Source organism: Bradyrhizobium sp. Ses1 (assembly GCF_059512365.1).
In genome coordinates this window covers 171,353-214,878 of the sequence record NZ_JCAMOQ010000010.1, presented here as the reverse complement: position 1 = coordinate 214,878, position 43,526 = coordinate 171,353, and the positions used below count along the sequence as shown (strand labels likewise).

Below are 43,526 nucleotides of genomic sequence, written 5' to 3'. Positions count from 1 at the left end.
CGCAACGTTCGTGACGATCGCGAGCCGCCCCTCATTCGGGTGAGACGCGCGGAGTTAAATCACTGATTTGCCCGACGGTGGAAGCGGAATGTTTTTTGCGCGAGGGCTGGACAGGGCAAATCACGTTGATTGGCCTAAGGAAAATCGCGCGAATGATACGACGCCGTCATGCCCGGGCAAAAGCGCGAAGCGCGTCTTCGCGCAGATGTCCCGGGCATCCACGTCCTTCGCGCTCGAGACAACGTGGATGGCCGGGTCAAGCCCGGCCATGACGGAGGAGAGGATTGCGCAATGCGTTCCCCAATCATTCCGGGGCGATGCGATAGCATCGAGCTATGATGTGCAATTGCACATCAGAGAATCCATTTTTCCGCTTCCGTAAGTGGGCAAATGGATTCCGGGTTCGCGACCCGGAATGACAGCGGTAGGTGTTTGGAGGCCGAGCGCCGTTTTATTCAAGTCTCACGAGCGCCCGGGTGAACCACTCGCTGCCATCTTGCGATCGGCCCAAAGCTTGAGATCGCCCACCGTCAACATCTTCAGAAACGGATTGGCGGCGACCAGCTTCTCGCGGGTGGTGCGGCCTGTCACGTCGGCGGCGGCCATAAGCGAAGCCGCGTCGGCGTTTTCTGCTGCGGTCAGCAACGCCACCGCACCTGCCGGTCCGGCAAAATGCACGAGGTAGAGAGAACCCGGCGTGATCGGCAGGCCCCGCTTGCTCAGCATTGCGGCATTTCGCTCGATCGTGCGTGCGGTGATTTCCCGGGCAAGCCCGGTATCCCGACGCAGCTCCAGCACTTCCTTGTCACTGCGTCCCTGGACCAGATCGCGTCGGTGTCTTCGAACGGCTTCAAGCCATGTGTCGTCGAGAAACTGAGCGGCTCCGGTCGCGCTCGAGCGTTTGTTCTTCGCATTCGCATCGCCGTTGGATTCAGCCGTGATGATGCGCTCGACCAGCGCCCTGATCGCGGCCTGGTCGATCGGTTCGTCCTTCAACGGAACGTCGCGAAACAACAACAGGCTTGCCGTGACGGCGAATGCGATCGCGACCGCCAGCAGGATGGCAATGGCTTCCACTGACCACCACTGCCGCGCCGGCACGATGGTCCGACGTTCATCCGGATCAGGCGGCCTGATTTCATCAGCACGGCCTGCCGGCTTCGACGTAGGCATGGATCTGGGCATGGGGTGCCGCGGCCCGGTATCAGCCACCCCTTCGAAGGCAAAGGATTGTTGCGCTAGGTTTGACATCCCAGTGGCAGGCTCAATGCTTTGAACAGGCCGTCGAAGGCGCCGGGCTGACAGGACTTGGCCTCGACAGTTGGTTTCGAACGCGTGGTCTTTGCCGTCTCTTTGGCAATCTCGTGCTTGGACAGTTGCTTGGGTCGAGGTTTCGGCAGCACGACAACGGGTTTTGCGGCTGGGACCGCGCGCGCAGGCGGCTCAACGATCGGCGCAGGTTCCGCCGCAGCCGCGGCGGATTGGACCGGCGGCGCGATTGGTTCGGACGAAAATATCTGCTGAAGCGATGCTTGCTGTTGCGCGTGCGGGATTTCGAGCCGATCTGCTGCGGTCAGCGTATCGCCAGGGGCGGCGAAGCTCAGGGTTGCCTGAGCAAGCTCCGTCGCGACAGACTTTGTCGCCCGCGGCGGAGTCTGGATCTCCATCACCGCAAGCGTACCGAGGCCAACAAGGATGAGAGCTGCCCTCATCTGATCTCGCGCTTTCCGAACGAAAGTCCTCGATCACGCCGGGTAGGAATGGGTCCCGAGAATGCAAATGCAATTGCTAGGGTCCAATGAGGCGGCTTGGCGGCGGACGTGAACCCTGCCGGGACCTTGATCGGAAAAGATCTGGAGTACGGTTAACGCGGGTCTGGGAGGTAGCCTGTTAGAACAATGGCCTGCCACAAAGAATAAAGATCCCTTAACTTGCGGTGAGGGTCGTCACGCAAGGATCGCAGCCATACCTCTCACTCCGGCAGGCCCGCTTTGCGCAAACCCTCGGCAATGCGCTGAAACTCGGCAAGGAAGGTGACATTGTCGGACCACCCGTTCCCATCCTGCAACCAAAGGGCAACAGTGTAATTCGGCCTGAGCCGACGGAGCTCGGTGACGGCAGCTCGAGCTTCGCGCTCGTGTCCAGTCAGCGCACTGGCGGCAGCGAGGTCTGCATAGGCAATCCAGAGGGCGCTCACCGCGATGGAGCGGCGGCACCAATCGATCGCCTCTTCATATTGCCCGAGATGGCTGTGCGCATGACAGATGTAGAAGTACCACGTGCTCAGCAGCGGATCACGGGGGCTGAGCTGAATTGCCATTTGAAGCGGAGCAAAGGCCTCCGCGGAACGCCCGACGCGGATCTTGGCGGCACCGAGCGCACCATGGGCCGGGGCGAGGCTGGGATTGATTGCGATTGCCTCTTCGTACTCACCGACGGCGGACTCGACGTTCCGACCTCTGGCCCGCAGGATTTCTCCCTTTACAAAATGTGCCATTGCGTCACTGGGAAACTTTGACAGGACCTGCCCCACAGCGTTCTCGGCACGTTGCAGTTGGTCCGCCGGCGCATTGCTCCAGCGATAGTTGACCTCCATGGCCAGAGCATCTGCCAGGCCCACCAGCGCCTTGGGGAAGCCGAAATCGATCTGAAGCGCGCGCTCAAAAAGGGTGCGAGACTGCGCCAACTGCTCGCGCGAATAGGGTTGATTCAGCACAGCCCACCCGCGCATCGTGAGATCGACTGCGTCCGGCCTGTTCGGTCGCGCAAGCTCCGCGTCGCGGCTTTCCTGGTTAATCAGTTCAAGATCAAACCGCCGGGCCAGCCGTCCGGTGATGATGTCCTGAAGTTGCATCGACTTTGACCAGTCGCCGTCGACGCGCTCCGACCAGACCTCGGCGCCGGTCCGGGCATCGATCAGCCGGGCATGGATTCGAACCATCGTCTCGGTCCTGCGCAGGCTGCCGTCGAGAACATAACGAACGCCAAGTTCGCGGCCAGCGCGCTTTGGGTCGACGTTCTTGTAGGCGCGGGCTGTGTTGGGTGCGATCACAAAGCTGTCCTGGATCCGTGAGAGATCGGCGCTCAGATCGTCAGTGAGGGCTTCCGCAAAGTAATCCTGCTCGGGCTCGTTGCTTAAATTTGTGAATGGCAGCACGACAATGGACAAACGATGCTCCTGCGGCTGCGGCTCGCCTCCCCGAAGATACCAATAAGCCGCACCGCCGCTGGTCATGAGAAGGACCAGTGCTGTCATCAGAGCCGTTCGAACGTGCCGTGCACCAAGCATCCGCCGCAGGCGTAACGGAAAGACAGCAATCGGAGACGAAACCATCGGCGGCGTGTCGGAGAGCGGCGACGAACACGGTGAGCTCGTCGCTGGATCGCTCGGCCGTATTCGATAGACGCGCACGGGCCGAGCGATATTCTTGAGCTGCTGCTCGCCGGTGTCCTCCAATGGAATGTCGAACTTGCCCCGCGCATCCTCCTGCACGCGGGCGGACACACAGATGCCTCCAGGCTCGGCGAGCGTTTGCAAGCGTGCAGCCACGTTGACCCCATCACCGAAGATGTCGCCTCTCTCGATGACGATATCTCCCTGATGAATACCGATCCGGAACTCGATGCGCTTGTCTTGGGGTAGCCCGGCATTTCGCTCAGCCATGCACCGTTGGACCTCAACAGCGCAGCGGAGTGCGTCGATTACGCTTGCGAACTCGGCCAGCAGGCCGTCCCCGGTGGTCTTCACGACCCGGCCACGATGCTTAGCAATCTTGGGGGCCACAAGCTCACGGTGGAGGAGCTTGAAGTGGGCAAGGGTGCCCTCCTCGTCGGCGCCGACCAGACGGCTATAACCCGCGACGTCTGTAGCCAGGACCGCCGCGAGTCTTCGTCGGACTCGCTCCCGCTCCACGCCTAGTCCTCCTCAGGAGGTACCTGGTGGAGATTACCACAAGTTCCCGGCTGCGGGATATCGGCTTATGCGCCGCGCATTTTCGGTTCTGAATTCTGTCATTCCGGGGCGATGCCACCGGGTCCGCGCGAAGCGCGGCCCGATGACAGGCTCTGCATCGAGCCCGGAATCCATTCCTCCGCCTGCGCTTGAGGCCCGATGGATTCTCTGATGTGCAATTGCACATCATAGCTCGCGCTGACGCGCGCCCCGGAATGACGGCGGTGGGCGTGGCGGAAGGGATGGCGGATTACGCCTTGCGCATTCGCTCTTCGAGCGAAGACGCAAAGCTAATCCGCCCTACGATTCTCTTAGCCCGCAACCGCCGCCGGGATGTCGCGCTGGCGCTTCATGACGATCTTGTTGAGGGCGCCGAGATAGGCCTTCGCCGAGGCGACCAGCGTGTCCGGGTCGGCGGCGCGGGCGGTCATGGAGCGGCCGTCGTGGGCAAGGCGCACCGAGACTTCGGCTTGCGCGTCGGTGCCTTCGGTCACCGCGTGCACCTGGTAGAGCTCCAGCCTGGCGTCGTGCGGCACCAGGCGCTTGATGCAGTTGAAGACGGCATCGACCGGGCCGTTGCCCTCGGCTTCCTCGATCCGGGTCTGGCCGTCGACATCCAGCTTCATGGTCGCGCGCTGCGGGCCATGGGTGCCGGCGATCACGGTCAGCGAGGTCAGCTTGATACGGTCGTGGGCGGCCGCGATCTCCTCGTCGAGCAGCGCCTCGATGTCCTCGTCGTAGATATCCTTCTTGCGGTCGGCCAGCGCCTTCATCCGCGCGAACGCATCCTCGAGCTGGTTAGGGCCCAACTTATAGCCCATCTCTTCCAGCTTATGGACGAAGGCATGGCGGCCGGAGTGCTTGCCGAGCACCAGCGACGACTGCTTCAACCCGACCATCTCAGGCCGCATGATCTCGTAGGTGGAGGCATCCTTCAGCACGCCGTCCTGGTGGATGCCGCTCTCATGCGCGAACGCGTTACGGCCGACAATGGCCTTGTTGTACTGGACCGGGAACGAGGTCGCCGCCGACACCAGCTTGGAGGCGCGCGTCAGTTGCGTGGTGTCGATCCTGTTCCAGTACGGAAACTTGTCGTTGCGTACATTGATCGCCATCACGATCTCTTCGAGCGCCGCGTTGCCGGCGCGCTCGCCGATGCCGTTGACGGTGCATTCGACCTGGCGCGCACCGCCGACGATGCCGGCCAGCGAGTTGGCCACCGCCATGCCGAGATCGTTATGGCAGTGGACCGAGAAGATCGCCTTGTCGGAGTTCGGCACCCGCTCGATCAACGTGCGCATGAAGTGGGTGTACTCGTCGGGCGTGGTGTAGCCGACGGTGTCGGGGATGTTCACCGTGGTGGCGCCGGCCTTGATGACGGCTTCCACGATACGGCAGAGGAAATCCATCTCGCTGCGGGTGCCGTCCTCGGCCGACCATTCGACATCGTCGATCTGGTTGCGGGCGCGGCTGACATTGGCGATCGAGGTCTCGATCACCTGCTCCGGCGTCATGTTCAGCTTGACCCGCATGTGCAGCGGCGAGGTCGCGATGACAGTGTGGACGCGGCCGCGCTTGGCAAATTTCACCGCTTCCGCGCAGCGGTCGATGTCCTTCGGATGGGCGCGGGACAGGCCGGCGATGACGGCATTCTTGGAGCGGCGGGCGATCTCGCTGACCGCCTGGAAGTCGCCCTCCGAGGTGATGGGGAAACCGGCCTCGATGACGTCGACGCCCATATCGTCGAGCAGTTCGGCGACCTCGAGCTTTTCCTCGAAGGTCATGGTGGCGCCGGGGCACTGCTCGCCGTCACGCAGCGTGGTGTCGAAAATGATTACGCGGTCCTTCTCGGACTTGTTGGCGGTGGTCATCTGCAAAGTTCCTTTGGGTCGATCGCGCTATCTTATCACTGAGCGCTAAAGGGTTTCTGTCGTTCTCACGCAACCCCTGAGTGCCCAGGCGCAACCGCCCAGACGGCCCTCAGGGGCCGATAAGAAGCAGAAGCCCGCCAAGAAGGAGGGTCGGCAGCGACGCAGCCGGAATCGCGGGGGCGGCTTGGGCCGTTCCCGTCAGAATTCCATCGATTTCGCTGCGAATCAGCATTGCCAGTACCCTTTGGAGGCCAAAATCCTCGGCCAAAACCGTTGACGGTTGGTTGCCGAGGCTACCTCCGGCCGTGTTTCTAGACGAAGAGAGCGGCCGGCCGCAACGGTAAAAAGATGGTCAATGGGGCTGACCTAAATATCCGGGCTCCGCCGCAACGCGGCTTCGTGGCCGTCAAGCCATCGCACTCCGTCATGCCCGGCCTTGTGCCGGGCATCCACGTTCTTTGCCGCCACGGCAAGGACGTGGATGGCCGGGACAAGCCCGGCCATGACGGCTGAGACCTACTTCGCCCTGTTTCCTGCCTTCGCCTTCTTCCCCGCCCCGCCCTTACCTTCCGCCAGCAGGGCCTCGCGGACGCGTTTGAATTCGCTGCGCTCGGACTCGTCGACCTTCGGAAAATGCAGATCGAGCTTCTCGAGTGCGCTGACGATGGTGGAGCCGATCACCACGCGGGCGAACCATTTGTGGTCGGCCGGCACGACATGCCAGGGCGCGGCGCGGGTTGCGGTGTGGCGGATCATGTCCTGGTAGGCGGCCATGTAGCGCGGCCACAGCGCGCGCTCATTGATGTCGGCCATCGAGAACTTCCAGTTCTTCGACGGCTCCTCCAGCCGCTCCAGGAAGCGCGCGCGCTGCTCCTGCCGGGAGACGTTGAGGAAGAACTTCAGGACCACGATGCCGTTGCGCGAGAGGTAGCGCTCGATCGCCGAGATGTCCTCGAAGCGTTCGCGCCAGATGTTCTTGGTCACCAGCCGCGACGGAATCTTCTGCTTGGCGAGGATTTCGGAATGCACACGCACCACCAGGCATTCCTCATAATAGGAGCGGTTGAAGATGCCCATGCGGCCGCGCTCGGGCAACGCGATCATCGAACGCCACATGAAATCGTGGTCGAGCTCCTTGGACGACGGCTCCTTGAACGAGGTGACCTCGCAGCCCTGCGGATTGACGCCCTCGAACACACTCTTGATCGCGGAATCCTTGCCCGCGGCATCCATACCCTGGAAGATCAGAAGCAGCGACCAGCGGTCCTGGGCGTAAAGCTTCTCCTGGAAATCGTTCAGCCGCCTGCGATTGGCCTCGATGATCTCTTCACCCGCTGTCTTGTCGATGCCGCCCTTCTCATTGGTCTTGAGCGATTTGAGGTGAAACTGCTCCGACCCGTCGATGCGGAACGGTGACACAAAAGGTTTCAGCTCGTCAGCCAGCAGCTTCGATTTCTTGCCCATGGGCCCTTTCTTACCTGCTCAGATGCATCTCGATGAAAGCGGTGACGAAGCGCGGCATCGCGGCAGTGAGGTCGCTAAAATCCCGCACCAGATGGATCGCCGCCAATTCGGGGTCTTCCTGCGAGGCGAGATTGTTTTCGATCCGCGCGCGCAAGGCATCGCCGGACATGTCGACATAGAGGACCCGCATCATGGCGATGGCGACGCCGGTGAAGACGCAATCCCAATGCGCATCGGGACGATAGTCGGCAGCAGTGAGCCCGGTCTCCTCCTCCACCTCGCGTGCGACGCTGCTGGCAATATCGAGCGCCTCGCCCCTGATGTCATCGAGATCAGGCGTGCCCGACGGGAAGTAGACCCGTCCGGGGTTGGAGGTGTGATGGCCCATTTCGCCAAGCACGAACGCGCCGTCGCTTGCCAGCAGCGCGCCCATGCCAAAGCCGTTGAACACGCCCCTATCGGGAAAGCCCCAGTCGCGCCAGGCGAGGAAGCTCGCAAAATCGGTCTCGAAATAGCTCGCGCTCAGGCGCTCGCCTTCGAACGTGGCACTGCGGCCCAGCAGAACACGGCCGTTCCAGAGGTTTGGCCGCTCGCGCTGCGCCTCGGCGAAATGCGCATCGATCTCGGCGCGGCGTTCTTGTGCGAACGGCCACGCCCATGGCTGCACCTTGAGATCGAGCGCGGTAACGCGATGAATGGAAGGTGGCGTCATTGACGAGGGCTTACTTCGCACCCTGCCCTGTGGTCTTCGCCTGCTCGACCAGTCGGTTGGTGTAGGTCTTGCTGACGTCGATATTGGCCTTGGCGACTTCCGGCGAACCCTCGCTGAACACCGCCAGCACCGCGTCGGCGCCCTTCGGATCCATCTTGCCGGTCTCCGAATACATCGGAATCGTGTTCTTCAGCGCGGCGAGATAGAGCGCTTTGTTCTTGCCGACGATCTCGTCGGGCATCTTGGCCATGATGTCTTCCGCCGAATGCGAATGGATCCAGGCGAGCGTGGCAAGGATCGCGTTGGTGAGCGCCTGCGCTTCCTTCTCATGCGACTTGACCCAGGCCGCGGTCGAATAGAGCGCGCCGCCCGGATATTCGCCGCCGAACACCGCGAGCGTATCGTGCTGGGTGCGGGTGTCGCTCAGGATCTTCAGGTCGGCATGGCTGCCCTGCAGCACGGTGACGGAGGGATCGAGCATCACGGCGGCATCGATCTGGCCCTGCTCCATCGCCGCGACCGCCGTCGCGCCCAGGCCGACGCCGATCACGGAGGCGCTGGTGGGATCAAGCCCGTTCTTCTTGAGCAGATATTTCAGGAAGAAGTCAGTCGAGGAGCCGGGCGCGCTGACGCCGATCTTCTTGCCGGCGAGATCCTTGATCGAATTGATCTCTGACGTGTGCTTGGGCGACACCACCAGCACCAGGCCGGGATAGCGGTCATAGACCACGAAAGCCTGCAATTCCTGCCGCTTGGCGGCGAGGTTGACACAGTGATCGAAATAGCCGGAGACGACATCGGCGCTGCCGCCGAGCACGGCTTTCAGCGCATCCGAACCGCCCTTGAGATCGACCAGTTCGACCGCAAGCCCCGCCTTCTCATATTCGCCGAGCTGCTTGGCCAGCACCGTCGGCAGATAGCACAGGCAGGCGCCGCCGCCGACCGCGATCGTGACCTTGCTTTGCGCTGCGGCAAGACTCGACGTCAGCACCAGCGCCAGCAGCACGCCGGCCAGGTGGCCGAACAGTTTCCTCATGATCGTCTCCGTTCCGTTGGGAGCAAGATAAAGCAGCACGCGGGCGTTGAGAAGGCTCCGCCGTCATTGCGAAACGCGGTCGCGTAGGGTGGGCAAAGCGCAGCGTGCCCACCATCCACGGTCGGTGCAAGAAAGGTGGGCACGCTGCGCTTTGCCCACCCTACGCTTCGCGCGCCGCCATCGGCCGCCAGACCAGCAGGCGTCGCTCGACCAGCGTCACGGCCATGTCGATCAGGATCACGAAGGCCGACAGCACGAACATGCCTGCGAACACGCCGGCGACGTCGAACACGCCTTCGGCCTGCTGGATCAGATAGCCGAGGCCGGCGGCGGCGCCGAGATATTCGCCGACGACCGCGCCGACCACCGCAAAGCCCACGGACGTATGCAGCGAGGAGAACATCCACGACAGCGCCGAGGGCCAATAGACATGCCGCATCAATTGCCGCTCGCTCATGCCGAGCATGCGGCCATTGTCGAGCACGGTCGTGCTCACTTCCTTGACGCCCTGATAGACGTTGAAGAACACGATGAAGAAAACGAGGGTGACGCCGAGCGCGACCTTGGACCAGATGCCGAGGCCGAACCATAGCGCGAAGATCGGCGCCAGCACGACGCGCGGCAGCGCGTTCGTCATCTTCACGTAAGGATCGAACACGGCCGCGACGCGCGGCTGGCGCGCGAACCAGAAGCCGACCAGAACGCCGAGGGACGAGCCGATCACGAAAGCGAGGATCGATTCCCACAGCGTGATCGCAAGATGCTTCCAGATCACGCCGGTCGAGAACCATTTGACGATCTGGTCGAAGACGTCGATGGGATTGGAGAAGAAGAACGGCGGCAGCAGGATGCGGCCGAACAGCGGGACTGTGGTAAAGACCTGCCACAGCGCCAGCGCGACGACGGCGACCAGGACCTGGCAGAGCAAGAGCGCAGCGCGGGACATCACTCGGCTCCCGCGGCTTGCGATGATTGCGCGTAACCCTTCATCACCTCTTCCTTCAGCACGCCCCAGATTTCGCGATGCAGTTCGTGAAACTGCTTGTCCAACCGCACCTCGAAGATGTCGCGCGGGCGCGGCAGTTCCACGCGCCAGTCGCCGATGATGCGCGAGGAAGGGCCGGCCGACATGATGACGACCCGGTCGGCGAGCGCGATCGCCTCCTCCAGGTCATGGGTGACGAACAGCACCGCCTTGCGGTCGGCAGTCCAGAGTTCGAGCAGCAGATTGCCCATCACCTGCCGGGTCTGGGCATCGAGCGGGCCGAACGGCTCGTCCATCAGCAGGATCTTTGGATCGCGGATCAGCACCTGCGCAAGGCCGACGCGCTTGCGCTGGCCGCCCGAGAGCATGTGCGGATAGCGGTTTGCGAATGCGCCAAGCCCGACCGAGGTCAGCCAGGCCTGCGCCTGTTCCAGCGCCTTCGCCCGCGGCGTGCCCTTGATCTCGAGCCCGATCGCGACATTGTCGATCGCGGTCTTCCAGGGGAATAGCGCATCGGCCTGGAACAGGTAGCCGGCGTCGCGGTTCAATCCTGTGAGCGGCTGGTCGAAGATCCTGACCGCGCCCGCGGCCGGCTTGAGCAGGCCGGCGGCCACGTTCAGCAAGGTCGACTTGCCGCAGCCGGTGGGACCGACTATCGCGACGAATTCGCCATGGGCGACCGCAAGGCGCGCCTTCTCGACCGCGGTATATACGCGGGCATCGGCGAGACGAAACGCCACCGTCGCATCCTGAAGCGCCACCGCTGTGGGCCTGGCTGTGGGCTTGGCCTTGTCCACCACGTTCCCTCCCTGTTCGGGAGGATGCCTTAGCCTCTCGTGCGGACAAGTTCAACGCAGCATCGCGACGTGCTAGTTGAACTGTGATCCCTTAAGGCAGGGGCCAGCGCGAGGGTTGAACGGCATTGTCCAATGGACCACTCATTGCCTACACCAAGGTCGGCAAGACCTTCGCCAATGGCGGCGTGGTCGCGGTCGACGACGTCTCGCTTGATGTGGCCGAGGGCGAGTTCCTCGCCATCGTCGGCGGCTCCGGCTCGGGCAAGACCACCTTGCTGCGGCTCGCCAACCGGCTGATCGAGGCCGACCGCGGCAGCGTCACGGTCGAAGGCGAGGACGTGCGCAATGTCGATCCGATCCGCCTGCGGCGGCGCATCGGCTATGTCTTCCAGAGCGGCGGGCTGTTTCCGCATCTTTCCGTCGGCGCCAATATCGGCATCACGCCGAAGCTGCTCGGCTGGCCGGCGGCGGAGACGGCAGCGCGCGTCGACGAACTGCTCGAACTGGTGCAACTCGACGGCGGGCAATATCGGGAGCGGCTGCCGAGCGAGCTCTCCGGCGGGCAGCGGCAGCGCGTCGGCGTCGCGCGGGCGCTGGCCGCACGACCCCGCATCGTGCTGATGGACGAGCCGTTCGGGGCGCTCGACCCCCTCACCCGCGACGCGCTTGGCGATGATTTCCGCGAATTGCATCGCAGGCTCAAATTGACCACGATCATGATCACCCATGACATGACGGAAGCGCTGCTGCTCGCCGACCGCGTCGCTGTCATGCACGAAGGCAGGCTGCTGGCGCAGGGCACCCCAACGGAGCTTTCCGAAAGCAACGATCCTTACGTCGAAAAACTCCTGCACACGCCGCGGCGGCAGGCGGAACGGCTCGGCAAATTGCTGCCGCGGGACGGCGCCACATGAACCTGTTTTCCGATCCGCGCTGGAGCGAAGCGCTCGCGCATCTGCCCGATTATCTCGGCAACCATGTGCGCGTAAGCCTCGCCGCGCTCGCGCTCGGGCTGATCGTCAGCCTGCCGCTGGCGATCCTCGCACGCAACCGGCCAGTGCTGCGCGGCGCGCTGCTCGGCTTTGCCTCTATCGTGCAGACCGTGCCGGGGCTGGCGCTGCTGGCGCTGTTCTATCCGCTGCTATTGGTGCTCGCGGCGCTGACGCTGTCCTGGTTCGGCTTCGATTTCTCTGCCTTCGGATTTCTGCCCGCGGTGCTGGCGCTCGCGCTCTATTCGATGCTGCCGGTGCTCCGCAACACCATCACTGGCCTGTCGGGCGTCGACCCGGCGCTGACGGAGGCAGCGCAGGGCGTCGGCATGACGGAACGGCAATCGCTGTTCATGGTGGAGCTGCCGCTGGCGCTGCCAGTGATGATGGCGGGCATCCGCACCGCGGCGGTGTGGGTGATCGGCACCGCGACGCTGTCGACGCCGATCGGGCAGACCAGCCTCGGCAATTATATCTTTGCGGGACTGCAGACCCAGAACTGGGTGTTCGTCGTGTTCGGCTGCCTCGCCGCCGCCGCGCTCGCGCTCGCCGTCGACCAGCTGCTGGCGCTGATCGAGAACGGCCTGCGCCACCGCAGCCGGCTGCGTGCCGCGCTCGGCGGCGTCGGCATCGCGGCGCTGGTCGCGGCGACGCTGGTGCCTGCGATGGCGCGCTCGGCATCGAGCTATGTCGTCGGCGCGAAGACCTTTACCGAGCAATATGTGCTGGCAGCCCTGATCGCGCAGCGGCTAAACGCGGACGGGCTTTCCGCGACCACGCGCGCAGGCCTCGGCTCCAGCGTGATCTTCGATGCGCTGAAAGCCGGCGATATCGACGTCTATGTCGACTATTCCGGCACGCTATGGGCCAACCAGTTCCACCACACCGACATCCGGCCGCGCGAAGAGCTGCTCGCCGACTTGAAGTCGATCCTGGCGAAACAGGACATCACCTTGCTCGGCGATCTCGGCTTTGCGAACGCCTACGCCCTCATCATGCCGAAGCAGCGCGCGGAAGCGCTCGGCATCCATACCATCGCCGATCTCGCCGCGCTTGCGCCGTCACTGTCGATCGCCGGCGATTACGAATTCTTCTCGCGGCCGGAATGGGCCGGCATCAAGCGGGCCTATGGATTGTCGTTCCGCACGCAACGACAGATGCAGCCGGACTTCATGTATGCCGCCGTCGCCTCCGGCGAGGTCGATGTGATCGCGGGCTATACCAGCGACGGGCTGATCGCGAAATATGATCTCACGGTGCTCGGCGATCCCAAACACGCGATCCCGCCCTATGACGCAGTGATGCTGCTGGCGCCCAAGCGCAAGGACGACACCAAGCTGCGCGCGGCATTGCAGCCGCTGCTCCGACGGATCGACATCGCGACGATGCGGGAAGCGAATCTGCGCGCCGCCGGCAATGATGGCTCGTCCTCGCCGGACGCCGTCGCGCGCTGGCTGTGGGAGCGAATCGGGAAGAAGTGAGGATCTGTAGGATGGGTAGAGCGAAGCGAAACCCATCATTCGGGCGGCTTGTCGAGAAGCTGATGGGTTTCGTTTCGCTCTACCCATCCTACGCCGCTCCACGCTGGACTCTCATAGCCCCTTGATCACACCCGCGTCGATCAGGAGGCGGTTGAAGCGGCGGGCCTCGGCGCCGTCCTTGCAGGCATAGAACAGGCCGTTGCAGCGGAGCATGATGTGCTTCTGCTCCTCGAACGAGGGATCGAGCGGAATGCCGGCGGCTTCCTGGATCACCAGCGGCAGATAGGCCGCATCGATCGTGTCCATCACGGCCGCTGATTTCACCGGTTCGAAATTGATGGCGTCGATCGCGTAATAGGTCGCGAAATAGCGCGGGTCATACGTCTCGAGCTTCTTGCCGATGCCGGCCGCATCGAGGCTCGGGTCGAGAAGATGCGGCGCGAATTCCGGCTGGTGATCGCCGTAGCGAACGATCAGGAACGGCTGCGCCGGAAACTTCTTCTTCAGTCCCGCGACAAAGGCGGCGTAGTCAGTCGCGCTCATCGCCTGCCGGCGCAGATATTCATCGATGACGGGCGCGTTGCCGAGCGGGCGCCAGGACGGCGTCAGGTCGGGGCGCAACGGCGTCTTCCACGGGAAATGGTTGGCGGCGAGATAGACGAAGGTGAACTGCGGCGCGCCGGGCGGCTGCTCGGCCATCAGCCGCAGCGCCTTGTCGTAGAAAAAGCGGTCGGGCTCGACATCCTTGGCGCGGAGATCGCGCGCATCGTAGAAGCGCTGGATGCCGGTCGTGGCCTGGAAGCTGCGCGCGCTCATGAACGCGCCGAACGCCGGATAGAGCGAAAGCGTGTTGTAGCCGCAGCGGCGGAGCGCAAGCGGCAGCCCGCGCTCGACGCGGCCGGAGGCGATGCGGGTGACGAAATAGGCGAAACGGCCGAAGGAGCGCGAGGAGAGCCCGGCGAGCACGTTGTATTCGGTGAACCAGCTCGGCCCGCCATTGCTCTCGGCCAGGAATTTTCGCTCGACGCCGTCATAGGACCTGAACTGCGCGCCGTAGCCCGGCGGCACCTTGACGCCTTCGGCCGCGCGGATATCGAAGCTCGATTCATCGTGGATCAGGATGATGTTCGGCCGGCGGCCGGCCGGATGGCAGGAGTCCACCAGCGGAATCTTGAGGTGCTCGCTCGCGACCGCGTCCGACTCCATGAAGCCATAGTTGATGAAATCGGAAGCCGCCGTGACGGCGGAGCGGGCGAATTTCGAGAGATAGCCGTCGTCGTAGTAGCCGCGCCAATCCTCGTCCGGCCAGGTGACGGCATATCCTGCCAGTGCGGCAAGGCACGCCAATTTGCAGGCCAGCGCCGGCAGGCGGCGGACGCGGAACGGATCGAGCCACCACAGCGCATACATCAAGGGCAGCGTGACGGCGCCTGCGCCGATCAGCGACCAGCGCAGGTTCGGGAAGATTGTCAGCAGGAAGGACGCGGTGTCGTGGTCGACCACCATCAGGTCGACGAAGTTCGCAGTCATCTGCACGACTTCGTGCTTGAACCGCGAGAGCAGCACCAGCGCCACCACCAGCGTCAGCGACAGCGCCCCCGATAGCGCTGGCCGCCGCAGCAACGCGATGAAGAAGAAGTTCAGGATGCCCCAGGACAACAGGAAGCAGAGTCGCGAGCCGAAATCGGTCTCGGTCTGCACCATGATCCCGAGCGCCGCCATCTGTGGCGCAGCGACGGCGAGCAGCCGCCAGACGCCGATCGCGGCCAGGCCGCCCGCGATCGCAGCAATCGAAGAGCCTTGATTTGGCGCGGGCGCCATGGGTGACGACGCAACATTCCCCGGCGCGGTAGTTCGCCTTGGCTGGAGGTGACCAGGAGGCGGACGACGCAGCCGGAACCCGCGTCGCGTCACAAAACCGTAATGTAACTGTCATGAACGCGCAAATGAATTTGCGGCGGCGGGCGTGACGCCGCGCCGCTCAGCGCTTCGCGATCCCGTCGATGAAGAGATCGATGATCGCCTCCGCGGTACGTTCGGCATCGTCATCCGCGACGCCCCAGCGCGGGAAATGACCATCGATGTTCATGCGGGCAAAGCCATAGACCAGCGCGCGGCCAGCGATCTGGACCTGTTTCAGGTCGGACGCGCGGAGCTGGCCTTGGACAAAGGCTTCCGCCAGCGTCCGTTCAGTCAGCGCAATCAGCTCGGCATTGTCGCGCGAAACCCCGCCCGACCGGTCATGATCAAAAAAGCGGCGGCTGGAGATGATCTCGAAATGGGCTGGGTTCTTCATCGCCCAGCGCACATAGGCCAATCCGAGCGCGCGAAACCGCGCCAAGGGGTCGCCGGCCGAAGCAGTATCCAGCGCCGCCTGGATCTCGGCTCGGAAGCGCCGCTGCGCCTCTTCCGCCACCGCGTTCATCAGCGCGTCGCGGCTCGGGAAATGACGGAACGGAGCGCCCGGCGAGACCCCGGCGCGGCGCGCCGCCTCGCGAACGCTGACGGCGTCCGGCCCGCCCTCGTCCACCAATTGCAGCGCGGCGTCGACCAGGGCGTGCCGGAGGTCGCCGTGGTGATAGGGCTTCGCGACGGCCGCGGACGGATTGCGGCGGCGCGTCTTTGCGGCTGAGGATTTCGTGGCGCGACGCATGTCTTTCCCTAACATCACCGGCTCGTGAATGTAAGCGGTAATTACACGGATTGACCACATCTCGGGAGACAATGTAACCAGTGATTACATTAAACAACAGCAGGGAGGCGAAACATGCCGATGGGGCCACGCTGGTTCGAAGGGTGGCGGCTGTTCGCCATCCTCACATCGATCCTGGTCGCGCTCAGCCTCTGGATCGCTGGCATGCGCCAGTTCGAGGTCGACGGCGTCAGGATGATGATCCGCTTCACGGCGCGGACTTCGCTGTTGTTGTTCTGCCTTGCCTTCTCGGCGTCCGCGCTGGCGCAGCTCTGGCCGAACGCCTGGACGCGCTGGCAGCGCCGCAATCGCCGTGCACTCGGCGTCAGCTTCGCGGCGTCGCACGCCATCCATGCTGCGGCGATCGGCTGCTTCGCGCTGATGGACCCAGCCGGCGATGCGGCTGCGACCTCGGCCGCGTCCTACATCTTCGGCGGCATCGCTTACGCCTTCATCATCGCGATGACGGCAACCTCATTCGACCGCACCGCGGCTGCACTCGGCGCACGCGCCTGGCGGACGCTGCACCTGGTCGGCGGCTATTATCTTCTGGTGCAGTTCACGGTCTCATTCGGCAAGCGGATTCCGGAGATGCCGCTTTATGCGCTGTTCCTGATCCCGCTCATAGCGGTGTTCGGCTTGCGAATGATCGCGATGGCATCAAGGCGGACGCCGCGCGCCATCGAGGCCCGATAGCCTAAACCACGCTCATAAAGCGTGACGCAACGAAGCTAATGTCCGCTTGCCACTAAACGCGACGCAGTTGCTGCGCAACAGCGAAATGACGCGATGGGCCGGAAGGCGACATGGCCCTGAAGGCTGGCCTTCTTACCTGCGCCACCAGAAGGGCGGTGACACCGTTTGTCGAAGGCAGTCATATATGGTGATGCGCACTCTGGGCTATCTGATATTCTCAGCGCAGGCCCGTCCCCGGCTGCGACGACCAGCATTGGACGGCGTCTGGCACGGGAGGTGATCTTGGTGCGCAACTGGGCAAAGAGTCGAACGCGAGGTCGCAAGCTTCATTCGACCGGCGCGAAGGCGCGCGCTGGTCGAGCTAGCAAAAGCCGCGCCGATCTCGAACGACAGCTTAAAACATGCAAACAGGAGATCGCTAACGCGCGGGAGCGCCTAGTCGAGGCTACGAAGCAGCAAACTGCCACCTCCGAGATGCTGCGCATCATCTCGGATTCGCCGCTTCAGTCGGTGCTGGACGCGGTGGCCGAACATGCCGCACGCCTGTGCGACTCGAATAATGCCGAGATCTATCGCCTGGATAACAACGTTCTCCGCTTGGTGGCTTCGTACGGAGAACTTCCGGTGCATATTCAAGCCCGTGGGGGATTTCCTGCAAATCGCGACAGGGTGATAGGACGAGCTGTATGTGATCGGCGGTCGGTTCATGTCCACGATCTCGTCGCCGAGGATAGCGAGTACCCGTTGGGCAGCAGTGACGCAAAACGCCAGGGCCATCGCACCACGCTCGGAACACCGTTGCTGCGCGAGCGCACCCCCATTGGAGTAATTCTGTTCCGGCGATGGGAGGTCCGACCATTCTCCGACAACCAGATCGCGCTTCTCGAGACGTTCGCCGACCAGGCGGCGATCGCGATCGAAAACGTACGCCTGCTCGAAGCCGAGAAGCAACGCGCGCTGGCGCTTGCGCACGCCAACCGCGATCTCGCACAACGCGAAGCGAAGGTACGGCGTCTGGTCGACGCCAACATCATTGGCATCTTCATTTTTGATCTTGAGGGTCGCATTGTGGAGGCCAACGACGCATTCCTACAGATGGTGGGATACGACCAGGAGGATTTCGTCGCGGGTAGCGTTCGCTGGGCGGACCTCACCCCACCGGAATGGCGCGACCGCGATGAGCGGGCGGTGACCGAGCTAAAGAAGACCGGAACGGTCCAACCGTACGAGAGGGAGTATTTCCGCAAGGACGGCAGCCGAGTGCCGATACTGATTGGCTCGGCCGCGTTCGACGAACAACGAGGCCATGGCGTCGCTTTCGTACTCGATCTGACCGAGCGCAAGCAGGCCGAAGCAGAAGCGCGACAAAGTGAACAGAAATACCGCGAGATGCAGACAGAGTTGGCGCACGCCAATCGCGTCGCCACCATGGGCCAACTCGCAGCTTCTATCGCCCATGAAGTGAAGCAACCGGTCGCCGCGATGGTGACCAACGCGCAGGCCGGACTGAGCTGGCTGAGCGCTCAACCGCCAAATCTGGAAAAAGCCTGGCAGACGTTCGGTTATATCGTTAGCGATGGTATGCGGGCGCGCGATGTCGTCGACCGGATCCGGGACATGATCAAGAAAGCGCAACCGAGGAAGCAACTCCTGAACATCAATGATGCAGTGCGCGAGGTCATTGAGCTCGTTCGCGGCGAGACGATGAAGAATGGCATTTCGGTGCACACATTTCTAGCAGAAGGCACACCACCGTTGGAAGGCGACCGGGTGCAACTCCAACAAGTGATGCTGAATCTCGTGATGAATGCAGTCGAAGCTATGAATGCTACCAGCGAGGACGCGAGAGAGTTGCTCATCAGCACCCGACAAACGGAACGTGACGTCGTTCTCGTCGAGGTGCGAGATACGGGACCAGGGCTGGCACCAGCGACTCTCAATCAGCTTTTCGACGCCTTCTACACGACGAAGCCCGGCGGTCTTGGACTGGGACTGTCGATTTGTCGCTCGATCATCGAAGCGCATGGGGGCCGATTATCAGCGAAGGCCAATGTGCCTCGCGGCGCGATTTTTGAGTTCAGCCTTCCCGCCGCGCCAGACGTTGCCAAGCAACCAGCTGTCGTGAGTGCAACCTAATCCCGGTGCGGCGATTGCTATCCGCCAAAGCATCGCTCTCCAAACTAGCTCGGAGAGCCGACTCGTCGGTTAGGCAGCTTTGGGGGCATTTTCGACCGATTGAGCGGGGGTAGTCTGCTGGCTGATGTCCCCTCCGGGATTCACTCGCCCCCAACGAGATGGAATCTGCGGCCGAGTTGGTGATGCACGGTGATGACGGCGCGGTCGACGTCGCTGATCAGGCTGTCGCCGAGGACGACGTTCGGAATTTCCCAATTGCGGCCTGCACTCGCATGCGGCCGATTGGAGACGGCGACAACCTGCGCTGTCTCGCAGCCGGGCTGGCTGCGCAGCGCATCATTGGCGATTGCGGTCAGTTCCGCAGGGGTCTTGCCGATGGTGGACATGCAAGCTCTCGTGACGGGCTAATGCGGCAAGGGCATGTCGCCAGCATGCTCACGTTGATGGCATGAGGCCGAGGCGCTTGGCGATGATCCGGTCGAGCGTACGCTTCGGCAGGATTGACGCCACGATATGCTGCATCCGATCCGGCGCGATCTGGTAACGCACCTTTGGGTTCGGCGCCGTCAGCGCATTGAAGATGGTCTCAGCGATCTTCGCCGGCGGCAGGCCGGCATTGTTGACGAGGCCCGCAAGCGTCTCGCCATTCAGCGCGTCGCGAACCTGGCGCGCGGAAGCAAATACCGCAGCCTCATCGGTGACGTCGAAGATCAACGGCGTGAAATTGGCCCCGAACTCGGCTATGAGCCGGTCGGCATCGGCCTGCTTGCGCACGCTGCCGAACACGCGGAAGCCGCGGTCGAGCAGAAACCTGGCCGTCGCCCAGCCGATGCCGGTAGACACGCCGGTGATCACGACCGATCTCATGACCTGGTCTCCCCTGATGTTCCCGGGGACATCTACAGCGTTTTCGAGCGAAGTGGATACCGGCTTCGCGTGAAGAAAACGTGCATGCTTGATCCAGCCGAGCGGCTGGCACGATCCGGCGATCTTGAGTTGAATTGGTTACGTCTTGCTAACCTTCTCCGCGAGCACAGCCGACGATCGGGTTCCAGCTTAACGCAGGCGTAAGACCGCGCTTGCCATCTTCCGGACCAACCAGAGAACCTGCAACAAGAACAATTCCAATGATGGCGCAACAGCCGGCCCACTCGATCATCGCCGAACTCGAGGAAGCCGTGAGAGACGGCTCGTCGGCGAAGCGGATCAAGACCCTTCGGCGGGTGACCGATCTCTTCCTGCACGACGGCGAACGCTTGAGCGACGAACAGGTCAAGGTGTTCGACGACGTCCTGTGCCTCCTGATCACGCGCGTCGAGAGCCGGGCCAAAGCCGAGCTCAGCAAGCGCCTCGCGCCGATCGACTACGCGCCGTTCGAGGTCATCCAGCACCTGGCAAAGGACGACAAGATCGAGGTCGCCGGCGAAGTGCTGGCGCATTCGATCCGCGTCTCGACGGAGACCCTGGTCGAGGTTGCCAGCACCAAGGGGCAGGACCACCTGCTTGCGATCTCCGGCCGCGCGAGCCTCCCCGAGGAGGTCACCGACGTGATCGTCGATCGCGGCGAGGTGCGCGTGATCCGCCGGCTCGCCAACAATGCCGGCGCGCGCTTCTCGGAGGCCGGCTATTCCGGCATCGTCGCGCGCGCGGAAAGCGACGACGAGCTGGTCGAAATCCTGGGACTGCGCATCGATCTTCCGACCAAGTTCCTGCGCGAGCTCTTGCACCGCGCCAAGGATGCCGTGCGCGCCCGCCTGCTCTCGATCGCACCGCCGGCGCTGCAGGAGGAGATCCGCGAGGTGCTCGACGAGATCGCGCGCGAGGAGCCTGCGGTGCGACGCGGCTTCGGCATTGCCGAACAGCTCGTCAAGCTGATGAAGGAGCTGAACGAGCTGGACGACGCGGCGGTGTTCAAGTTCGCCGAAGCGGGCAAGTTCGACGAGGTGATCGTCGCGATCGCCCTGCTCAACGACGTCGAGCCCGAGATGATCGCGCGGCTGATGGAGGGGCACCGCTCCGACCTGATCCTGATCCCCTGCCGCGCAGCCAGGCTGAACTGGCCGACGGTGGAGACGATCCTGAGCAACCGGCCGGCCGCGCAACCGATCTCGGCGCAAACCATGGAGCAGGCCCAGCGCGATTTCCGCCGTCTGTCGATCGAGACCGCCCAGCGCACCGTGCGCTTCTGGCAGCTCCACAACCGGATCGAGAAGCCGGCGGAAGGGCGTGCGGCGCCGTAAACCGCAACAGTGCCGTCATTGCGACCGCAGCGAAGCAATCCATCTCACCGCTTGTGGAGGCATGGATTGCTTCGCTGCGCTCGCAATGACGTGGAGAGGGCACAGAGCACTCGCAGAAGCCGTAGGGTGGGCAAAGCACAGCGTGCCCACCATCACGAGCGGAGTGCTGAAGGTGGGCATACTTGCGTTCTGCCCACCTTACTTCTTGATCGCGGCTTAGTTCTTCGTCTTGTCGACCAGCGCGCCCTTCTTGATCCAGGGCATCATGTCGCGCAGCTTGGCGCCGACTTCCTCGATCGGGTGCTGCGCGAGCTTGGCGCGGGTGGCCTTGAACGAGGTCTGGTTGACCTTGTTCTCCAGCATCCAGTCGCGGGCGAACTTGCCGCCCTGGATGTCGGCGAGAACGCGCTTCATCTCGGCCTTGGTCTCGGCCGTCACGATGCGCGGACCGGTGACGTATTCGCCGTATTCGGCAGTGTTTGAGATCGAGTAGTTCATGTTGGCGATGCCGCCTTCATAGATCAGGTCGACGATCAGCTTCACTTCGTGCAGGCACTCGAAATAGGCCATCTCCGGCGCATAGCCGGCTTCGACCAGCGTCTCGTAGCCGCCCTTGATCAGCTCGACCAGGCCGCCGCAGAGCACCACCTGCTCGCCGAACAAATCGGTCTCGCATTCCTCTTTGAATGTGGTCTCGATGATGCCGGCGCGGCCGCCGCCGATCGCGGAGGCGTAGCTCAGGCCGAGATCATGCGCGTTGCCGGAGACGTCCTTGGCGATCGCGATCAGGCAGGGCACGCCGCCGCCACGCTGATATTCGGAGCGCACGGTGTGGCCGGGGCCCTTGGGGGCAATCATCAGGACGTCGAGATCGGCACGCGGGTCGAGCAGGTTGAAGTGCACGTTGAGGCCGTGCGCGAACACCAGCGCGGCGCCCTTCTTCATGTTGTCGTGCAGGTGCTCGCGATAGATGTCGCCCTGCAATTCGTCGGGGGTGAGCATCATCACGAGGTCGGCCCATTTGGCGGCATCCGCAACGCTCAGCACCTTGAAGCCGGCAGCCTCAGCCTTCTTGGCCGAGGCCGAGCCCGGACGCAGCGCGATCGACACTTCCTTGACGCCGGAATCCTTCAGGTTGAGCGCATGGGCGTGGCCCTGGCTGCCATAGCCGACGATGGCGACCTTCTTGCCCTTGATCAGGTTCAGGTCGGCATCGCGATCGTAATAAACTCGCATCGTAGTTTCCTCTTGAGGGGGCCGAACATCGGCCGATGGATTTGGGCTTGCAGGTGGATCAAGACCGCCGGCGCCCGCGAATTTCCGGCGTGGTCTAGAGCATTTTCCGGCTCAGGGGAAACCCTGTTCTCGCATGGCGCGGTGCGGCATCATGCGTCCATGAAGACCGGGTAGAGCGAGGCGAGCAACAGGATCGCCATCACGATATTGAAAGCGCGGACCGCCTGGCGCGAGGTCAGGATCGGCCGCAGCGCGGTGCCGAACAGCGCCCAGGCGATGCAGGACAAGGTGCCGAGGATCAGGCTCAAGCCGACCTGGATCGCGATATTCCAGGGGAATGCGGCAATCGCCGCATAGGCGGTGATGGTACCGATCACCATCACCCAGCCTTTGGCGTTGACCCATTGGAACATGGCCGCGCCCCAGAAGGTCATCGGGCGGCCGCTTCTGTCGCCGGATTCCGGCGAGGATGGCTCGGCCATCGCGATCGCGGCCGCGAGATAGATCAGGTAGGCAACGCCGATATATTTGAGGATGGTTTGCAGCACGGGATAGGCGATGAAGACGGTGCCGAGGCCAAGCCCGACGGCGCCGACCATGAACGCAAATCCGACCGTGATGCCCGCCATATGCGGCACCGTGCGGCGGAAGCCGTAAGTCAATCCCGAGGACAGCAGCATGATGTTGTTCGGCCCCGGCGTGAAGAACATCACCACGGCGAACATCACGAAGGCGATCAGAACCGACTGCGACATGACACCACTCATGCGATCTTCGTCTGGGGTTGCGGACTTCTCGAGAACAGCATGATGGCGATGCCGCCGATGACGGCGGCCATGCCCGCTAGCCGCAGCGGCCCGAACCGTTCGCCGAACACGATGCTGGAGGCGGCGGAGCCGACGAACGGCACCAGGAGCGCGAACGGCACCACCTGCGCCGCCGGATGGTCGCGCAAGAGCCGACCCCACAGCCAATAGGCGATGCTGGTCGAGACGCCGCCGATGAACAGCATGCAGACGATGCCGGTCATCGACATCTGCGACAGCGCTTGCCAGGTCGGCTTCACCCCGAGGGTGACCAGCGACAGCGCGAACAGGGGAACGGCGGCGCAGAGGCACAGCCATGCGAACAGATCGAACATGCGCGCACCCTGCGCGGGCCGCAGCAGGAGATTGCCGACTGCGAAACAGATCGGGGAGATCATCAGGATCGCGAACGCGCCGGCACTGAAATCATGGCCGACGGTGCCGGAGATCATCAAGAGGCCGATCGCGGCAATGCCGATGCCGACCATCTGCATCCGGCTCGGCCATTCGCCGAAAATGATGGCGGCGAAGGCGATCGTGAACAGCGCCTGGCTCTGCACGATCACGCTGGTGAGCCCGACCGGCATGCCATGCGCAATGGCGATCGACTGCGCCAGGAACTGGCCGAGGAACAGGTTCAGGCTGATGGCGATCAGAAGCGGCCAGGACACTTTCGGCTTGTGCAAGAACAGGCACGGCACCGCCGCGATCCCAAAACGCAGCGCCGTCATCAATTCCGGCGGCAATTCGTCAAGCGCGATCCGGCTGGCGACGAAGGCAAGCCCCCAGATCACCGCGACCAAGACGGCGATGCAGACGTCGGCCGGTTTCATTGGCTCGTCTTTTCCAGCTCTTTGGTTCTAGCTCTTCTGTTCCGGCTTCGGCTTGCGCAGGAGATAGGTGCCGTGCAGCGGCGCGTGGTAGTCGGCGGAGACCAGGGTGAAGCCGACCTCGGTCAGCATGCGTTCCATCACCCAACCGAAGGTCGAATATTCGTCACGCATGTGCGTCACCACGCCCTCGCGCTCGAAATCGTGGTTCTTGATGGAAAAATCGGCCCAGCCCTCGACGTCGCGCTCCACGCCGTCGGGCATGCTGACGAACACGATGTCGCGCAGATAGAACTCGCAGCCCGGCTTCAGCGCGTTGAAGATCCGCGACAGCGCCACCGCTTTCCAGAAATCCGGCAAATGATGCAGCGTGAATTCGCTGACGATCAGGTCATAGGAATTCGGCTGATAGGCGAAGCTGAGAAGTCCCGCCGGCTGGGTGCGGATGCGCGCCCTGCGGTCGCGTGCATAGATATTGGCGAGCGTCAGCATCGCCGGCGAGATGTCGATCGCATCGACGTCGGCGCCCATCAGCGCCGCTTCGCAGGCGAGCACACCGTTGCCGCAACCGATATCGGCGACGCGCCAGCCCGGCTTGACGCCGAGCATGTTGAGCGTCTGGCGGGCGCGGACGTCGCTGTCGTCATCGCGGCCATAGATCGAGGCGACCGCGGTATCGATGCCGACCCGGCGTCTTTGCGTGTAGTACCAGTCGCGCGCCAACATGGTTCACATCCCTTCCGGCCCGCGTCCGATCGCGGCGACGCCCGTGCGTGACACCTCGACCAGGCCGAGCGGGCGCATCAGGTCGATGAACTGATTGATCTTGGCGGTATTGCCTGTGATCTCGAACACAAAACTCTCGGTGGTGGCATCAATGACCCGTGCCCGGAACGCATCCGCGAGCCGCAGCGCCTCGACGCGGTGGTCGCCGGTTCCGCGCACCTTCACCATTGCGAGCTCCCGCTCGATCGAGCGTCCCGACAGCGTCATGTCGACGACGCGGTAGACCGGGATCATGCGGTCGAGCTGATGCTTGATCTGCTCGATCACCATCGGCGTGCCCGTGGTCACGATGGTGATGCGCGAGAGATGTTTCTGGCTCTCGGTCTCGGAGACGGTGAGGCTTTCGATGTTGTAGCCGCGGCCGGAGAACAGCCCGATCACGCGCGCGAGTACGCCCGGCTCGTTCTGCACGAGCACCGAAAGCGTGTGCGACTCGTTCGGATCGTGGCGCTCTTCGAGGAAGTAGGCGGATGCGGGCTGGTTCATGGTCGTCCCCTCAAGGATTGCTCTGTCACGCCAACGCCCGCTCGGCGATGGCGGCGTCCGTCCCGACCCACTGGCGGAACAGGTCGAAATCGATATTGCCGCCGCTCAGGACCAGGCCGACGCGCTTGCCTTGAATCCTGTCCCGCTCCTGCAGCGCGGCCGCGAGCGGCGCGGCGCCGGCGCCTTCGGCGAGGTTGTGCGTATCGGTCCAGTAGCAGCGGATGGCAGCGCCGACCTCGTCGTCGCTAACCTGCACGATGCGGGAGGCGCCCTTGCGGATCATCGCGAGCGCATCGGCCTCGGGAATGCGCGTCGCCATGCCGTCGGCGCGGGTGTTGGCGGTCTCGGTGGTGACGAGGGCGCCGGCGGCGAACGACAGCGCATAGGACGGCGCCTCCGTCGACTGCACGCCGACGATCTCGGTCTTCAGGCCGAGGAGATCGCGGACACGGATGCAGCCGCAGATGCCGGAGCCCTGCCCGATCGGCACATAGAGCAGGTCGAGGTCCGGTGCGGCCTTGAACAGCTCCAACGCATAGGTCGCAACGCCCAGCACCAGGTCGGAATGGAACGCCGGCACCATGTGCAGGCCCGCGCTCTCGGCGCGCCGCACCGCCTCCTCCCGCGCCGCCTGAAAATCCTCGCCGTGTTCGACCAGCTCGGCGCCGAAGGCGCGCATGGCGCGGTTCTTCTCGACCGAATTGCCATGCGGCACGTAGATCGTCGCAGGGACATTATTACGACGCGCGGCGAAGGCGAGACTCTGGCCGTGATTGCCGCGCGTCGCCGAGATGATCCCTCGCGTATCGGGCTGCTCGCGCTTCAGCCGATCGAGATAGACGAGCCCGCCGCGCACCTTGAAGGCGCCGGTCGGCGTGTGGTTCTCATGCTTGACCAGGACATTCGTACCCAGCCGCTCAGCTAGCAGCGGCCAGGCATACACCGGCGTCGGCGGCACCACCGTGCCGACAATCGCCTGCGCGCGCTCGAGCTGTCCGAGGTCGAACATCAGTCCATCTCACACCAGCGCCTTGCCGCCGGCGAAGGCGGTCGCGGTTGCCTCGTCGGTCGCCTCCTCCGGCAACAACATCTCGTTGTGCGCCTTGCCGGAGGGGATCATCGGGAAGCAGTTCTCGAGCGCGGCGACGCGGCAGTCGAACAGCACCGGACGCTTGATCGCGATCATCTCCTTGATCGCGCCGTCGAGATCGGCCGGCTTGATCACCTGCAGGCCGACGCCGCCATAGGCCTCCGCGAGCTTGACGAAGTCAGGCAGCGCCTCGGTATAGGAATGCGACAGGCGGTTGCCGTGCAGAAGCTGCTGCCACTGCCGCACCATGCCCATGTACTGGTTGTTCAGGATGAAGATCTTGATCGGCAGCTCGTACTGGACCGCCGTCGACATCTCCTGGATCGTCATCTGCACCGAGGCGTCGCCTGCGATATCGATGACGAGACTGTCGGGATGCGCCACCTGCACGCCGACCGCGGCCGGCAGGCCATAGCCCATGGTGCCGAGACCGCCGGAGGTCATCCAGCGGTGCGGCTCCTCGAAGCCGTAGAATTGCGCCGCCCACATCTGGTGCTGGCCGACTTCGGTCGTGATGTAGGTGTCCTTCCCGCGCGTCAGCTCGAACAGGCGCTGGATCGCATATTGCGGCAGGATGATGTCGTTGTTCTTGCGGTAGGACAGCGAGTTGCGCGCGCGCCATTGCGCGATCTGCTGCCACCACGCCTTGATGTCCGGCCGCTTCGCTTCCGCCTTGAACACCTGCAAGAGGTCGCCGAGCACGTTGCCGCAATCGCCTATGATCGGCACGTCGACACGGATGTTCTTGTTGATCGAGGACGGGTCGATGTCGATGTGGATCTTCTTCGAGCCCGGCGAGAACGCATCGATGCGGCCGGTGATGCGGTCGTCGAAGCGCGCGCCGACGCACAGCATGACGTCGCAATCATGCATGGTCATGTTGGCTTCGTAGGTGCCGTGCATGCCGAGCATGCCGAGCCAGTTCTTGCCCGATGCCGGATAGGCGCCGAGGCCCATCAAGGTTGACGTGATCGGGAAGCCGGTGAACTCGACGAGATCGCGCAGCAGCTTGGAGGCCTCGGGGCCGGAATTGATGACGCCGCCACCGGAATAGATCACCGGCCGCTTGGCGGAGGCGAGCAGTGCCACCGCTTTGCGGATCTGGGTCGCATCGCCCTTGACGCGCGGCGCGTAGGAGATGTGAACGTCGGACTTGCGCGGCGGATGATAGGTGCCGACCGCGAACTGCACGTCTTTCGGCACGTCAACCACGACCGGCCCCGGGCGGCCGGAGGTCGCCACGTAGAACGCCTCATGCAGGACCTTTGCGAGGTCGTTGACGTTGCGCACCAGCCAATTGTGCTTGGTGCAGGGGCGCGTGATGCCGACCGTGTCGCATTCCTGGAACGCGTCGTTGCCGATCAGATGGGTCGGCACCTGGCCGGTGATGCAGACCAGTGGAATCGAATCCATCAGCGCGTCGGTGAGCGCCGTCACCATGTTGGTGGCGCCGGGGCCGGAGGTCACCAGCACGACGCCGGGCTTGCCGGTCGAGCGCGCATAGCCCTCGGCCGCGTGGCCGGCGCCCTGCTCGTGCCGCACCAGGATGTGCTCGACCTCGCTCTGCTGGAAGATCTCGTCGTAGATCGGCAGCACCGCGCCGCCGGGATAGCCGAAAAGGTGCTGCACGCCATGATCGATCAGCGCGCGGACGATCATCGCGGCTCCCGTCATCTGGTTCGGATCGTGGCTCTTGTCTTTCATGGCTGGCTCCGGATGCGCGGTTTCTTGCGCGGCGTTAGGTCTTTGATTTGGGAAATAAAAAAGGGCCCGAGAGGCCCCATGCACACCGCCTGTCTGTCAGATGGCCGCTAGCCATCCCCGGCGGTGTGCCTGGGTACGACGACGATGAGTTTGGTAATAATGTTACGCATGGACCGGCTCAGGCTTCCCAAAGGTTGCGCGACCATACCGACCGATGCCCGAATGTCAAGGCAGGGACGCGTTCAGCGCGACTTTTCGTAATGTAGCGGGGTTCCTGGCGTTCGGCGAGTGTGAAATTGTTGTTCCCAGCCATGCGAGATTGGCCCCACAACGCGGGTGCGCGCAGCGCGAACCCGGAATCTGGAGGTTCCGGGTTCGCTCCTTTCACTCGCGCCCCGGAACGACGCTGTCCACCCATCCCCTCGCCGCTTCCGGCGCCACCCATTCGAATTCCGGCAATTGGTGGCGGAACCAGGTGAATTGGCGCTTGGCGTAATGGCGGGTGTCGGCGCGGCCGATCTCGGATGCCTCCTCGCGGCTGATCTCGCCCTTGAGGTGCCGGATCACGGCCGGCACGCCGTGGGCCTTCATCGCCGGCAGCAAGGGATCGAGATCGCGCGCCGCGAGCTTTGCGACCTCGTCCAGCGCGCCAGCGTTCAGCATCGCCTCGAACCGGGCATCGATCCGGGCATAGAGCTTGTCGCGCTCGGGCGCGAGGAACAGCGCGGAGAACTCGCCCGGCGGCAATAGCGGGGGCAGGCCGTCGCGATGCCAATCGGTCAGCGAGCGGCCGGTCGCCTCTACGACTTCGAGCGCGCGGGCGATGCGGGTGCGGTCCCGCGGCTTCAGGCGCTCGGCATAGGCGGGATCGCGCCGGGAAAGTTCCGCATGCAGCGCCTCGACGCCGTCACGCTCAAGCCGCTCGCGCACAACCTCGCGCACCTCGGCAGCGATCGGCGGCACCGCCGACAGCCCGCGGGTGAGCGCCTTGAAATACAGGCCCGATCCGCCGATGAAGATCGGCAGCCGGTTCTCGGCGCGCACCTCGGAAAGCACCTTCGCGGCATCCGCGACCCAGGCGCCGGCGGAGAAATTCGTAGCTGCGTCGACATGGCCGTAGAGCCGGTGCGCGACCAGCGCCTCCTCCTCGACCGTCGGCCGCGCCGTGATGATGCGGAGGTCGCGATAGACCTGCATTGAGTCGGTGTTGATCACGACGCCGCCGGCTTTTTGCGCGAGATCGAGCGCCAGCGCCGACTTGCCGCTGGCGGTCGGCCCTGCGATAAGCACCGCTCTTGTCCCAGCTTTCGAAGCCGCCGCCATGTCGCTTGTCGCCACCCTCATCTGCAATCCCGCCAATCCGGCGCTCGACTCCACCATTGTCGACGGCGCGCTGGCCGTCCTGCCGTCGCCCGGCGCGGCAGAGTGGCTGTTCGACGAAGTCGCCATCGACATCCCCTTTGACGGCAGCGAGGATATCAAGGCGATCGAAGCCCGCCTGCAAGAGGCGCGCGGCGACCTGCCGATCGATATTGTGGTGCAGCCTCGCGCCTTCAGGCGCAAGAAACTTTTTCTCGCCGACATGGATTCCACCATGATCGGCCAGGAATGCGTCGACGAGCTCGCCGATTTCGCCGGGATGAAGGAGCACGTCTCAAAAATCACCGAACGCGCGATGCGCGGCGAGATCGCCTTCGAGCCGGCGCTGCGCGAGCGCGTCGCGCTATTGAAGGACCTGCCGGTCAGCGTGGTCGACGAGGTCCTGGAGAAGCGCATCACGCCGACGCCGGGCGGCCGCGAACTGGTGATGACCATGCGCGCCAATGGCGCTTGGACCTGCCTGATCTCGGGCGGCTTCACGCTGTTCACGAGCGCCATCGCCGCCAAGATCGGCTTCCAGGAGAACCGCGCCAACGAGCTGATCGCGCAAGGCGGCAACCTCGTGGGCGAAGTGAAGGAGCCGATCGTCGGCCGCGCCGCCAAGCTCGCCACGCTGATCGAGCTGCGCGAGGCCTTCGACCTCGATGCCATCGACACGCTGGTCGTCGGCGACGGCGCCAACGACCTCGGCATGATCGAGGCCGCCGGCCTCGGCGTCGCCTACCACGCCAAGCCCGCGGTCGCAGCCGCCGCGGCGGCGCGGATCGACTACGGCGACCTCACCGCGCTGCTCTACGCACAGGGCTATCGGCGGGACGAATTCGTGGAGAGGTAGGCTCCTCGACCGTCATGCCCGGGCTTGACCCGGGCATCCATCAAGCTTCGAAAAAAGTCTTTGCGTAGCGATAGATTGCCGGGTCAAGCCCGGCAATGACAACTCCTACTGCACGCTCAGCGCCACGAAGCGCAGTTCGCCGTCGCCGTTGGAGACGAGCAGGAGGACCGACTTCTTGCCGTCCTTCTTCAACTGGTCGACACGCTTCTTGATGTCGGCGGCGTTGGCGACCGCTTCCTGCGCGACCTCGACGATGACGTCGCCGGCGGACAGGCGCTTTTCGGCGGCATCGGAGGAGCCATCGACGCCGGTGATGATCACGCCCTTCACGCTGTCCTTGATCTTGTACTTGGTGCGGAGATCCTTGTTCAGCGCCGCAAGATCGAGCCCGAGCGCCTTCTGCGTCACCGGCTTCTCCGCCGGCTCATCCTTGGTCTTGGCATTGGCCTGCTGCACCTTGTCGGTGTCCTCGAGCCGGCCGAGCGTGACCCGCTTGGTCTCCTCATTGCCCTTGCGGATGACGACAACGTCGACTTCCTTGCCGACGGCGGTGTCGGCGACGACGCGCGAGAGATCCTTGGGATCCTTGACGTCCTTACCGTCGAACTTGACCACGACGTCGCCAGGCTCGATGCCCGCGGGTTTCGCCGGCCCCTTGTCGTCGACGCCGGCAACCAGCGCACCACGCGCCGGCTTGATGTTGAGGCTGTCGGCGATCTCGTCGGTGACCTGCTGGATTCGCACGCCGAGCCAGCCGCGGCGCAGCTCGCCAAATTTCTGCAGTTGATCCACGACGGCAGCGACCGTCTTCGACGGCACGGCAAAGCCGAGGCCGATCGAGCCGCCGGTCGGTGAGATGATCAGCGTGTTGACGCCGACCACTTCGCCTTCGAGGTTGAACAGCGGTCCGCCCGAATTGCCGCGGTTGATGGCGGCGTCGGTCTGGATGTAGCTATCATAGGGACCCTGGCTGATGTCGCGATTGCGCGCCGACACGATGCCGGCGGTCACCGAGCCGCCGAGGCTGAAGGGGTTACCGATCGCGATCACCCATTCGCCGAGCCTGAGCTTGTCGGAATCGCCGAACTTCACCGCGGTCAGCGGCTTCGGCGGCTTGAACTTCAGGACGGCAAGATCCGTCTTCTTGTCGACGCCGACCAGCTCCGCCTTCACCTTGGTGCCGTCGTTCATGATGATGTTGATCTCGTCGGCATCGGCAATCACGTGGTTGTTGGTCACCACGATGCCTGCGGTGTCGACGATGAAGCCGGAGCCGAGCGAGTTGGTCTTGCGCGGCTGAAACTCGCCGTTCTTGTCCCCGCCCTTGCCGCCACCGGGGCCACGGCGGTTCTTGAAGAAGTCGTCGAAGAACTCCTCGAAGGGCGAGCCCGGCGGCAGTTGCGGCATGGCGCCGCCGCCCTTGGCCTCCACTGTCTGCGACGTCGAGATGTTCACGACCGCATCGATCACCTTTTCGGCAACGTCGGCGATGCCGTCGGGTCCTCGCGCGAAGGCCGCTGGCACCGAGGCAAGCATGCCGGCGGCGCCGATGGCAATCGCGGCTCCCATCAGGCGCAGGCGACGGCTCAAGGCGGGTCTGGCACCGGTCATGTCAGCTTCTCTCCAGGAAGTATAATATAGGGCCACAGTGCGCCCGAACGGGGTGGCCGCGCAAGCATTTGAGACAACCATTTCGGCGAAAAACCGGCGCCTTGCGGCTCACGATCGCGTTGGACCGACAAGTTCCGGGCGGCCGATTTTTTTCGTCATGCCCGGGCTTGTCCCGGCCATCCACGCGCTTTCCTTGTGGCGGCCAAGAACGTGGATGCCCGGGACAAGCCCGGGCATGACGATGCCTGCGTTCGCAGCGACCGCTACCGCCGCACCAGCCAGATCAGGATCAAGCCAGCCACTGCCGATCCGATCCCGACCACGCGCAAGACATTGTCCGGGGTTGCCAGCGCGCTTTTCATCGCGCGCCGCATCCAGCTCGGGCTTGCCGCGAACATCAGGCCCTCGAGCACGAACAGAATTCCCACACCGATGAGGAAGTCGGCGAACGCTATGGACCTCATCGGATGGCGACCTCTCGTCCGGGCGTTTCTTCTTGGCTAAAGGGCGAAGCGGATGCTTCGCCCTCGTGATGCGGTTACTGCTGCCTCGGCGCGGCGGCCGCTGCCGACGGACCGACGGACGGCGGACGGCCGGCCGCGCTGCCGAAATATTTGAAGAAATCGGAGTCCGGGCGCAACAGGAAACGGGTGTCGTTGGCGCGGAGACCGTTCTCATAGGCAGTCATCGAGCGGTAGAAGCTGAAGAAATCCGCGTCCTTGCCATAGGCCTCAGCGAACAGCCGGTTACGCTCGGCGTCGCCCTCGCCGCGCACCTGCTCGGCGGACGAATTGGCCTCTGCGACGATGACGGTTGCCTCACGATCCGCCTTGGAGCGGATCTCCTGCGCCTTCTGACCGCCTTGGGCGCGGAATTCGGCGGCCTCGCGCTGACGCTCGGTCTGCATCCGCTGGTAGACCGCCTGGCTGTTCTGCTCCGGGAGGTCGGCGCGGCGGATGCGGACGTCGACGACCTGGATGCCGTAGCCGTCGGCCTCGTGGTCGAGCTGGTCGCGGATCCGCGCCATCAACCTCTCGCGCTCGTCGCGGACGACGTTGATGAAGGTGACCTCGCCGAGCACGCGGCGCAGCGCCGCGTTGAGCAGCGTCGTCAACTGCACGTTGGCCGCCTGGATCGTGCCGACGCTCTGATAGAAGCGCAGCGCGTTCTTGATGCGGTAGCGAGCGAAGGCGTCAACCACCAGTCGCTTCTGGTCGGAGGCGATCACTTCCTGCGACGGGTTTTCCAGGTCGAGGATGCGCTTGTCGATCGAGATCACGGAATCGATAAACGGCGCCTTGAAGTTGAGGCCGGGCTCGGTGACGACGCGGACGGGCTCGCCGAGCCGGACCACCAGGACCTGCTCGGTCTGCTGCACGGTGAAGACCGAGCTGTAGCCGATGATGACCAGCACCAGCAGAATGATCAGCGCGGCAATGCCGGTGACGGGGGACCTCATCGCGTGCCTCCGCCCTGCTGCTGACCAGTGGTGGCGGACGGACGCCGCGGCGTCAGCTCGCTCAGCGGCAAATAAGGCACGATGCTGTTCTGGCCCGACGCGCCGCCGTCATAGACCAGTTTCTCGGAGCCACCGAGGATGCGTTCCATGGTCTCCAGATAAATGCGTTGCCGCGTCACGTCGGGGGCCTTCTTGTACTCGTCATAGACCTTCAGGAAGCGCGCACTCTGGCCCTTGGCCTCCGCCACCGCCTGCTCCTTGTAGCCTTCGGCCGCCTGCACGATCTGGGCGGCGCGGCCGCGCGCCTCCGGGATCACACGGTTGGCATAGGTCTGTGCCTCGTTCTGCAACCGCTCGAGGTCGGCCCGCGCGGCCTGCACGTCGCGGAACGAGTCGATCACCTGCTGCGGCGGATCGACCTTCTGCATTTGCACCTGGGTGATCATGACGCCGGCGCCGTAGGTATCGAGCGTCTTCTGCATCAGTTCCTGCACGTTCTGCTCGGTGGTGGTGCGCGCGCCGGTGAGGATCGGCTGGATCTGCGACCGGCCGATCACCTCGCGCATGGCGCTCTCCGCCACCGCCTTCACGGTGCCCTCGGGATTCTGGATGTTGAACAGGAAGTCGCCGACGCCGTCGGGCTTGATCCGCCACAGCACGGTGAAATCGACGTCGACGATGTTCTCGTCGCCGGTCAGCATCAGGCTCTCTTCCGGAACGTCGCGCATGGTGCGGCCGCGCCGCGCCGGGTCGTCGATCAGGGTCATGCCGATCGAAATGGTGGAGACGCGCAGCGCCTTCGGCAGCAGCACTGTCTCAATCGGATAAGGCAAATGATAGTTCAGGCCCGGCTGCACCGTGCGCACATGCTTGCCGAAGCGCAGGACGACGCCGAGTTCTTCCGACTGCACCCGGAAGAAGCCGGACAGGCCCCAGATCGCGAGCGCGCCGACGACGACAAGCGCGATCCCCATGCTGCTGAAATGACCGCCGGGCAGGAGCTGCTGCAGGCGGTCCTGGCCGCGGCGCAGGAGGTCCTCAAGATCCGGCGGGCGCGGTCCGGGCGATTGCGGTCCGGTGCCCCATGGTCCCTTCGGACCCGAGCCCCACGGCCCCCCGCCTTGATTCTTCCACGGCATTAACGCTTCTCCTCGGCAAGCCCGGGATGGATGATGGACGCCCGGCCTCGTCAGTCGCCCGGCTTTATAGGGGACCGGATGGCCCCTTACAACGCAAGCTTCCAAGCTGAACGAGCTATGCCTGCGGACATAATTGTCAATGCAAACATTGGCTAGCGGGGTTAACGCTTGATCCGCCGGCGATATGTCACATAGGAAAAATCGACGCTGTCATGCGGCCCGGCCGGATTTCGCACCCGCGCCACTTCTTCCCATTTCGCCGTGTCAATTGTGGCGAAATACGTATCACCTTCCGGCCGCGCATGCACTTCGGTGATTTCGAGCCGATCGGCACTTTCGATCCACTGCGCGTAGATCTCGGCGCCGCCGATGACGGCGATCTCGGTGGCGAAACGCCGCAGCGCATCGCCAAGCGCGATCGCGCGGGCGTTCTCGAACGACTGGGTGACGATCGCGCCGGGAGCGCGATAGTTCGCGTCGCGCGTCACCACGATGTTGGTCCGGCCGGGGAGCGGCCTGCGCAGGGACTCGAAGGTCTTGCGGCCCATCACCACCGGCCTGTTCATGGTGATGGCCTTGAAGCGCTGCTGGTCGCTCTTCAAGCGCCACGGGATCGCATTGTCGCGCCCGATTGCGCCGTTCTCGGCAACCGCTGCGATCAGCACGATCTCCATCAGCACGCCCCGTCCGCCAGGGCCTGCAGCGCCGGGCCGGTGACGCGGCACAGCGTCCATTCGTCCATCATCACGGCGCCGAGCGATTTGTAGAATTCGATCGAGGGCGTGTTCCAGTCGAGCACCGCCCACTGCAATTGCGACCAGCCGTTGGCGACGCATTCGCTGGCAAGATGCACCAGCAGCGCCTTGCCGATGCCCTTGCCGCGCAGCGCCGGGCGGACGAACAGATCCTCGAGATAAATACCGTGGCTTCCAGCGAAGGTGGAGAAATTGACGAACCAGACGACAAAGCCCGCAGGTTCGCCGTCCCACTCCGCGATATCGCAAATGAGCCGCGGATTGTCGCCGAACAGCGCGCCGGCGATGTCGGCTTCGCTGGCCTTCACCTCGTGCAGCAGCTTCTCGTATTCGGCAAGCTCGCGAACCAACGAATGGACGAGCCCGGCTTCATCGGCGCGCGCGCGGCGGATTGTCAGCGACATCCTTAAGCGCTCATACCGCGACTTCCGCTTTGATATGCGGGTGCGGGTCGTAGCCCTCGAGTTTGAAGTCCTCGTAGCGGAAGGCGAAGATGTCCTTGACCTCGGGATTGATCTTCATCACCGGCAGCGGCCGGGTCGGACGCGTGAGCTGCAGCCGCGCCTGCTCGATATGGTTGGAATAGAGATGCGTGTCGCCGAGCGAGTGCACGAAATCGCCGAGCTTCAGTCCCGTCACCTGCGCCACCATCATGGTGAGGAGCGCATAGGACGCGATGTTGAAGGGCACGCCGAGGAAAACATCGGCGGAGCGCTGGTAGAGCTGGCAGGATAGTTTGCCGCCTGCGACATAGAACTGGAACAGGCAGTGGCAGGGCGGCAGCGCCATCTTGTCGACGTCGGCCGGATTCCAGGCGCTGACGATCAGGCGGCGCGAATCCGGATTGCGCTTGATCATGTCGATCACGTTCGCGATCTGGTCGATGCTGCGGCCGTCGGGCGCCGGCCAGGAGCGCCATTGCGAACCGTAGACCGGGCCGAGATCGCCATTGGCGTCGGCCCATTCATCCCAGATGGTGACGCCGTTGTCGCGCAGATATTTGATGTTGGTGTCGCCAGCCAGGAACCAGAGCAGTTCATGCACGATCGCCTTCAGCGGCAACCGCTTGGTCGTCAGCATCGGGAAGCCGGCCGACAGGTTGAAGCGCATCTGGTGGCCGAAGATCGACAGCGTCCCGGTGCCGGTACGGTCGTGCTTCTCCGCGCCATCGGCGAGGATGCGTTCGAGCAGGTCGTGATACTGGTTCATGGCGTGAGCTTCGGGCCTTTCGGGAACGGCGAATGTACCGGCCGCAAACGGCCGTCGACACGGCGATTCGGCCTTCCCTGGCGATTATACCCCGAAAAATGATGGCCCATTCTTAAACGACAAGGGCGGAACCCGCGTTCCGCCACTTGCTTTTCTCGCCGTCATTCCGGGGCGTGCGGAGCGCGAGCTATGATGTGCAATTGCACATCAGAGAATCCATTTCGCCGCCGGCGCATGCCGCCCGATGGATTCCGGGCTCGTCCTTCGGACGCCCCGGAATGACGGCGAGATGTCCCGGGTTGCGCTGCGCTCCACCCGGGGCTACGCGATTAGCCGGCCGGCTTGAGCACCGGGGTCCACTTCTTGATCTCGTTGTTGACCAGCGTCCCCAGCGCCTCCGGCGTGCGGTCGGCTGGCTGCGGGATGACGCTGCCGAGCTCGAGCAGGCGCTTGCGGACGGTCTCGTCGTCCAGCGCCTTGACGGCTGCGGCGTTCAATTTGGCGATGATCGGCGCCGGCGTGCCCTTGGGCGCGAAGATCGCGTTCCAGGCCTGGGCCTGGAAGGCCGGGAGGCCGGCCTCGGCCGTGGTCGGGACGTTCGGCAGCGACGGGTTCCGCTCGGGGGTCGCAATCGCATAGGCCTTGATGGTGCCGGCATTGATCTGTGGCACGGCGTTGACGATCTGGTCGCACATATAGTCCACCTGCCCGGCCACCAGCGCGTTCATCGCCGGGCCCGTGCCATTGAAGGGCACGCCGACCGGCTCGATGCCGAGGACCGAGTTCAGGAGTTGGCAGGAGACGTGGGAGACCGATCCGACGCCGGCATGCGCCGCGTTGACCTTCTCGGCGTTGGCCTTCACGTAAGTCACGAATTCCTTCAGGTCCTTCGGCGGAAAGTCCTTGCGCGCCAGGATCAGGATCGGCGTGCCGGCCAGGAGCCCCACCGGCTCGAAGCTCTTCTCCGGATGGTAGGCCAGATTGGGATAGAGCGGCACCGAGGCCGCGTGCGTCCCCATGTGCCCCGTGATCAGTGTATAGCCGTCATTGGCGGCGCGCGCCGCGCGTGCGCTCGCCGTGGTACCGCCAGCTCCAACCACGTTCTCGATGATGATGCTCTGGCCGAGCGTTTGCGCCATATGGCCGGTGACGATGCGCGCGATGACGTCGGTCGGGCCGCCAGCCGCGAACGGCACGATCATGGTGATGCTGCGCGTCGGATAGTCCTGCGCGCGCGCCGGCGCGACAACAGCCGACAGCAAGGCTGCCAGCGCGAGAGAAGCACCCGCAAGCGAGCGACCACACCAATTCATCGTACTCCCCCCTGAGAAGGCTCGTTAAAGAAAATGCCGGCCAACCGGCCGGCATTTCTTTTCATACCGAACTTTGGGGAGTCGATACGACTTCCGCCTGCGACACGCCGACGCAGGCGAACGTCAGCCTTCGGACTCCACGAACACCTCGTCGCGCTTGGCGCGCAGGGTCGGCAACACCGCCAGCACCAGCAGGCCGGCGGCGATCGCCAGCAGCACCGCCGACAGCGGGCGGCTGACGAACACGCTCCAGTCGCCGCGCGAGATCAGGAGCGCCCGGCGCAGATTCTCCTCCATCAGCGGTCCGAGCACCATTCCGAGCAGCAGCGGCGCCGGCTCGAAATCGTGCTTGATCAGCCAATAGCCGACCAGGCCGAACACACCGGCCAGGATGACGTCGACCGGGGCGTTGTTCACGGAGTAGATGCCGATCGCGCAGAAGATCACGATCGAGGGGAACATCAGCCGGTACGGCACGCGCAACAGCCGCACCCAGATGCCGACCAGCGGCAGGTTGATGATGACCAGCATCAGATTGCCGATCCACATCGAGGCGATCATGCCCCAGACCAGATCCGGCTGCTTCTGCATCACCTGCGGTCCCGGCACGATGCCGTGGATGGTCATCGCGCCGACCATCAGCGCCATCACCGCGTTGGGCGGGATGCCGAGCGTGAGCAGCGGGATGAAGGAGGTCTGCGCCGCGGCATTGTTGGCGCTCTCCGGCGCCGCCACGCCCTCGATCGCGCCGCGGCCGAACCGCGACGGATTCTTGGCGAGCTTCTTCTCCAGCGTATAGGCGGCGAAGGAGGCAATGACGGCGCCGCCGCCCGGCAGGATGCCGAGGATCGATCCCAGCACCGTGCCGCGGCCGATCGCGGGCGCGGAGTCGATGAGGTCCTTTCTCGTCGGCATCAGGCCGGTGATCTTCTGCTGCACCAGATCGCGGCTCATCTCGGCGCCGTGGTCGAGGTTGCGGATGATCTCCGCGAAGCCGAACACGCCCATCGCCACGGTGGCGAAGCCGAGGCCGTCGGCGAGCTCGGGGATGTTGAAGGCCATGCGGGACGCGCCCGTCTCGATGTCGGAGCCGACCATCGACAGCAGCAGCCCGAACACGATCATCGCGATCGCCTTCAGCACCGAGCCCTTTGCGAGCACCACCGCGAAGATCAGGCCGAGCACCATCAGCGAGAAATATTCGGCCGGCCCGAACGCCAGCGCGAGTTTCGTCAACGGCGCTCCCAGGATGGCAATCAGGACGGTGGCGACGCAGCCGGCGAAAAACGAGCCGATCGCGGCGATCGCCAGCGCCGGGCCGGCGCGGCCCTGTTTTGCCATCTGGTGGCCGTCAAGGGCAGTGACGACCGAGGTCGCCTCGCCCGGGATATTGACCAGGATCGAGGTGGTCGAGCCGCCATATTGGGCGCCGTAATAGATGCCCGCGAGCATGATCAGCGCGCCGACCGGCGGCAAGCCGAACGTGATCGGGAGCAGCATCGCCACCGTGGCGATGGTGCCGATGCCCGGCAACACGCCGACCAGCGTGCCGACAAGCGCACCGATCAGACACATCAACAGATTGATCGGCGAGAAGGCGACGGCAAAACCGTGGGCGAGATTAGCAAAAAGATCGACCATCACGCCCTCACTGGATCAGGAAACGCGGGAACATCGGCATCGGCAGTCCGAGCACATAGGGGAACAGGAGCGCGCAAGCGAGCGTCAGGCAGGCGCCGACGATGATGGCCTCGACCCATCGCGTCTCATGCGATCCGGTCGCCGCGATCATGAAGCTTGCAAACGCCGACACCACCAAACCGAGTGGCCGGATCGCGAGAGCGAAAAAGAGGATTGCGGCCATTACGAACAGGGGTCCGCGCCAGGAATAATGCGCCAATCCCGGTCCCTCGCTGAACAGCCCCGTCACCGCAATGCCGGCGCCGAGCGCAACCAGCAGCACGCCGAACATCCGCGGTGCGGTGCCGGCGCCGAAGGAGAAGCCGCGCATGCCCTGCAGGTCGCTTGAAGCCCATAGCGCCAGCAGCGCAAGCGCCATCAGCACGATGCCGCCGATATAATCCTGCGGCGCGCGGATCTTGACGAACAGCGTGACGATCGCAACCGCAAACAACGGATAGGAATAAATCAGCGCCAGCAGCACATCCGAGGAAAAGCCCTTCTTGGCGTCGGCGGCGATCGATCCGAACACCGCGTTGGGTGCGGCGGATAGTAGCGCCCCGCCATGGGCGAGCAGCACCTGCGCCGGCCCGCGGCCGGTACCCAGTCCGAAGATCGTGCCGAACGACCACACCAGCTCGAAAAGCTGCGGCGCCAGTGCCAGCACCAAAATGCCGACGGCGGCGTTCGTGTTACGTGTGCTTGATGCGGTTTGGCCCATCGTTTCGGCCATGCATGTCTCCTCCGTGCCCGCACCGCGGGCCCTGTTATTCTATCGGCTGGATTTGCGACCTGCCCCGGCCTTGCCTAGCGATTTTCGTCAGATAACGCCAGCGAAACCGAGAACGCCCCCGGCCAGTAGCAGCCAAAAAGGGTTAAGCCGCGTCGCAAAGGCAACAATGGCCGTTATCACCGTCGTCAGAGCGGCAATCCAACTTTGGTCGGAGGTCCGGGCCAAAATGAACCCGCTCGCGGCCATCAGCCCGATCGAAAGCGGAACCAGTGCCGCCTGGATGATCGCCGGCCAGCGCGAATGGCGCGAGCGCGTAAGCAGCCCGCTCACATAATAGGCAAGCAGCGCGGTCGGCCCGCACATCGCAAGCGTCGCCGCCAGCGCACCGGCGATACCGGCGACGGAGTAGCCGATCAGGGTCACGATCAGCACGTTCGGCCCCGGCGACAATTGCGAGATCGCAAAGACGTCGGCGAACTCCTTGTCGGTCATCCAGTGCCGGACCTCGACGGCGATCCGGTGCATTTCGGGGATGGCCGCATTGGCACCGCCGACGGCAAACAGCGACATCAGGCCGAACGTCCAGATCAGCGTCGCAATCGGGTTCGTATGCTCGTTCATGGCCGCCCCCGCTGGCGAATCAGCAGTGTCACGGCCAGGCTTGTGGGAACGGCGACCAGCAGCACCTCTGCCAACGGCAGCCGCAACACCCCGATGGCGACGAAGACCGCGACGAGGACCACGAGGCCGGCGATATCGCGCCGCTTGACCAGTGGCATCGTCATCTTGAGCATCACGGACAGCAGAAGGCCGACGGCGACGCAGGCTACGCCGGCGAGCGTCCGCCGCAGCGCTTCGATCTCGCCATAGTTCTTGTAGAGCGCCGCGAGCACGATCGCGATCAACATCGGCGGGCCGACCAGCCCGGCAAAGGCCGCGATCCCGCCGGCAAGCCCCCGGAAGCGGGAGCCGAACACGAACGACAGATTGACGATATTCGGCCCCGGCAGGAAATGGCACAGCGCGAAGGTCTCGTTGAACTCGTCCGCGGTCATCCAGCGGTGCTGCTCGACAATGCCCCGGCGCGCCCAGACCAGAACCCCGCCGAACCCGGCCAGGGACATTTTTGCAAAAGCCACGAACAGTTCCCCCAGGCTGGGCTGGATGGGCGGGGTCGAGGCAGGAAGGTCCGCCACGGGAGCGGCGGCCGGCGGAGAATCGGAGGACATGGCAAGAGCCTAAAATGCCGCATCCTGCCGGCCAAGGCGATAAACCGAAGCCGTTCCATGCACGAAACGCCGGGATGGGGCCGCCAAGGGTCTGTTTTTCCGTCGCTTTGCAGCCTATATTGGGGGTGCCGGCTTGCCGGCTATGGAAATAAACGACCGTCGAAATAAACCATTCGGACCCGGGGGCGGTACCCGGCGCCTCCACCAGAGCCCATGCGGAACGCAAGCCGTGGGTTCCGGCGGGGGCGAAATAGGATCGACGAGGGCGTAAAGGGCGTGTTTTTTCTCGGTATGGTTCCGCCGATATCGGGCCAATGCAATAGTTGCCAACGACAACTATGCTCCGGTTGCTCAGGCTGCGTAACGCAGTTTGAAAGACCACTTTAAAGCCCTAGCGGGTTAAGCTCCGCTAGGCGGGGTTCGGAGGCACCTGGCAACAGAAGCCTCCACTTCACATTCGCATGGTAAAGTGCGTGCATCCCAAGCGGGTGCTTGTGCCGCAAATTCGATCCGGAAGGCCTGCTGACCTTGGCTTGTGGCCGGGATAGCATAGAGCTAAAGGCGAGTCGGGCGACCGGCATGCGGCCGGCCATTTTTGAACGCGACAGGACCATCATGGCGACCGATCACATCCGATATGACGTGCTGGCGCGCGACGCGCTGCGCGGGGTGGTACGCCACGTGCTGGCGGACGCCGCGGAGCACGGACTTCCCGGCGAGCATCATTTCTACATCACCTTCATCTCCAACGCCGACGGCGTGAAGATATCGCCGCGGCTGCTCGCGCAATATCCGCAGGAGATGACGATCATCCTGCAGCACCAGTTCTGGGACCTCGTGGTGACGGACGATCGTTTCGAGGTCGGACTTTCGTTCGGCGGCATTCCGGAACGGCTCGTCGTGCCCTTCGCCGCCATCAAGAGCTTCCTCGATCCCTCCGTGAAGTTCGGCCTGCATTTCGAACCGTCCGAGGAGGACGTTGCGCCCGAGAAGCCCGAGCCCAAGCTGCCTGCGGCTTCGCCTGCGCCACCGCCGCCTGCTCCGGCGGCCGAGACTGATTCGCAAGAAAAGGAAGACTCGGACAAGCCGAGCGAAGGCGCCGAGGTGGTTCGGCTCGACCGCTTCCGCAAGAAATAATCTAAACACGCACCAATCATCGACGCTGTAGAATGAACGTTACGCCGCTTCACGGCGCAACGGACATTGGCAATGGCTCGATCAACATCCTCTTCACAAAAAAACAAAACCATCCGCGTCGAGACCGACAGTTTCGGTCCGATCGACGTCGCCTCCGATCGCTATTGGGGCGCGCAGACCGAACGCTCCCGGCAGAACTTCCGCATCGGCCGCGACCGCATGCCGATCGAGATCGTGCATGCGCTCGGCATCGTGAAATTGGCGGCAGCGCTCACCAACCGCGAGCTTGGCCTGATCGACGCGCGCCGCGCCAATGCGATCACGCGTGCCGCGAAAGAAGTGATCGAAGGCAAGCTCGACGATCATTTCCCGCTGGTGGTGTGGCAGACAGGCTCGGGCACGCAGACCAACATGAACCTCAACGAGGTGATCGCCAACCGCGCCAACGAACTGCTCGGCTTTGAACTCGGCGCGAAGAAACCGGTTCATCCCAACGATCACGTCAACATGAGCCAGTCGTCGAACGACTCGTTTCCGACGGCGATGCACATCGCGGCGGCGCAGGGAATTTTGGAGAGGCTGATTCCTGCGCTCGGCGAATTGCATCGCGAGCTGCGCCGCAAGGAGAAAGCGTTCGCGAAGATCGTCAAGATCGGCCGCACCCACACTCAGGATGCGACGCCGCTGACGCTGGGTCAGGAATTCTCCGGCTATGCCGCGCAGGTCGAGAGTGGCATCGCGCGGCTGCGCACGGCGGCGAAGGATCTGTTGCCGCTCGCGCAAGGCGGCACCGCCGTCGGCACCGGCCTCAACTCCAAGCCACGCTTTGCGAGACTGTTCGCAAGGCACGTCGCCAAGATCACGAAGCTGCCGTTCATCAGTGCGCCGAACAAGTTCGAGGCGCTGGCCTCCAACGACGCCTATGTGCTGGTACACGGCGCGATCAATTCGGTGGCGACCGGGCTGTTCAAGATCGCCAACGACATCCGCTTCCTCGGCTCGGGTCCGCGCTCAGGCCTCGGCGAACTGATCCTGCCGGAGAACGAGCCGGGCTCAT

At 63.9% G+C, this 43,526-nt stretch carries 41 protein-coding genes and 1 other RNA gene (1 of these 42 cut by a window edge); 9 read left to right on the top strand and 33 right to left on the bottom strand.

What is annotated here, in order from left to right; all coding sequences use genetic code 11:
- Nucleotides 1–462: 462 nt before the first annotated feature.
- The 9 genes from AC5ZG5_RS15160 to AC5ZG5_RS15120 form a co-directional block, all read right to left on the bottom strand.
- Nucleotides 463–1,185: a lytic transglycosylase domain-containing protein gene (locus AC5ZG5_RS15160; RefSeq protein ID WP_456642498.1), complete on the bottom strand. Its 723-nt coding sequence runs from the start codon at nucleotides 1,183–1,185 to the stop codon at nucleotides 463–465.
- 53 nt (nucleotides 1,186–1,238) lie between these two features.
- Nucleotides 1,239–1,712, bottom strand: coding sequence for a hypothetical protein (locus AC5ZG5_RS15155; protein WP_456642497.1), 474 nt, complete (start codon nucleotides 1,710–1,712; stop codon nucleotides 1,239–1,241).
- A gap of 260 nt (nucleotides 1,713–1,972) precedes the next feature.
- Entirely contained in the window at nucleotides 1,973–3,913 is a 1,941-nt protein-coding gene (locus AC5ZG5_RS15150; protein WP_456642496.1) for an adenylate/guanylate cyclase domain-containing protein, read from the bottom strand.
- A gap of 350 nt (nucleotides 3,914–4,263) precedes the next feature.
- Entirely contained in the window at nucleotides 4,264–5,823 is a 1,560-nt protein-coding gene (locus AC5ZG5_RS15145) for a 2-isopropylmalate synthase (protein WP_130230185.1), read from the bottom strand.
- A gap of 516 nt (nucleotides 5,824–6,339) precedes the next feature.
- Nucleotides 6,340–7,287, bottom strand: a complete 948-nt coding sequence (locus AC5ZG5_RS15140; protein ID WP_456642494.1) for a polyphosphate kinase 2 family protein — start codon at nucleotides 7,285–7,287, stop codon at nucleotides 6,340–6,342.
- A gap of 10 nt (nucleotides 7,288–7,297) precedes the next feature.
- The gene (locus tag AC5ZG5_RS15135; protein WP_456642493.1) at nucleotides 7,298–7,999 is read right to left on the bottom strand and encodes an NUDIX hydrolase; all 702 of its coding nucleotides are present in this window, start codon (nucleotides 7,997–7,999) and stop codon (nucleotides 7,298–7,300) included.
- A 10-nt stretch (nucleotides 8,000–8,009) separates the two neighbouring features.
- A complete protein-coding gene (locus tag AC5ZG5_RS15130; RefSeq protein ID WP_456642492.1) occupies nucleotides 8,010–9,035 on the bottom strand; it encodes an ABC transporter substrate-binding protein in 1,026 nt (341 codons plus the stop codon).
- 160 nt (nucleotides 9,036–9,195) lie between these two features.
- A complete protein-coding gene (locus tag AC5ZG5_RS15125) occupies nucleotides 9,196–9,981 on the bottom strand; it encodes an ABC transporter permease (RefSeq protein WP_456642491.1) in 786 nt (261 codons plus the stop codon).
- Entirely contained in the window at nucleotides 9,981–10,817 is an 837-nt protein-coding gene (locus AC5ZG5_RS15120) for an ABC transporter ATP-binding protein (RefSeq protein ID WP_456642490.1), read from the bottom strand. The genes AC5ZG5_RS15125 and AC5ZG5_RS15120 overlap by 1 nt, the downstream gene beginning before the upstream one ends.
- Nucleotides 10,818–10,942: 125 nt before the next feature.
- On the opposite strand from AC5ZG5_RS15120, the gene AC5ZG5_RS15115 reads away from it, so the two are divergent.
- Together AC5ZG5_RS15115 and AC5ZG5_RS15110 are read left to right on the top strand one after the other, a co-directional pair.
- Nucleotides 10,943–11,731 carry an ATP-binding cassette domain-containing protein gene (locus tag AC5ZG5_RS15115; protein WP_456642489.1) on the top strand — a complete coding sequence of 263 codons (789 nt, stop codon included), beginning with the start codon at nucleotides 10,943–10,945 and terminating at the stop codon, nucleotides 11,729–11,731.
- Nucleotides 11,728–13,287 (top strand): ABC transporter permease/substrate-binding protein, encoded by a 1,560-nt coding sequence (locus AC5ZG5_RS15110; RefSeq protein ID WP_456642488.1) that lies wholly within the window; start codon nucleotides 11,728–11,730, stop codon nucleotides 13,285–13,287. The genes AC5ZG5_RS15115 and AC5ZG5_RS15110 overlap by 4 nt, the downstream gene beginning before the upstream one ends.
- Before the next feature lie 111 nt (nucleotides 13,288–13,398).
- On the opposite strand, the gene AC5ZG5_RS15105 is transcribed toward AC5ZG5_RS15110, so the two are convergent.
- Together AC5ZG5_RS15105 and AC5ZG5_RS15100 are read right to left on the bottom strand one after the other, a co-directional pair.
- Nucleotides 13,399–15,108 carry a sulfatase-like hydrolase/transferase gene (locus AC5ZG5_RS15105; protein WP_456642487.1) on the bottom strand — a complete coding sequence of 570 codons (1,710 nt, stop codon included), beginning with the start codon at nucleotides 15,106–15,108 and terminating at the stop codon, nucleotides 13,399–13,401.
- Nucleotides 15,109–15,268: 160 nt separating this feature from the next.
- Nucleotides 15,269–15,955 carry a TetR/AcrR family transcriptional regulator gene (locus AC5ZG5_RS15100; protein WP_456642486.1) on the bottom strand — a complete coding sequence of 229 codons (687 nt, stop codon included), beginning with the start codon at nucleotides 15,953–15,955 and terminating at the stop codon, nucleotides 15,269–15,271.
- A gap of 99 nt (nucleotides 15,956–16,054) precedes the next feature.
- Between AC5ZG5_RS15100 and AC5ZG5_RS15095 the strand changes: the two genes are divergently transcribed.
- Both AC5ZG5_RS15095 and AC5ZG5_RS15090 read left to right on the top strand, forming a co-directional pair.
- Nucleotides 16,055–16,675 carry a hypothetical protein gene (locus AC5ZG5_RS15095; RefSeq protein WP_456642485.1) on the top strand — a complete coding sequence of 207 codons (621 nt, stop codon included), beginning with the start codon at nucleotides 16,055–16,057 and terminating at the stop codon, nucleotides 16,673–16,675.
- A 285-nt stretch (nucleotides 16,676–16,960) separates the two neighbouring features.
- Nucleotides 16,961–18,811 (top strand): ATP-binding protein, encoded by a 1,851-nt coding sequence (locus AC5ZG5_RS15090; RefSeq protein ID WP_456642515.1) that lies wholly within the window; start codon nucleotides 16,961–16,963, stop codon nucleotides 18,809–18,811.
- A 140-nt stretch (nucleotides 18,812–18,951) separates the two neighbouring features.
- On the opposite strand, the gene AC5ZG5_RS15085 is transcribed toward AC5ZG5_RS15090, so the two are convergent.
- Together AC5ZG5_RS15085 and AC5ZG5_RS15080 are read right to left on the bottom strand one after the other, a co-directional pair.
- Nucleotides 18,952–19,197 (bottom strand): hypothetical protein, encoded by a 246-nt coding sequence (locus AC5ZG5_RS15085; RefSeq protein WP_028161811.1) that lies wholly within the window; start codon nucleotides 19,195–19,197, stop codon nucleotides 18,952–18,954.
- Nucleotides 19,198–19,246: 49 nt separating this feature from the next.
- Nucleotides 19,247–19,678 carry an SDR family oxidoreductase gene (locus tag AC5ZG5_RS15080; protein WP_456642484.1) on the bottom strand — a complete coding sequence of 144 codons (432 nt, stop codon included), beginning with the start codon at nucleotides 19,676–19,678 and terminating at the stop codon, nucleotides 19,247–19,249.
- Nucleotides 19,679–19,938: 260 nt separating this feature from the next.
- Between AC5ZG5_RS15080 and AC5ZG5_RS15075 the strand changes: the two genes are divergently transcribed.
- A complete protein-coding gene (locus tag AC5ZG5_RS15075; protein ID WP_245474853.1) occupies nucleotides 19,939–21,051 on the top strand; it encodes a DUF2336 domain-containing protein in 1,113 nt (370 codons plus the stop codon).
- Between the two features lie 216 nt (nucleotides 21,052–21,267).
- Here the strand turns inward: AC5ZG5_RS15075 and ilvC are convergent, their stop codons facing one another.
- From ilvC to miaA, 8 genes are all read right to left on the bottom strand, one after another.
- Nucleotides 21,268–22,287, bottom strand: coding sequence for a ketol-acid reductoisomerase (ilvC, locus tag AC5ZG5_RS15070; protein WP_028161808.1), 1,020 nt, complete (start codon nucleotides 22,285–22,287; stop codon nucleotides 21,268–21,270).
- Between the two features lie 149 nt (nucleotides 22,288–22,436).
- The gene (locus tag AC5ZG5_RS15065; RefSeq protein WP_130581584.1) at nucleotides 22,437–23,042 is read right to left on the bottom strand and encodes a LysE family translocator; all 606 of its coding nucleotides are present in this window, start codon (nucleotides 23,040–23,042) and stop codon (nucleotides 22,437–22,439) included.
- A gap of 8 nt (nucleotides 23,043–23,050) precedes the next feature.
- Entirely contained in the window at nucleotides 23,051–23,926 is an 876-nt protein-coding gene (locus AC5ZG5_RS15060; protein WP_456642483.1) for an EamA family transporter, read from the bottom strand.
- Nucleotides 23,927–23,953: 27 nt separating this feature from the next.
- Nucleotides 23,954–24,649 carry a class I SAM-dependent methyltransferase gene (locus AC5ZG5_RS15055; protein WP_028161805.1) on the bottom strand — a complete coding sequence of 232 codons (696 nt, stop codon included), beginning with the start codon at nucleotides 24,647–24,649 and terminating at the stop codon, nucleotides 23,954–23,956.
- A 3-nt stretch (nucleotides 24,650–24,652) separates the two neighbouring features.
- Nucleotides 24,653–25,195, bottom strand: a complete 543-nt coding sequence (ilvN, locus tag AC5ZG5_RS15050) for an acetolactate synthase small subunit (RefSeq protein ID WP_028161804.1) — start codon at nucleotides 25,193–25,195, stop codon at nucleotides 24,653–24,655.
- Between the two features lie 25 nt (nucleotides 25,196–25,220).
- Nucleotides 25,221–26,204, bottom strand: a complete 984-nt coding sequence (locus tag AC5ZG5_RS15045) for a threonine dehydratase (protein ID WP_456642482.1) — start codon at nucleotides 26,202–26,204, stop codon at nucleotides 25,221–25,223.
- 9 nt (nucleotides 26,205–26,213) lie between these two features.
- On the bottom strand, nucleotides 26,214–27,989 hold the full coding sequence (locus AC5ZG5_RS15040; RefSeq protein ID WP_130227628.1) for an acetolactate synthase 3 large subunit: 1,776 nt from the start codon (nucleotides 27,987–27,989) through the stop codon (nucleotides 26,214–26,216).
- Nucleotides 27,990–28,373: 384 nt separating this feature from the next.
- On the bottom strand, nucleotides 28,374–29,312 hold the full coding sequence (gene miaA / locus AC5ZG5_RS15035) for a tRNA (adenosine(37)-N6)-dimethylallyltransferase MiaA (protein ID WP_456642514.1): 939 nt from the start codon (nucleotides 29,310–29,312) through the stop codon (nucleotides 28,374–28,376).
- Here miaA and serB point away from each other — a divergent pair.
- Entirely contained in the window at nucleotides 29,311–30,204 is an 894-nt protein-coding gene (serB, locus tag AC5ZG5_RS15030) for a phosphoserine phosphatase SerB (protein WP_456642481.1), read from the top strand. The two genes, miaA and serB, sit on opposite strands and share 2 nt — an antisense overlap.
- Nucleotides 30,205–30,309: 105 nt before the next feature.
- Here the strand turns inward: serB and AC5ZG5_RS15025 are convergent, their stop codons facing one another.
- From AC5ZG5_RS15025 to AC5ZG5_RS14970, 12 genes are all read right to left on the bottom strand, one after another.
- Nucleotides 30,310–31,815 (bottom strand): Do family serine endopeptidase, encoded by a 1,506-nt coding sequence (locus AC5ZG5_RS15025; protein WP_130227626.1) that lies wholly within the window; start codon nucleotides 31,813–31,815, stop codon nucleotides 30,310–30,312.
- Nucleotides 31,816–32,078: 263 nt separating this feature from the next.
- Complete coding sequence (locus tag AC5ZG5_RS15020) at nucleotides 32,079–32,279, bottom strand: DUF2065 domain-containing protein (protein ID WP_130227625.1); 201 nt, start codon at nucleotides 32,277–32,279, stop codon at nucleotides 32,079–32,081.
- A 74-nt stretch (nucleotides 32,280–32,353) separates the two neighbouring features.
- Nucleotides 32,354–33,274 carry a protease modulator HflC gene (gene hflC, locus AC5ZG5_RS15015; protein WP_456642480.1) on the bottom strand — a complete coding sequence of 307 codons (921 nt, stop codon included), beginning with the start codon at nucleotides 33,272–33,274 and terminating at the stop codon, nucleotides 32,354–32,356.
- Complete coding sequence (gene hflK / locus AC5ZG5_RS15010; RefSeq protein WP_130227623.1) at nucleotides 33,271–34,413, bottom strand: FtsH protease activity modulator HflK; 1,143 nt, start codon at nucleotides 34,411–34,413, stop codon at nucleotides 33,271–33,273. The genes hflC and hflK overlap by 4 nt, the downstream gene beginning before the upstream one ends.
- A 161-nt stretch (nucleotides 34,414–34,574) precedes the next feature.
- Nucleotides 34,575–35,087, bottom strand: a complete 513-nt coding sequence (locus AC5ZG5_RS15005) for a dihydrofolate reductase (protein ID WP_456642513.1) — start codon at nucleotides 35,085–35,087, stop codon at nucleotides 34,575–34,577.
- Nucleotides 35,087–35,572: a GNAT family N-acetyltransferase gene (locus AC5ZG5_RS15000; RefSeq protein ID WP_456642479.1), complete on the bottom strand. Its 486-nt coding sequence runs from the start codon at nucleotides 35,570–35,572 to the stop codon at nucleotides 35,087–35,089. Before AC5ZG5_RS15000 ends, AC5ZG5_RS15005 begins: the two co-directional genes overlap by 1 nt.
- Before the next feature lie 10 nt (nucleotides 35,573–35,582).
- Nucleotides 35,583–36,377 carry a thymidylate synthase gene (locus AC5ZG5_RS14995; RefSeq protein WP_456642478.1) on the bottom strand — a complete coding sequence of 265 codons (795 nt, stop codon included), beginning with the start codon at nucleotides 36,375–36,377 and terminating at the stop codon, nucleotides 35,583–35,585.
- A gap of 329 nt (nucleotides 36,378–36,706) precedes the next feature.
- A complete protein-coding gene (locus AC5ZG5_RS14990) occupies nucleotides 36,707–37,690 on the bottom strand; it encodes a tripartite tricarboxylate transporter substrate binding protein BugD (protein WP_456642477.1) in 984 nt (327 codons plus the stop codon).
- Nucleotides 37,691–37,813: 123 nt separating this feature from the next.
- Complete coding sequence (locus AC5ZG5_RS14985) at nucleotides 37,814–39,331, bottom strand: tripartite tricarboxylate transporter permease (RefSeq protein WP_028161791.1); 1,518 nt, start codon at nucleotides 39,329–39,331, stop codon at nucleotides 37,814–37,816.
- A 7-nt stretch (nucleotides 39,332–39,338) separates the two neighbouring features.
- On the bottom strand, nucleotides 39,339–40,103 hold the full coding sequence (locus tag AC5ZG5_RS14980) for a tripartite tricarboxylate transporter TctB family protein (RefSeq protein WP_456642476.1): 765 nt from the start codon (nucleotides 40,101–40,103) through the stop codon (nucleotides 39,339–39,341).
- Between the two features lie 87 nt (nucleotides 40,104–40,190).
- The gene (locus tag AC5ZG5_RS14975) at nucleotides 40,191–40,724 is read right to left on the bottom strand and encodes a chromate transporter (protein ID WP_130227615.1); all 534 of its coding nucleotides are present in this window, start codon (nucleotides 40,722–40,724) and stop codon (nucleotides 40,191–40,193) included.
- On the bottom strand, nucleotides 40,721–41,332 hold the full coding sequence (locus AC5ZG5_RS14970; RefSeq protein ID WP_456642475.1) for a chromate transporter: 612 nt from the start codon (nucleotides 41,330–41,332) through the stop codon (nucleotides 40,721–40,723). Before AC5ZG5_RS14970 ends, AC5ZG5_RS14975 begins: the two co-directional genes overlap by 4 nt.
- Nucleotides 41,333–41,420: 88 nt before the next feature.
- Here AC5ZG5_RS14970 and ssrA point away from each other — a divergent pair.
- The 3 genes from ssrA to fumC all read left to right on the top strand — a co-directional run.
- Nucleotides 41,421–41,783: a transfer-messenger RNA gene (ssrA, locus tag AC5ZG5_RS14965) on the top strand.
- 164 nt (nucleotides 41,784–41,947) lie between these two features.
- Complete coding sequence (locus AC5ZG5_RS14960; RefSeq protein ID WP_456642512.1) at nucleotides 41,948–42,469, top strand: SspB family protein; 522 nt, start codon at nucleotides 41,948–41,950, stop codon at nucleotides 42,467–42,469.
- Between the two features lie 72 nt (nucleotides 42,470–42,541).
- On the top strand, nucleotides 42,542–43,526 hold the 5' portion of the coding sequence (gene fumC / locus AC5ZG5_RS14955) for a class II fumarate hydratase (RefSeq protein WP_456642474.1). It continues 437 nt past the right edge of the window; the window shows 985 of its 1,422 coding nt (coding positions 1–985); the start codon lies at nucleotides 42,542–42,544; the stop codon falls past the right edge of the window.

Coding starts and splice junctions, on each gene's coding strand:
- AC5ZG5_RS15160 (WP_456642498.1), bottom strand. CDS start 1,185: ATGCCCAGATCCATGCCTACGTCGAAGCCGGCAGGCCGTGCTGATGAA.
- AC5ZG5_RS15155 (WP_456642497.1), bottom strand. CDS start 1,712: ATGAGGGCAGCTCTCATCCTTGTTGGCCTCGGTACGCTTGCGGTGATG.
- AC5ZG5_RS15145 (WP_130230185.1), bottom strand. CDS start 5,823: ATGACCACCGCCAACAAGTCCGAGAAGGACCGCGTAATCATTTTCGAC.
- AC5ZG5_RS15140 (WP_456642494.1), bottom strand. CDS start 7,287: ATGGGCAAGAAATCGAAGCTGCTGGCTGACGAGCTGAAACCTTTTGTG.
- AC5ZG5_RS15135 (WP_456642493.1), bottom strand. CDS start 7,999: ATGACGCCACCTTCCATTCATCGCGTTACCGCGCTCGATCTCAAGGTG.
- AC5ZG5_RS15130 (WP_456642492.1), bottom strand. CDS start 9,035: ATGAGGAAACTGTTCGGCCACCTGGCCGGCGTGCTGCTGGCGCTGGTG.
- AC5ZG5_RS15125 (WP_456642491.1), bottom strand. CDS start 9,981: ATGTCCCGCGCTGCGCTCTTGCTCTGCCAGGTCCTGGTCGCCGTCGTC.
- AC5ZG5_RS15110 (WP_456642488.1), top strand. CDS start 11,728: ATGAACCTGTTTTCCGATCCGCGCTGGAGCGAAGCGCTCGCGCATCTG.
- AC5ZG5_RS15105 (WP_456642487.1), bottom strand. CDS start 15,108: ATGGCGCCCGCGCCAAATCAAGGCTCTTCGATTGCTGCGATCGCGGGC.
- AC5ZG5_RS15100 (WP_456642486.1), bottom strand. CDS start 15,955: ATGTTAGGGAAAGACATGCGTCGCGCCACGAAATCCTCAGCCGCAAAG.
- AC5ZG5_RS15095 (WP_456642485.1), top strand. CDS start 16,055: ATGCCGATGGGGCCACGCTGGTTCGAAGGGTGGCGGCTGTTCGCCATC.
- AC5ZG5_RS15085 (WP_028161811.1), bottom strand. CDS start 19,197: ATGTCCACCATCGGCAAGACCCCTGCGGAACTGACCGCAATCGCCAAT.
- AC5ZG5_RS15080 (WP_456642484.1), bottom strand. CDS start 19,678: ATGAGATCGGTCGTGATCACCGGCGTGTCTACCGGCATCGGCTGGGCG.
- AC5ZG5_RS15075 (WP_245474853.1), top strand. CDS start 19,939: ATGATGGCGCAACAGCCGGCCCACTCGATCATCGCCGAACTCGAGGAA.
- ilvC (WP_028161808.1), bottom strand. CDS start 22,287: ATGCGAGTTTATTACGATCGCGATGCCGACCTGAACCTGATCAAGGGC.
- AC5ZG5_RS15065 (WP_130581584.1), bottom strand. CDS start 23,042: ATGTCGCAGTCGGTTCTGATCGCCTTCGTGATGTTCGCCGTGGTGATG.
- AC5ZG5_RS15060 (WP_456642483.1), bottom strand. CDS start 23,926: ATGAAACCGGCCGACGTCTGCATCGCCGTCTTGGTCGCGGTGATCTGG.
- AC5ZG5_RS15055 (WP_028161805.1), bottom strand. CDS start 24,649: ATGTTGGCGCGCGACTGGTACTACACGCAAAGACGCCGGGTCGGCATC.
- ilvN (WP_028161804.1), bottom strand. CDS start 25,195: ATGAACCAGCCCGCATCCGCCTACTTCCTCGAAGAGCGCCACGATCCG.
- AC5ZG5_RS15045 (WP_456642482.1), bottom strand. CDS start 26,204: ATGTTCGACCTCGGACAGCTCGAGCGCGCGCAGGCGATTGTCGGCACG.
- AC5ZG5_RS15040 (WP_130227628.1), bottom strand. CDS start 27,989: ATGAAAGACAAGAGCCACGATCCGAACCAGATGACGGGAGCCGCGATG.
- serB (WP_456642481.1), top strand. CDS start 29,311: ATGTCGCTTGTCGCCACCCTCATCTGCAATCCCGCCAATCCGGCGCTC.
- miaA (WP_456642514.1), bottom strand. CDS start 29,312: ATGGCGGCGGCTTCGAAAGCTGGGACAAGAGCGGTGCTTATCGCAGGG.
- AC5ZG5_RS15025 (WP_130227626.1), bottom strand. CDS start 31,815: ATGACCGGTGCCAGACCCGCCTTGAGCCGTCGCCTGCGCCTGATGGGA.
- AC5ZG5_RS15020 (WP_130227625.1), bottom strand. CDS start 32,279: ATGAGGTCCATAGCGTTCGCCGACTTCCTCATCGGTGTGGGAATTCTG.
- hflC (WP_456642480.1), bottom strand. CDS start 33,274: ATGAGGTCCCCCGTCACCGGCATTGCCGCGCTGATCATTCTGCTGGTG.
- hflK (WP_130227623.1), bottom strand. CDS start 34,413: ATGCCGTGGAAGAATCAAGGCGGGGGGCCGTGGGGCTCGGGTCCGAAG.
- AC5ZG5_RS15005 (WP_456642513.1), bottom strand. CDS start 35,087: ATGGAGATCGTGCTGATCGCAGCGGTTGCCGAGAACGGCGCAATCGGG.
- AC5ZG5_RS15000 (WP_456642479.1), bottom strand. CDS start 35,572: ATGTCGCTGACAATCCGCCGCGCGCGCGCCGATGAAGCCGGGCTCGTC.
- AC5ZG5_RS14995 (WP_456642478.1), bottom strand. CDS start 36,377: ATGAACCAGTATCACGACCTGCTCGAACGCATCCTCGCCGATGGCGCG.
- AC5ZG5_RS14990 (WP_456642477.1), bottom strand. CDS start 37,690: ATGAATTGGTGTGGTCGCTCGCTTGCGGGTGCTTCTCTCGCGCTGGCA.
- AC5ZG5_RS14985 (WP_028161791.1), bottom strand. CDS start 39,331: ATGGTCGATCTTTTTGCTAATCTCGCCCACGGTTTTGCCGTCGCCTTC.
- AC5ZG5_RS14980 (WP_456642476.1), bottom strand. CDS start 40,103: ATGGCCGAAACGATGGGCCAAACCGCATCAAGCACACGTAACACGAAC.
- AC5ZG5_RS14975 (WP_130227615.1), bottom strand. CDS start 40,724: ATGAACGAGCATACGAACCCGATTGCGACGCTGATCTGGACGTTCGGC.
- AC5ZG5_RS14970 (WP_456642475.1), bottom strand. CDS start 41,332: ATGTCCTCCGATTCTCCGCCGGCCGCCGCTCCCGTGGCGGACCTTCCT.
- AC5ZG5_RS14960 (WP_456642512.1), top strand. CDS start 41,948: ATGGCGACCGATCACATCCGATATGACGTGCTGGCGCGCGACGCGCTG.